Below are 57,671 nucleotides of genomic sequence, written 5' to 3' on the forward strand. Positions count from 1 at the left end.
CCTTGGTGATCGCCCAGGCCATGCCGCGCACGATCGCCTGCATCACGTTCAAGTGGTACAGCACGCCCATCAGGGCGGCGAAGAAGATGATGGTCGGCAGCACCTGGAAGGCGAAGATGAAGCCGTAGGTGTTGATGTCCATCAGGCCGCCGAAGATGAACTTCGAGCCCTCGCCGACGAAACTCAGCACCGTCACGAAGCCATGGCCGATCCCATCGAACACATCCTTGCCGCCCGGCACCAGCAGCACCAGCGACGCGAACGCGATCTGCAGCGACACGCCGGTCGCTACCAGCTTCCAGTCGACCCGGCGCTTGTTGTTGGAGAACAGCCACGCGATGCCGACCAGCACCGCCAAACCAAACAGGCCGAATAACACCCGGACGATCGAATCCACTCAGTTCTCCCCGAGCCGTCCGGGACCCCGGCGGCGAAATTATCGTTATTGGACCACGCCGAGCGCGGCCGCCGGCCTTTTTCGCGGCCGGAGGCGCAGCCTAGTCCACGGGTCCGCGTCGCGGCAAGCCGCGAGCCCGGTTCAGGTGTCGCGCGCGACCACGCGGTTGCGGCCCTGCTGCTTGGCCTGCTGCAGGCGGCGGTCGGCGCGGCGCAGCAGGCGCGACAGGTCCGAGCCCTCCTGCGGGTAGCCGGCCAGGCCGGCACTGAAGGTCAGGTACAGCGGCTCGGCGCCGCGGCTGGGCTCGAACGGGCGCTCGGCCAGGACCTGGCGGATCGCGTCGACCTGCTCCCAGGCCGTGCCCAGGGGCTTGCGCAGCAGCAGCACGAATTCCTCGCCGCCCAGCCGGACCAGCCATTCGGTCGAGCCGGACTGCTCGCGCAGCACCGAAACCACGTGGCGCAGGGCGCGGTCGCCGGCATGGTGGCCGTTGTCGTCGTTGATGCGCTTGAAGTGGTCCAGGTCGATCAGGGCCAGGGTCAGGCTGCCGCCGTCGTGGCGCACGGCGTCGAACAGGCGCTGGATGCGGTGCACCAGCCAGGTCCGGTTGGGCAGCCGGGTCAGGCCGTCGGTGCCGGACATCTCGATCAGGCGCTGCATGCGGTACACGACCATGGCCGTGATCAGGGCCGCCATCATCAGCAGCACCACGCGCTGGCCCTGGCCGCCGGGGGTGACCGCGCCGTAATCGCTGGAAATCAGCTGCTCCGGCGAGGACGCCAGGCCGAATACCGCCAGCACCAGCGCGGTGTATTGCACGATCGCCAGGCCGCCCGCGAACAGGGTCACGCGACCGTCGCTGCGCAGCGCGGTGAGCACGATCGACAGCAGGTAGCCGCACCACACGATCAGACTGTTGAGGCCGGCCGGCAGGTGCTGCAGGGCCAGTGCGATCAGCACCAGGGTGGTGGCGGTGACGTCGAAGGCGGCGGTCGCGAACGGCAGCCAGCGGTAGCGTCGCGGCCGCCGCGCCAGCGCCAGCCACAGCTGCGCGAACACATTGACGAAGATCGCCCCGCCCAGGCCGATCAGGGTTTCCTGGATGGTGCCGCCGCCGATCGCGTTGAGCGGCGGCAGTATCAGCAGCATCGCCGCGAGTACGGCGCGCAGGCGCGCGACCAGCAGTTCGCCGCCGGCGCCGATCTCGAGCATGATCTCGTCGGGTCGCGACAACAGCGATACCGCGATGTCGCGCAGGCGTTCGCCCGTGGCGTGCATGGTGTCTCCCCGTTGAGCCCGCCGAGCATAGCGCGCGTGCGGCGGCGAGGGCAGGGCGCCCGCCGCCGCGTCGCGGCCCTGCCGGATCCGGGCCGCGCGGGCCCGAATCAGATCCCGCGCACCGCCACCCACAGCGCCAGCGCCGCGAACACCACCGCCGCGACCGTGCGCGCGGCCTTCAGCGGCAGGCGGTCGGCGAAGCGGCTGCCCAGCAGCACCACCGGCACGTTGGCCAGCAGCATGCCCACCGTGGTGCCGGCCACGACTTCCCACAGCGGCGAATAGCGCGCGGCCAGCAGCACGGTCGCAACCTGGGTCTTGTCGCCGATCTCGGCGACGAAGAAGGCGATGGTGGTGGCGATGAAGGCGCCGCGCGCGGGCAGGCGCTCGCCTTCGCCGTCCAGCTTGTCCGGCTTCAGCGTCCACAACGCCACCGCCAGAAAGCTGCCGGCGACGATCCAGCGCAGCGTCGAGGGTTGCAGCCACTGTGCGACCAGGGCGCCCAGCCAGGCCGCCAGGGCATGGTTGAGCAGGGTCGCGACCAGGATGCCGGCGACGATGGGCCAGGGGCGGCGGAAGCGAGCGGCCAGCAGCAGGGCCAGCAATTGGGTCTTGTCGCCGATTTCGGCGAGCGCGACCGTGCCGGTCGACAGGGCGGCGGTGGCCAGCGGGAAGGTATCCATGGGAACTCCGGGGCCGGGCTTCGCGCGGAGGCGAAGGCAAACGTCGCACGGCCCGACCCGGCTCTCGCCTGAGTAATCGCGCAACGCCTGCCTTCGGTCTTGCCCGTGGTCGCTGGCGTGGACGCGAAGTCTCACGCTGGCTGCCGCTCCTGCGCCATGGCCGGTGGGCCAAGTGTGTTGACGCAGGTCCCCGCATGCCGGATCGGCGGCGGGTGGGCTACTCCCCGGAGGAGGAAGTGCGGGCATTGTAGCTGGTTGTGAGGGCCGTGGCTTAACGATGGAAGGCAGGAACGAGCGGAAAGCAGTAACTAGAAGAGCAGTAACTAGTAGCCAGTAGGAGTCGCTTTTACTCGTTACTGGTTACTGCTCTTCTAGTTACTGCCCTAACGCCCGCCCGGTTAGCATGCGTACCTGAACGAACGTCATCGGAGCACGTCATGCACTACCGCCGCCTGGGTTCCTCCGGTCTGCAACTGTCGGCGCTGTCCTTCGGCGCCTGGGTCACCTTCGGCACCCAGATCGGGCGCGGCCCGGCGCGCGAGTTGATCGCCACCGCCTGGGACCACGGCGTCAATTTCTTCGACAACGCCGAGGGCTACGCCAACGGCGAGGCCGAGCGGGTGATGGGCGACGTGATCGCCGACCTGCGCCTGCCGCGCGACGGCTATTGCGTATCCAGCAAGGTCATGTTCGGCTCCGCCGCGGATCCGCTGCCGACCCAGAAGGGCCTGTCGCGCAAGCACGTCACCGAGGCCTGCCACGGCGCGCTGCGGCGCCTGCGCGTCGATCATCTGGACCTGTACTACTGCCATCGCCCCGATCCGGACGTGCCGATCGAGGAAACCGTGTGGGCGATGGACGCGCTGATCCGCCAGGGCAAGGTGCTGTATTGGGGCACCTCGGAATGGTCGGCCGCGCAGATCCGCGAGGCCCACAAGATCGCGCGCCAGCAGCATCTGCATGCGCCGACCATGGAGCAGCCGCAGTACAACCTGTTCCATCGCGAGCGCGTCGAGCTGGAATACGCCTCGCTGTACGCCGAGCTCGGCCTGGGCACCACGATCTGGTCGCCGCTGGCCTCGGGCCTGCTGACCGGCAAGTACAACGACGGCGTGCCCGAGGATTCGCGCCTCAACCACGAGGACTACCGCTGGCTGCAGCGCAGCGTGCTCAGTCCCGAACAGCGCCGGATCGAGCGCGCGCGCGCCTACACCGCGGTCGCGCGCGAGCTGGGCGCCGAGCCGGCGCCGCTGGCGATCGCCTGGTGCCTGCGCAATCCGCACGTGTCCAGCGTGATCCTGGGCGCGACCCGTCCCGAGCAACTGCTGCAGAACCTGCAAGCCCTGGAACTGGTCGACCGCTATTCCGAGCCGGATTGGGACCGGGTCGAGAAAGCCACCGCCTGAGCCTCCGTCGAGGCCGATCCGGCACCCTGGCGACGGGGTGCCGCCCGCTTGCGCCCGACCAGCGGTGCAAACGGGTGTTGACTGGCAAATGAGAATCATTATCATCAAACTCGAATCCCGATCGAGTCACCTGCCATGTCCCTGCGCCAGCCGGTGTTGCAGCTCAAACCTCGTACTGATCGCTCCCTTCCCCCGGTCGTCGCCGCCGCCGTAGCCGCCCCCGCGGTGTCGGCGGCCAACGCGATGCTGGTCGAAAGCGGCGCGCTCCTGCGCGGCGCGCGCGAAGTCCTGATCCGCCACGGCGGCGAGGTCTATCGCCTGCGTCATACCCGCAACGACAAGCTGATCCTCACCAAGTAAGAGCCGCCCGCGGTAGCCGTGCGGCATGGCCGCGCCGCGTTCCCAAGGACGGGAGGCGGTGCGGCCATGCCATGCCGGTTGCGCCTCGGCCATGCGCCGCGCTCATCGGATTCCGCGCCAAGGACGGCGCAGCCAATGCTCTCTCCAGGTCGCCAGCAACGCCCGCACGGCATGCCAGCCAGCCTCCGAAACCACCTTTCGAGTCTGACTCCATGCATCGCCTCCACCGCATCGCCGGCCCGCGCCGTTCCATCCGCACTCCCTACGTCCCCAGCGCCCTCGCGTTGGCCCTGATGCTGGCCCTGCCGGCCACCGCGCCGGCTGCGCCCGCCGAGGCGGACGCCGAATCGCCCGACGGTTCCGGTGCCGGCGCGCGCGAGCTCGAACGCATCGTGGTCACCGCCACCCGCACCGAGCGCGAGGCGCAGGACGTGCCGGCGGTGGTCACCGCGATCGACCGCGAGCGCATGGACGAGGAGATCGTGCGCGATCTCAAGGACCTGTTCCGCTACGAGCCCGGCATCGGCGTGAGCAACGTGGTCGGCCGCTTCGGCATCGGCGATATCCGCATCCGCGGCCTCGGCGGCAACCGCGTGCGCGTGGAGACCGACGGCATCTCGGTGTCCGACAGCTTCAACATCGGCAGCTTCTCCAACGCCAATCGCAACTTCGTCGACCTCGATACCCTCAAGCGGGTCGAGATCGTGCGCGGCCCGAGCAGCGCGCTGTACGGCTCCGACGCGCTGGGCGGGGTGGTGTCCTTCGTCACCAAGGACCCGTCCGACTATCTGCTCGACGGCAAGCGCAGCTACTTCGGCTTCAAGCTCGGCTATCAGGGCGAGAACAGCGGCCTGTTCGGCGGCGCCACCGCGGCCTTCGGCGGCGAGCGCTGGTCCGGTCTGGTCGCGGTCGGCCACCGCCAGGGCAAGGAAACCGAAAGCATGGGCACACGCCGCAGCGACGACGCCACCCGCACCGCCGCCAATCCGCAGGACAGCGACGGCCGCAGCCTGCTGGCCAAGCTGGTGTTCGCGCCCAGCGCCCACCAGCGCTTCAAGCTGACCGTGGAAGGCAACGAGGACCAGACCGACACCGACGTGCTGAGCGCGCGCGGCAACGCCCTGAGCGCGCCGGGCGCGCCGACGGTGCGCACCTTGTCGCTGCTGGGCGACGATCGTCAGACCCGCGCGCGGGTGTCGTTCGCGCACGAGATCGATACGCTCGACGCCGCCTTCGCCGATTCGCTGCAGTGGCAGATCTACCGCCAGGACAGCGAGACCACCCAGCGCACCACCGAGGAGCGCGTGACCCTGATCGGCGGCCGCCCGACCAGCCCGACCCGACGCGAGCGCGAGTTCAACTTCGACCAGCGCACCGTCGGCGCCGAGGCCACCTTGCACAAGGACTTCGCCACCGGTGCGGTCGCGCACACGCTGACCTACGGGTTCGAGTACAGCCGCACCGACACCCGCCAGAAGCGCGACGGCCAGGCCACGAACCTGACCACCGGCGTGGTCACCAAGACGATCTCGCCGGACGTGTTTCCGGTGCGCGATTTCCCGGTCAGCGAAACCACGGTCGCGGCCTTGTTCGTGCAGGACGAGATCCGTTTCGCCGACGGCGCGTTCCGCCTGGTGCCGGCGCTGCGCGTGGACCGTTACGAACTCAAGCCCGAACTGGATCCGATCTTCGTCGGCGACAACCCGGGCGTGGCGGTGAGCCAGCTCAAGGAAACCGCGGTGTCGCCGAAGCTGGGCGCGGTCTGGCATTTCGCCGAAGACTGGTCGCTGTTCGGCGGCTACCAGCACGGCTTCCGCGCGCCGCCCTACAACGACGTCAACCTGGGCTTCACCAATCTGCAGTTCGGATACACCGCCATCCCCAATCCCGATCTCAAGCCCGAGACCAGCAACGGCGTCGAACTGGGTCTGCGCTATTCGGGCGAGGCGGTCTATGTCGAGGCCTCGGCCTACTACAACCGCTACGACGACTTCATCGAATCGCAGCGCTACATCGGCAACAACGCCCAGGGCCTGATGGTGTTCCAGTCGCAGAACGTGGCCGAAGCCGAGATCCGCGGCGTCGAGCTGCGCGGCGGCGTCGAGTTCGGCGCATTCTCGCCCGCGCTGGCCGGCTGGTCGCTGCGCGGCGCCGCGGCCTGGTCCAAGGGCGAGGACCGCGGCACCGGCGCGGCGCTGTCGTCGATCGATCCGCTGCGCGGCTCGCTGGGCCTGGCCTACGACCGCGACGATTGGGGCGTCGAACTCGCCGGGCGTTTCGCGCGCCGCAAGAGCGACCTGCCGCAGGCCGGCCTGTTTGCCGCACCCGGCTACGGCGTACTCGACCTGCTCGCGCACTTCAGCTTCGCGCCGGGCGCCCAGGTCAACGTCGGCGTGTTCAATCTGGGCGACAAGAAGTACTGGGACGGCGGCGATCTGCCCAGCACCTTGGCCTCGACCAGCGCCACCATCGACCGTTACAGCGCCTCCGGCCGCAACCTGGGCGTGAGCCTGGCGGTGAACTGGTAAGCGCATGCGCGCCGCGCGATCGCCAACGGCGGGGAGCACGGACGCGGGCGCATTGCCCGCGCCCGAGCGGCTGGCTGCGGTCGCGACGGTGCTGTGCCTGTACCCGCGCCGTCAGCGCGACGTGCTGGCCGGCTGGCTGGCCAGCGTGAGTGCGCAGCGCTGCATCGGCGAAGGTGTTGGGGCGGCAGGCGAAGCCATCGTGTTCCGCGATGCGCGCGGACGCGCGTGCTGGCGCCTGCACCTGCTGCCCGACAGCGATTTCCTGGCCTGGGATCTGGCGGTCGTCGGTTTGCCCGCGGCCGAGGCCCAGCGCAGTCGGGGCCGTCTCGCGCGCGCCTTGCGAGGCTGGCGCGGCGGCGGCTGGAACGCGCGGACCCTGCGCCTGCAATTGGCCAGCGACCCCACCGGCCGCCGCATCCTGGTCGCCGACGCCAGCGAACCTTCGGCGCTGGGTCTGGAACACGCGCGCCGCATCGCCGCCGCGGAAGGCGCGACGCTGCGGACCGGGCCGGACACCTGCTGCTGCATGGCGCGTCGTGCCGCCTCCGACGTCTCGAACGCGCCTGCGCCCGCGTCGCGGTGAGCGACGGCGCTTTTTCTCTTTCTTTCCATCCCTGCCCTCAAGCGAGAACCCATCCATGAAGCTCCGACCGCTAGCCGCCTGCCTGGCGCTTTCCTGCGCGGCAACGCCAGCCTTCGCCGCGGCGTCCGCCGCGGCCGATACCGCGCGCGACCGCGCCTCGATCCTGGCCATGCAGGGCGAGTACATCGTCGATTTCGCCTTCGACGAAACCGTGCTGCTGCGGCCCGGCTACGAGCGCGCGCCGGCCATGCGCAGCGGCGGCAACGAGACCGTGATCGTGGTCGAGGACAGCCCGACCCGGATCGTCCTGCAGCACATCCTGGTCGACGGCAAGAGCGGCCACGTCACCAAGCACTGGCGTCAGGACTGGACCTACGAAGCGCCCACGCGCTTCGAGTTCAGCGCCGACCAGACCTGGCAGGTGCGCGCGATTCCGGCCGAGCTCAATCGCGGCGCCTGGACCCAATGCGTGTTCGAGGTCAGCGATGCGCCGCGCTACTGCGGTACCGGCCGCTGGGAGTACCGCAATGGCATCGCCACCTGGACCAGCGACCTGAGCTGGCGGCCTTTGCCGCGCCGCGAGTACACCAAGCGCAGCGACTACAACGCGGTGTCGGCGATCAACCGCCACACCCTCACGCCGGGCGGCTGGACCCACGAGCAGTTCAACACCAAGGTGCTGCGCAAACCCGACGGCAGCCAGGTCGAGTTGGCGCGCGAGTTCGGTTTCAACGATTACCAGAAGACCCGGGACGTGGACTTCAAACCGGCCTACCGTTACTGGGACGCGACCCGTGGCTATTGGGCCAAGGTGCGCCAGCGTTGGGACGGCTTTCTGGGCCAGGCGCCGGGCGTGCATCTGAAGACCAAGATCGACGGCATGGCGATGATCATTCCGCTGTTCGAACAGGCCGGCAGCCTGGAGCAGGGCAAAGCGGTCGCCGACGAGGAGATCGATGCGGTGTTCGCCAAATGGGTGGAGGCGGCGCCGCGGGAATAGCGCTGAGGTCGCTGTGCGGGCGAGCGGTGCGCGGGTTTGAATCGGTTTGCCGGGATCCGGCTGGCGATGCGAGGTCCGCGCTGGATGCCATGAACGAACGGCGTCCCGAGGGACGCCGTTCGCGTAAGCGAGATCGACTCAGACCAGAACCGGCGGCGTCGGGGGCGGCGGCGGAACCGGGGGCGGCGGAGGAGGCGGCGGTGGTGCCGGTGCGGCGACCGAGGGCGCCGCTATCGGCGGAGCGGGCGGCGCGGGAGGTGCAGGCGGTTTCACCGGCGGCGCGGGCGGTGCGGGCGGTGCCGGCGGCGCCGGCAGCAACAGGCGCACCGTACGCGGCACCTTGATCCGCGTGCTGGCTTCCTTGCGGTCGCGCAGATAGGCGACCGAGACCTCGCTGCCGTCCGGACGCGCGCGCAAGGCCTCCATCGCATCGCGCGGCGTACTCACGGCCACCCCTTCGATGCTGCGGATCACGTCGCCGGGCTCCAGGCCGGCCAGATCGGCGCCGGCGCTGAGCACCAGCACGCCGCGATCGGCGCCGAAGTAGCGGCCCAGGCCGCGATCGACCGAGGCCAGGTTGAGGCCGTTCCAGCGGAAGGCTTCGATCAGCGCCGGGGTCGGGCAGTCCTCGCCCTTCTTGCAGGTCGCGATCGGGCCCAGGCGCGCGATCTCCTCGCGCACGCGTTGCTTGATCGCCGGCACCTGCTGCATGTCGTAGGCGAAGTTCTTGGCGTTTTCGGGGTCGAAGGCGAAGCGGCGCATGACCACGTCGCCGTCGGGCGTGAGCATGCCGCCGTCGTCGCTGTCGAACACCAGCACATGCTCGCCCAGCCGCGGGGTGACCTGGACCGTGCTCTTGCGGCCATCGCGCTCGTAGTCGATCGCGACCGGCACCTTCACGTCCAGCGCATCCAGGGCCGAGCGGGTCGCGGCCAGGCGGGTTTCGCCGTCGCTGCCGCGCAAGGCGGTGCCGTTGACGCTGACGATGCGGTCGCCGCTGCGCAGGCCGGCCTTGGCCGCCGCGCTGTCGGGGGTGACCGCGACGATGCGCGCGCCGGCGCTGGGATCGGCGTTCAGGACCACGCCCAGCAGCGGCCGGCGTTCGGTCTGGCGGATCACCACCTGGCGTTGCGCGTCGAGCGCGGACAGACGCGCCAGGCCGGCGCTTTCGCGCGCGAGTTCGGCCTGGCCGCGCGCGCTTTCGCCGCGCGCGCGCGCCAGTTCGGCGACCCGGCGCTGAGCCTGGCGCAACTCGTCCATGGCGGCCTTGAGTTCGGCGTCGGTCTTGGCGTCGCTCTTGCTGGCGACCATGGTGCGCGTGCGCACCTGGGCGTCCTGGGCGATCGCCACCGAGGCGACGGTCGCGGCGATCGCGAACGCGAGCGCGGTGATGCGGAGGCGGCGGGATGTCATACGGACCTCTGGATGAAGTGGACGAGACGTAGGGATCAGTCGACGCGCACCAGCGCGCCGTCGTAGCGCTCGCCGTGCACGGCGAGCCAGCGTTGGGTGCTCTCGACACCGGCCAGGTCGCGCAGCGTCTGCACGCGTTGCTCCCACAGCGAGGCGCGTTGCGCGAGCGGTAGCGCGTCCTGGCGCAGGGCGGCATCGATCACGCCGATCTGGCTGTCGAGATCGGCGCTCATCAAGGTCGCGCCCGCGTTGCCGACGCGTTCGTCGCGCGCCAGCGCCACCAGCGCTTCCAGTTGCGCCGACTCGGACTGCCAGCGCGCGATCGCGGTGATGTCGGCGCTGTCCACAGCGATCGCGGCGTCGGCGTCGGCCGGGGTGTCGGTCGCGGCGAGCGCGGGCGCAGGCGCGCCGTCGCGGCGCACGGCCTTGCCCCGCGGCCGGTGGGCGGAGGCGAGCTTGCGTGGCGGCGTGGCCTCGCTGTGGATCGCGTCGGCACTCGCGACGGCGGTGGCCGGTGCGGTCGTGGCGGCGGGCGGGTCGCGCCGTTCGGGTGCGGTCAATGCGGGCGCATCGGTGCGCGGCGCGCCAGCCGCGGATGCGGCGGGCGCGGTCGTGGCGGCGGTGCGCGCGGCGTCCTGCGCCGGCCGCTCGCCATCGCCCATGCGCGCGATCGGCAGCGCGACGACCAGACCGAACAACGCGGCCGCCACGGCCCATTGCGGCCAGCGCCGGCGGCGCGCGAGGCGCGGGTCGCGCGGTGCGCTTGCGGTGCCGCGCGCGTCGAGGGCCGCGGACAGGCGCGACCAGCCGTCCGCGGGCGGCGTCTCGGCGGGCAGCGCGGCGAACGCGCCGGCCCAGTCCTGCGGCGGGGGCGGGCCGTGACGGGAACTGGCGTCAGGCATGGGAGGCCTCCTTGGTGGGTTCCAGCAATTCGCGCAGGCGGCGTCCGCCGCGCGCGAGCTGGGATTTGGAGAAGCTGGGCGTGCGCTGCATCAGCGCCGCGATCTCGTCGTGGGTATAGCCCTCGGCGTGGTACAGCCAGAGCACGCTGCGGGTGGCGGCCGGCAGCTGCGCCAGAGCGCGTCCCAACGCCGCGGCGTCGGCGGCGGCCGGCGGCGGTGGCGCATGCTCGTCGGCGAGGCGGTCGTCCTCCAGCACCAGCGCATGTTCGTGCCGGCGTTGGCTGCGCAGGCGCATCAACGCTTCGTTGATCGCGATCTGGCGCAACCAGCCCCAGAACGGGCTGTCGCCGCCGCCGCCCTGGCCACGGAAGTCCTGGATCCGGCCCAGCACCTTGAGCATGGTGTCCTGCAGCACTTCCGAAGCCTCCTCGCGATCGCCGCCACTGCCGCCCAGGATCCGCAGCGCCAGGGTGTAGACCGGGCGCTCGAACCAGCGGTAGATCTGCTCGAACGCGGCCCGCTCGCCGGCGCGCGCACGGGCGAGCAGGGCATCGGGCACATCGATCGCGAAGCTGGACGTGGCGGGCATGGGTCGGGCTGTCATTACCGGACTGGATGCGGCCGGGCGGCAAACCGTCGCAGCCGCTGGCGGACGCCTATACTCCGCCTATCTATAAGGAGGGGACACCATGGGACCGATTCTGATCGTCGTGCTGCTGGTAGCCGGCGTGATCATCCTGTTCAAGACCGTGCGCATGGTGCCGCAGGGCTACGAATGGACCGTCGAGCGCTTCGGCAAGTACACCCACACCATGACCCCGGGGCTGCACTTCCTGATCCCCGTGGTCTACGGCGTCGGCCGCAAGATCAACATGATGGAGCAGGTCCTGGATGTGCCGTCGCAGGACGTCATCACCAAGGACAACGCCGTGGTCAAGGTCGACGGCGTCGTCTACTTCCAGGTGCTGGACGCGGCCAAGGCCGCGTATGAGGTCGCCCAGCTCGAGGTCGCAACTCTGAACCTGGTCATGACCAACATCCGTACCTCGATCGGTTCGATGGACCTGGACGAATCGCTGTCGCGCCGCGACGAGATCAACGCCAAGGTGCTGGTGGCGGTGGATCAGGCCACCCATCCCTGGGGCCTGAAGGTCAACCGCATCGAGCTCAAGGACATCCAGCCGCCGCGCGACCTGGTCGATTCGATGGCGCGCCAGATGAAGGCCGAGCGCGAGAAGCGCGCCAACATCCTGGAGGCCGAAGGCCATCGCCAGTCCGAGATCCTGCGCGCCGAAGGCGACAAGCAGGCCGCGATCCTGGAGGCCGAGGGCAAGCGCGAGGCCGCCTATCGCGAGGCCGAGGCGCGCGAACGTCTGGCCGAGGCCGAGGCCAAGGCGACCGAGATGGTGTCCAACGCGATCGCCCAGGGCAACGTGCAGGCGATCAACTACTTCGTGGCGCAGAAATACATCGAGGCCTTCAAGTCGCTGGCCGAGGCGCCGAACGCGAAGTTCGTGATGATGCCGATGGAGTCGGCCGGCGTGATCGGCTCGCTGGGCGGCATCGCCGAGCTGGCCAAGGAAGCGCTGGAGCGTCAGGGCGGACGCGCGGCCGTGCCGCCGGTGCCGACGCGCACGGGAGGCTGAGCGATGCGTCTGGACTGGCAGATCGTGACCTGGGCCGCGGTGGCCCTGCTGTTGTTCGCGGCCGAAGCGCTGGCGCCGGGAGCGTTCATGCTCTGGCTGGGCTTCGCGGCGGCTGCGGTGTTCGTGGGCGTGCTGGTGTTTCCCGGCATGCCGGTGTTGGCGCAAGTCGCGGCCTTCGTGGTGTTGAGCTTCCTGTCGATCCAGATCTACCGCGTCTGGTTCCGCGGCCGCGAGCGCAGCAGCGACCAGCCGGCGCTGAACCGTCGCGGCGAGCAACTGGTCGGGCGCGTGGTCGCGCTGGACCGCGCCATCGTGCAGGGCCGCGGCCGGGTCCAGATCGCCGACGCGTACTGGGAAGTGATCGGTCCCGAACTCCCGACCGGCGCCAACGTGCGCGTGGTCGCCAGCGAGGGCATGAGCCTGCGGGTCGAGGCGGTCGAATAGTGCGGCTCCGCGAGCGTGCGCGGAAGGGGATGCGATGAAGCGGCGTGAAGCCCAATGGATCGGCAGTGGCCTGGTCGCGCTCGCGGCCTGGGCCCTGGCTTGCCCGGCCTGGGCCGGTCCGCCGGTGGCGGCGACTACGCAGGCGCCCGCTGCGGCGCCGGCGCCGAGCTGGATCGGCCGGGTGGTGCCGCCGTACCCGGACGGGCTGAAATCCAACACCGGCAGCTGCGTCGGCTCGGGCAGCGCGCCCGAGCAGATCTGCGCGCGTTCGATCGGCACCCTGGACGACGCCGAGGACCGTTCGCTGAAGTTTTACGCCGGCGAGTTCGCCGGCCGCGAAGGCAACGAGCCGCGCTGGAAGATCACCGACGTGGTGCCTTATCCCAAGCTCAAGCGCGGCGAGTACGTCTCGGTTGCGACCTGCCAGCGCGACGGCGTCGACGATCCGGGCCTGATCGCGATCGTCGATACCGCGGTGCCCGACGCCGCCGCGCAGGAAATGTTCGAAGCGCGGCGCTGGGCGCTGCGCCTGGATCGCGACACCGGCAAGTTCGTCGAAGTGCCGCCAGCCAGCGTGCGCTGCTACAACGAAGGCTTCGGCGCCGAGTAGGGCGCGGCGATTACCCGGCTTTCTGTGGGAGCGGCGTAAGCCGCGATCGAGTCCCGGCAGCGACGACCGCCGCAACGCGCATCGCGAACCGCGATGGCATCGTCGCCAAGCGGCACACCCATCCATGCGCCGGCGTACCGTCGCCCAGGGCGCATCGCAGCGGTTCTCCATGGGATAATCCCGGGCTCCCCACCGTCCAGGCCCCGCCGCTCATGACCCAGAAGACCATCCTCAACGACGCCCACCGCGCACTCGGCGCCAAGATGGTCGACTTCGGCGGCTGGGACATGCCGATCAGCTACGGCTCGCAGATCGAAGAGCACCATCAGGTCCGCCGCGACGCCGGCATGTTCGACGTCAGCCACATGACCGTGGTCGATCTGCGCGGCGCGCGTACCCGCGATTTCCTGCGCCACCTGGTCGCCAACTCGGTCGACAAGCTGCAAAAGTCCGGCAAGGCGCTCTACACCTGCATGCTCAATCCGCAGGGCGGCGTGATCGACGATCTGATCGTGTACTTCCTGGCCGAGGACTTCTTCCGTCTGGTGGTCAACGCCGCCACCCGCGAGAAGGACCTGGCCTGGATCGGCGAGCAGGCGCGCGCTTTCGACGTGCAGGTCACCGAGCGCCCGGACTACGCGATGATCGCGGTGCAGGGCCCGAACGCGCGCGACAAGGTGATCGGCCTGCTGCGCGAGGAGGACCGCGCGCGCATCGGCAAGCTCGGCAAGTTCGTCGCCGGCGAGGCCCAGACCTTGGACGGCACCGCGCTGTTCGTCGCGCGCACCGGCTACACCGGCGAAGACGGCTTCGAGGTGGTGGTGCCGGAAACCGCCGCGGTCGCGCTGTGGGACGCGCTGCTGGCCGCGGGCGTGAAGGCCGCCGGCCTGGGCGCGCGCGACACCCTGCGCCTGGAAGCGGGCATGAATCTCTACGGCCAGGACATGGACGACGGCGTGTCTCCCTACGAGGCCGCGCTGGCTTGGACGGTGGCGCTGGACGGGAGCGCTGATGGAAAGCCGCGCGACTTCATCGGCCGCGCCGCGCTGGAGCAGCAGAAGGCCGCCGGCGCCCCGCGCCAGATGATCGGCCTAGTGATGGACGAGAAGGGCGTGCTGCGCCACGGCCAGAAGGTGCTGACCGCCAACGGCGACGGCGAAATCCTGTCGGGCACTTTCTCGCCCACGCTGAACAAGTCGATCGCGTTCGCGCGCGTGCCGGCCGGCGAGCCGGGCCAGGTGCGCGTGGACATCCGCGGCAAGGAAGTGCCGGTGCGCGTGGTCAAGTTCCCGTTCGTGCGCGACGGCCAGCCCCAGGACGGCGTGCTGGGCTGAGCACGGGCATGGCCGCGCGCGTCGACTACTACTTCAGTCTGATCTCGCCCTACGCCTACCTGGGCCACGCCGCGTTCCTGGACGCGGCGCGCGAGGCCGGCGCCGAGGTGGTCTATCGGCCGGCGCGGATCTTCGAGCTGTTCAAGGCCAACGGCGGGCTGCCCCTGGGCCAGCGCGCGCCCGCGCGTCAGCGTTACCGTCTGGTCGAGCTTCAGCGTTGGCGCGAACGCCGCGGCCTGCCGCTGAACCTGGCGCCCAAGCACTTCCCGCTGGATCCCGGCCTGGCCGACCGCTGCGCGATCGCTCTGGTCGCCGCCGGCGCCGACCCGGCCGCGTACATGGACGCCGCGTTCCGCGCGCTGTGGGCGCACGAGGCCGACATCGCTGCCCCGGCGGTGCTGGCGGAATTGCTAGCCCGTCACGGTTTCGACGCCTCGTCGGTGCTCGCCGCCGCCGACGGCGCCGATAGCGTCGCCGCCTACCAGCGCAACACCGACGACGCGATCGCCGCCGACCTGCCCGGTCTGCCCGGCTACGTCCTCGACGGCGAGCCGTTCTGGGGCCAGGATCGCGTCGACGATCTGCGTCGGGCCCTGCTCAGCGGCCGCGCGCCATTCCGGGTAGCGTGACCTCCGTGTCCGCACCCTCTCGCATGTTGCGTCAGCGCCGCTAAACTAGGCGCAATTCCCCAGCCGCCCCCGCAGAGTTCGAGGCCAGCCATGAGTGAAATCCCCGGCGATCTGAAGTTCATGAAATCCCACGAGTGGGCCCGCGTCGAAGGCGACGGCAAGGTCACGGTCGGTATCTCCGACCATGCCCAAGGCCTGCTCGGCGACCTGGTCTACGTCGAGCTGCCGAACATCGGCGACCGCGTCGAGGCCGGCACCGCCTGCGCCGTCGTCGAGTCGGTGAAGGCCGCCTCCGACGTCTACGCGCCGATCAGCGGCACCGTCACCGCCGTCAACGCCGCCCTGGCCGACAAGCCGGAGACGATCAACGAAGACGCCTACGGCGAAGGCTGGATCTTCACCGTCGAGGTCGAGGAGCCCGATCAGCTCAACGAGTTGCTGGCGCCGGACGACTACGCCGAGCTGCTCGAAGACGACGATCACTGAGTAAGCCCGCGTCGCCGGACCTTCGCGGTCCGCGCCCCGGGTATGGCCGGACCGCCACGCGGATCCGGCCCACGCAACGGCCGCCTAGTGCGGCCGTTCGCGTTTCCGCAGCCGCGCGCCGTGCGCCAGACACCCCTCGCGCCCTTCGAGGACGCGTCCGCCACGCGACCGGCCACAGGACCTGCGCGCGCTCCGAAGCCTGCTACGGGCCGACCGCGGACGAACGGCGGGGACGCCTTCGCCGCGCCGATCGAGGCTTGCGCGCGCGATCGGAGCGTCGGCGGCGTGGGCGTCGGCGGGCGGGGACGACGCGATCGTGGCGGCCATCGCGCGCTCCGCGCTCCGACGTTCGCGCCGGCGCAAGAGCGCCTTCGCCGGCGCCGTCGCGAGACGCGACACCGGTTGCGCGGCGCATTCGCGGGCGGTCGCCGACGCGCGCGGCGACCGGCGCGATCGTCGCGGCGAGCCGCTTCACCCGCTCCTCACGCACTCAACGCGCTCGCGTCGGCTTGGCGGCCGCGTGTCCGCGCGCAGCCATCGAAGCCGGTCCGACGCGCCGATGCGGCGCCGTCGAGCGTCCGAGTCGGTCGCGCGCGGGGCGGTTGGGGCGCGTCGGCGTCGTCGCGATCCGCTCGCGCGCCCGCCGAGTCGGCGGACGCGGCTGGCGTCGCGCCTGCGCGACGATCCGGCGTTCCGTCGAAAACCCCTTGTTTTCAGCGTTCGCGTGCGTGCGTCGCGAGCTTCTCGAACGGCCGCGGGCGAGGTGCGCGCCGGCACGCGTGCCGGCGATCGGCGCCGCGCGCGTCCGCCGTCGGCGAGTTCGCGCGAACGCGTCGACGCCGCCGCTCGCGCCGCCGCGGCGGTCGCGGTCGGCGTCCGCGGCGACGGAAAAAGTTCGCGCACTTTCGCGCAAATCGGCTTGTGCGGCGCGAAACGCGGCGCCTTTCGGCGGCGCCGCCGACGGGCGCGAATGGGCGCTCGGAACGCGCTCGAACGCGCTGCGTCGCGACGCGCGCGATGCGACGCGCGCGCGCGATAAAAAAATTTCGATGCGCTGGAAGCCGCGCCAAATATAGCTTTCAGCGTGTTCGAAAAAAAACGATGCGTTGTCGTGCGCGCGATCGTCGCGCATTGACGTGGTCGCCGACGACGATTTCCGGCGGGGGCGGCGGAGGCCGGCCCGGAAAAAATTTTGCCGGAGTTGTTGACAGTGCGAAAAAGCGTGATTAGGTTTCGCCCAGCAGACGTTTCCTGCGGAAGAGAGTGAGTACAACGAACGCGACAACGCGCAGCAAAAAACGAACCTCCGCCCGGACAGTCAAAACGGTGGACGCAGGATTCGTTTCCCTCGCGAAAACGCAATCGTTCTTCTCGGCCCCGTCGGCGTCGCACCCCATACGACCCGGTTCGCCCTGCGCGGATCGGGTTTTTGTTTGGCCGCCGTACGCGGCCGGACGCGTTCCCGCCCCCGGGGACCGCGTCGAAGAATCCGTACCGGCACGCTCCGCGCGTCGGCGGCTGCTCGCGGGTCCGACTCCCGCGGCTCTGGTTCAACTGGGCTTTAAAACCGGCAATACCCCTGATCAATCGCTGATCAACCACTGACGAGGAGCCATCACATGGCCACGAAGAAAGCTGCGAAGAAGAAACCCGCCGCCAAGAAGGCTGCGAAGAAGGTCGCCAAGAAGCCGGCCGCCAAGAAGGCTGCGAAGAAGGTAGCCAAGAAGCCGGCGAAGAAGGCCGCTAAGAAGGTCGCCAAGAAGCCGGCCAAGAAGGCCGCGAAGAAGGTAGCCAAGAAGCCTGCTAAGAAGGCCGCCAAGAAGGCTGCTAAGAAGGTAGCCAAGAAGCCGGCTAAGAAGGCCGCCAAGAAGGCGACCAAGAAGGCCGCTAAGAAGGTAGCCAAGAAGCCTGCTAAGAAGGCTGCCAAGAAGGCTGCTAAGAAGGCTGCCAAGAAGCCTGCCAAGAAAGCGAAGAAGGCCTCGAAGAAGTCGGCTCGCAAGCCGGCCGCGACGGCCCTGCCGGCAACCCCGGCTCCGCTGATCTAATAAAGCCCCGATAGCCGTAATCCCGCTCTCTCCCCGCAGCCCAGGCGGGGGGAGAGTTTTTTATTTGGGCCCCGAAAGTTCTGCGGGCCCGTGTCGACCGGCGGAGCAGGACAACGCCCGAGGCAGCGCCGATGAGAGACCCTGGCTCTGGCGTTCGATGGCTGCCGTAGGCGCGCGCACCGCTGCCGCCGGCCTGCCGACCGTGGATCGCGGCCTCGCCGTTCCCGCCGACCGCGCCTCGCCATTGCCTTCGCGCGCGCCAGAATCATCGACGCCCATGCGCCGTAGGGTGTGGTGAGCCGAAGGCGAACCGCACCATCGCGCCACCCCAACGCCCCGCGCCGATGCGGTTGCCACCGCATCCTACGAGCCCCGTCCGATCCGCTCGCGCGCGGCTACGTTCGCCGTAGGGTGTGGTGAGCCGAAGGCGAACCGCACCGTCGCGCCACCCCAACGCCCCGTGCCGATGCGGTTGCCACCGCATCCTAGGAGCCCCGTCCAATCCGCTCGCGCGGCCACGCTAGCCTCCGCACGCCGTAGGGTGTGGTGAGCCGAAGGCGAACCGCACCATCGCGCCACCCCGACGCACCGCGCCGATGCGGTTGCTGCCGCATCCTACGAGCCCCGTCCGATCCGCTCGCGCGCGGCTACGTTCGCCGTAGGGTGTGGTGAGCCGAAGGCGAACCGCACCGTCGCGCCACCCCGACGCTCCGCGCCGATGCGGTTGCCACCGCATCCTACGAGCCCCGTCCGATCCGCTCGCGCGCGGCTACGTTCGCCGTAGGGTGTGGTGAGCCGCAGGCGAACCGCACCATCGCGCCAGCCCGGTACCCCGCGCCGATGCGGTTGTCACCGCATCCTACGAACGGCGCAGGGTCGTGCGGCCGACGCATCGCCCTTGGCCTCGCGCCGTCGCTGGCGCGCGCGCAAACGCCGCCGCGCTTGCGCGCAGCGACTGATAGGGAAGAACGCGGCGCGCCGCTTAGCGCGGCGCGGCGGTGGCCGTGGAGGCTTCGCTGCCCGGCGGGTTGGCTGGCGGACGGCCGCTGGTGCCGGCGTCGACGTACAGGGTCGGGTCGTCGAAGTCGACGTCGAGCCAGCGCTCGGGCGACAAGCCGATCGCGCGGTCGAGGATGGTCGGCAGCAGGCCGGAGGGCAGGGCGCTCTCGCTGTTCCAGAGCACGGCGATGCCCAGGTCGCGTTCGGGCAGCAGCGCGACCAGGCCGCGATAGCCCTGCACCGCGCCGCCATGGAACACGAGCTGGTGGCCGGCGTAGTCGTACACGCGCCAGCCCAGGGCGTAACCGGCCGAGCTCACGCGCGAACGGCGCCAGGCCGAGCCGCGAGTTTCGCCGGGCGTTTCGACCAGCGGCTGGTGCAAGGTCGCCAGCAGCGGCGCCGGCAGCACGTCGGGACGATGCCCGGTCTGCGCGAGCAGCCACTGCGCCATGTCGCTTGCGCTGGCGTTGACGCCCGCGGCCGGCGGCAGCTGGTAGTAGGTCGGCTTCGGCGTCACCGAGGTCCAGCCGCCGCGCGCACGCACGTGCGGACGCGCCCAGCGCGCGCTGGCGGTGATGCCTTCCAGGCCGAGGCTGGCATCGTTCATGCCCAGGGGCTTGAACAAGCGGCGCTGCACTTCCTGACTGTAGAAATCGCCGGTAGCCGCGAACACCACGTCGCCGATCAGGCTGAAGGCGATGTTCTGGTAGCCGTAGCAGGTACCGGGCTGGCAGGACATCGGCGCGTAGGCCAGCTTCTGCGTCAGCGTGCGGTAGTCGGTGTAGTTCTCGAGGTCGCGGTCGTAGGTGTTGTGGGTCAGGCCGACGCGATGGCTGAGCAGGTCGGCGACGGTGATCTGCTGCGCGGCATAGGGATCGACCAGTTGGAAGCCGGGCATGTAGTCGACCAGCTTGCTGTCCCAGCGCAGGGTGCCGTCGTTGACCAGCACGCCGGCCATGGTCGCGGCCACGCCCTTGGACAGCGAGGCCAGGCGGAACACGGTGTGGGCGTCGACCGGCTCGGCCGCGCGCACGTCGGTGATGCCGTAGCCGCGCGCGCTGAGGATGCGGCCGTTGTGCACGATCGCCATGGCCAGGCCGGGCACGCGCTGGTTGGCGACCAGCTGCTGGGCCATGCCTTCGAACTGTTGCACGTCGAAGCCCGAGGCCAGCGGCATGATGTTGCCGCGTCGCATGACCTGGGTCGATACCGGCTGCGGCAGGCCCTGCGCGGCGTGCGCGTTGGTGGCCTGCGCATTCGTCGGCGGGTTCCAGCGCAACGAGGTTTGCGCGGCCGAACCCAGAGTGAGCGTGAGCAGTCCGGCGAGGCTAGCCACGCGCCAGAAGATGCGTCGCGACCGCGGGTTCGGCTCGTCTTTCATCGGTCGCAGCGCCTGCGTATGCTGGGGTTGCGTTCGATCATAGCGCCGATCTAAGGGGATTGGGGAACAACCATGTTCAGCATTCTGATTTTGTTGGCTTTAGTGGTGATCGTCGCAGTTTGGGTCGTAGGCATTTACAACGCCCTGGTGACGTCCCGGAACGCCTATAAAAACGCCTTCGCCCAGATCGACGTGCAGCTGCAGCGGCGCTTCGACCTGATCCCGAATCTGGTGGAGACGGTGAAGGGCTATCTGAGCCATGAACGCGAGACCCTGGAAGCGGTGATCGCGGCCCGCGGCGCGGCCGTTTCCGGCCTGGCCGCGGCCAAGGCCAACCCAGGCGATCCGGCGGCGATGGAGCAGCTGGCGGCGAGCCAGGGCCAGCTGAATGGGGCGCTGGGTCGTTTGCTCGCGGTCTCGGAGGCCTATCCGGACCTCAAGGCCAACCAGAACATGATGCAGCTCACCGAGGAGCTGACCAGCACCGAGAACAAGGTCGCGTTCGCGCGGCAGGCCTATAACGACTCGGTCATGGCCTACAACAATCGGCGCGAGATCTTCCCCTCCAGCGTGGTCGCCGGCATGTTCAATTTCGCCGCCGCCGCGCTGCTGGAGATCCCGGCCGACCGCGCCGAAATGCGCGCAGCGCCGAAGGTGCAGTTCTGACAAGCCGGGAATCGGGAAAGTGAATAGGGAATCGCCAGAGCCAATGGGGCGGTCGTCCCGCGGCGATGTCGCCGTCGCTCTTTCCGATTCCCCATTCCCGATTCCCTATTCCCGTCCGCAATGAATTTCTTCGAACACCAGGCGCAAGCCCGGCGTACGTCGACCCGGCTGGTGTTGCTGTTCGGCGTGGCCGTGCTCGGCATCGTGCTGGCGGTGGATCTGGCGGTGCTGATATTCGCCGGCGCGCATCCCGGCCTGCTGAGCCTGGCCACATTGGGCACGATCGGCGTGATCGCGCTGGGCTCGCTGTACCGCATCTCCAGCCTGCGCGGCGGTGGCGAATCGGTCGCCCTGCAGATGGGCGGCACGGCGGTACCCGAGGACACCCAGGATCTGAATTTGCGCCGCCTGCGCAACGTGGTCGAGGAAATCGCGATCGCCTCCGGCGTGCCGGTGCCCAAGCTGTACGTGCTCGAACACGAAGCCGCGATCAACGCCTTCGCGGCCGGCTACTCGCCGTCCGACGCGGTGGTGGCGGTGACGCGCGGCGCGCTGGACCGGCTCAATCGCGACGAGCTGCAAGGCGTGATCGCGCACGAGTTCAGCCACATCCTCAACGGCGACATGCGCCTCAACATCCGCCTGATAGGCGTGCTGTTCGGGATCCTGATGCTGGCCATCATCGGCCGCAAGATCCTCGAAGGCGGGCGCGGCGGCGGGCGCAGCAGCAAGGGCGTTGGCGCGGTCCTGGTCGCGGCGCTGGTGGCGATGCTGGTGGGCTACGTGGGCCTGTTCTTCGGCCGCATGATCAAGGCCAGCGTGGGCCGCAGCCGCGAGCGTCTGGCCGACGCCTCGGCGGTGCAGTTCACCCGCCAGACCTCGGGCCTGGCCGGCGCGCTGAAGAAGATCGGCGGCCTGCACGAGGGCGCCAAGCTCAACGACCGCGCCGACGCCGAGGAGGTCAGCCACATGCTGTTCGGCGACGGCGTGGGCTTCAGCGGCTGGTTCGCGACCCATCCGCCCTTGCTGGAACGCATCCGCGCGCTCGAACCGTCGTTCCGCGCCGACCAGCTCGAAGGGCTGACGCGTCGTTGGGCGATCGAACCGCCGCAGGGGCTGGACGAGGACCGTGCGATGGGCCTGGCCGGTCCGGCCCAGCCACCGCCGCTGCCGCGGAGCGACAGCCAGCATGCGCTGACGCCGCCGATGGTCGCGGCCCAGGTCGCGCATCCCGGCGCCGACGACTATCGCCGCGCCGATAGCATCGTCGCCAGCCTGCCCGATGCGCTGCGCGCGCTGGCGACCCAGCGCGACGCGGTGGTGCCGCTGCTGCTGGCCCTGCTGCTGGACGAGGACGCGCGGATCGCCGCGCGCCAGCATTACGAGATCGCCGCGCGCCTGGGCCCGGAGCTGGCCGATGCGGCGCGCGATCTGCGCGCGCGGTCGCTGGTCGGCCTGCATCCGATGCTGCGCCTGCCGTTGGCCTCGCTGGCTTTCCCGGTGCTGCGCTTGCGCCCGCGGCCGCAGCTGGATGCGTTCATGGACGCGGTGCAGGCGGCGGTCAACGCCGACGGCCGGGTCTCGCTGTTCGAATACTGCCTGGCGCGTTTGCTGACGGTGCAGGTGACCGAGTCGTTGGATCCGTCGCGGCATGCGCGCTTCGGGCGGCGCAAGCCGCAGGCGGTGGCGGCGGAGCTGGCGACGCTGTTGGCGGTGGTCGCGCAGAGCGGGCACGTCGATGCGACGTTGGCGCAGCGGGCGTATCTGGCCGGTCTGCAACGCATTCTGCCGCAGGAGCACCGCCCCTATGCGCCTCCCGCGGATGGGGTGCTGGCCCTGGATCGGGTGTGGGAGGCGTTGGATGCGCTGGATCCGTTGGCCAAGCAATTGCTGGTGGAGGCGGTGACGGCGGCGATCAGTCACGACAACCGGGTGGCGGTGGCGGAGGCGGAGTTGCTGCGCACGATCTGCGCGGTGTTGCATTGTCCGTTGCCGCCGATGTTGGCCAAGGCCTGAAAGCGTTCGCCAGTTGTTTTTTTGCTCGTCATCCCCGCGAAGGCGGGGATCCAGTGCCTTTAGCGTCCTCCTGCACGCAAGTCCGCCTGTGCCTTGACTCCCTCCTTTGCCTTTAGCTCCCTCCTTTGGAAAAGGGTGAAGCCGTGCGGCTTACGAACCGCAGGTTCGTGCACGGGTGAACGCCGGCAGGCTATGCCTGCTGGCCGGGCGGGTCCTTTGGAAAAGGGTGAAGCCGTGCGGCTTACGAACCGCAGGTTCGTGCACGGGTGAACGCCGGCAGGCTATGCCTGCTGGCCGGGCGGGTTGGGGAGGATTTGCTTTTGCTTTGCTTTCGTCTTTTCTGGCCGAAGGTCAAAGGCTTCCGCCTACTGCGCATGCGGGTCACTTTCTCTTGCTCCTAGCTCCCTCCTTTGAAAAAGGAGGGTTGGGGAGGATTTGCTGTTGCTTTGCTTTCGTCTTTTCTGGCCGAAGGTCAACGGCTTCCGCCTGCTGCGCATGCGGGTCACTTTCTCTTGCTCCTAGCTCCCTCCTTTATCAAAGGAGGGTTGGGGAGGATTTGCTGTTGCTTTGCTTTCGTCTTTTCAGACCGAAGGTCAAAGGCTTCCGCCTGCTGCGCATGCGGGTTACTTTCTCTTGCTAGCCCAAGAGAACGTAACCAAAGAGAAGGGCTAGCGTGACCAACCCTCCCCTGCGAGTTCGGGGCTTTCGCCGGGATTTTTCGAATGGACGTCCCTGTCCATTCGAAAAACGGCGCGCGTCCTGCGCGCCGCCCTTCGGGTCTACGGTTGGTCGTGTAAGTGCGGGGCTTTTGGATTCCAATGCAACGGCAACGGCAACGGCAACGGCAACGGCAGCGGCAGCGGCAGCGGGGTCGCTGCACCGTGCTTCTGACCGGCCAGCGGAATCTGCTAGCGTGTGGCTCCGACTAGCGTGCGGAGGCCGCCGCTGCCTCCCTGAGCGGTTCGCTGGGGCTGTCTGTCAGTAGGAGCGAGCGCTTTCGTTGCCCGGTAGGGACGATGTTCAGCGGCTTTCAATGGAGGAAACCGCAATGAAAGGAAGGGCTGCAAAACGCGTGGGGTTGGCGCTGTTCGTCGGTGCGATGCTGTTGGCCGCTCCGGTCGCGGCGGAACCGACTTATGCGTGCACCGCGGAAACGGAAGGGCATATGTTCCTGGTGCCTTACGATCATCCGGTCGATCCGGGCTACTACTACCAGTGCCGCGGCGGTGCCTGGCGTCTGGTAGGCATCTGCACGGCGAGCAACGGCTGTCCGCCCGAGCCGGATCCGAACGGGCCGATCGTCGAGATGTAAGGGCTTGTTGCGGGCTTGGGCCCGCGGTGGCCGCTTTACGGTCTTCGGTTTGGCGCGATGGCGGGCTCCGGCCCGCCATCGCGCTGTTACTGCGTACGCCCGCGGATCAAATCCGCGGCGCGCTCGGCGATCATCATGGTCGGCGCGTTGGTGTTGCCGCCGATCAGGGTGGGCATCACCGAGGCGTCGACCACGCGCAGGCCTTCGACGCCGCGCACGCGCAGCTGCGGGTCGACCACCGACGCCTCATCGCTGCCCATGCGGCAGGTGCCGACCGGGTGGTAGACGGTCTCGGCCTTCTCGCGGATGAACTCGATCAGCTCGGCATCGCTGTAGTCGTTGCGCGGCGGGAAAATCGGCGCGCCGCGGTAGGCATCGAAGGCTTTTTGCGCGAACACCTCGCGCGAGAGCTTGGCGCACTCCAGCATCATCTTCAGGTCGAAACCTTCCGGGTCGGTCAGGTAGCGCGCCTCGATGCGCGCCTTGTCGGACGCGCGCGCACTGACCAGCGAGATGCGGCCGCGGCTGCGCGGACGCAGGAAGCAGGCGTGCAGGGTGTAGCCATCGCCGACGAGGCGGCGGCGGCCGTGGTCGTCGAGCATGGCCGGTACGAAGTGCAATTGGATGTCGGCGCGCTCGTCCGGCGCCAGCGCCGAGCGCACGAAGGCGCCGGCCTCGGCGATGTTGCTGCTGCCGGGGCCGCTATGGCCGCGCAGGTAGTAGTCGAAGGCGATGCGCACATCGCTGACGCGGTCGTAGGTGACGCGCTGGGTCGAGTGCTGCAGGGTGCAGATGTCGAGATGGTCCTGCAGGTTCTCGCCGACCTGGCCGAGGTCGGCGACCACGTCGATGCCGAGCTTGCGCAGCTGCGCGGCCGGGCCGACGCCGGACAGCATCAGCAGCTGCGGCGAATTGATCGCGCCGCCGCTGAGCAGGACCTCGCGCGAGACCTCCTGGTGGAAGGCCTGGCCGCCGGCGGTGTAGATCACGCCGCTGGCGCGGCTCTTGTCGAAGGTGATGCGGTTGACCTGGGCGCCGGTGACGATGGTCAGGTTGTGGCGTTCGCGCGCCGGGTCCAGGTAGGCGACCGCGCTGGAGCAGCGCGCGCCGTTCTTCTGGGTGACCTGGTAGAAACCGAAGCCCTGTTGCGCGGGGCCGTTGAAGTCGCGGTTGGCGGCGTAGCCGGCCTCGCGCCCGGCCTCGATGAACACCTGCGACAGCGGGTTGGTGTAGCGCAGGTCGGACACGTACAGCGGGCCGTTGGCGCCGTGCAGGGCGTCGTCGCCGCGGCTGTTGCGCTCGGAGCGGCGGAAGTAGGGCAGTACCGTCTTCCAGTCCCAGCCGCTGGCGCCCTGGGCAGACCAGTCGTCGTAGTCGCCGGACACGCCGCGGATGTAGCACATGGCGTTGATCGAGCTCGACCCGCCCAGGACCTTGCCGCGCGGCCACCACAGGGTGCGGTCGTTGAGCTCGCGCTCGGGCGCGGTGTCGTAATCCCAGTTCACGCCCTTCTTGCCGACCAGCTTGGCCAGGCCCGCGGGCATGTGGATGAAGGGGTGGCGATCGCGCGGCCCGGCCTCGAGCAGCAACACCTTGGTGTCGGGGTCTTCGCTGAGACGATTGGCGAGCACGCAGCCGGCCGAGCCGGCACCGATGATGATGTAGTCGTACACGCCCACGCCCTGTCTGTGACCGGGCGACCGTAAGCCCGGCGATTAGAGCAAATGCTCCCAATCGCTCCGGTTCGCCGCGCTGGCGGGGTAAGGCGGCTTGGGCTAACGTTCCGCCAGCACGTGCCGGCCAGCGCGCACGGGAGCGAGGACATGACGCGCGACCCCCGCCAGCCGATCCCCGGCCGCCGCCGACCGCAAGGCTGCGGGCGTGACTGATCCGGTCCGCGCCGCCGCCGACCCCGCCAGCGGCGCGGCCGCGATGGCGGGCCGCTGGGGCCGTTTCCGCGCCGCCGTGGCCGAGTCGCCGCCGCTGCTGTGGTCGCTGCTGTACTTCTTCAGCCTGCTCTGCGGCTACTACGTGTTGCGCCCGGTGCGCGACGCGATGGGCGCTTCGGGCGACATCGAGACCGTGTTCCCGCCCGGCCTGATCGCCTGGGCCCTGAGCCATGGCGTGTCGTTGAAGGAATTCACCCTGCAGGTGTTGTTCACCTGCACCTTCCTGGCGATGCTGGCGCTGCAGCCGATCTACGGCGCGCTGGTGTCGCGCTTCCCGCGGCGGGTGTTCCTGCCGGTGGTGTATCTGATCTTCGTGGCCTGCCTGATCGGCTTCTACTGGGCCTTCCACCGCGAACTGCCCGGGCGCGGCGCGTTGTTCTTCGTCTGGGTCGCGGTGTTCAACCTGTTCGCGGTCACGGTGTTCTGGAGCTTCATGGCCGACGTGTTCGACAACGAGCACGCAAAGCGCGTGTACGGCTACATCGGCGCGGGCGGCACGATCGGCGCGCTGGTCGGGCCGCTGATCACCGGGCTGCTGGTCGGACGCCTGGGCGTGGCCAACCTGCTGCTGGTGTCGGCGGCGTTCCTGGGCCTGTGCCTGCTGTGCATCCTGCGCCTGCGGGTGTGGGCGATCCGGCGCGAGCAGGTCACCGGCGCGGCCAGCGGCGAAGTCGCGATGGGCGGCTCGGTGCTGGCTGGCCTGAAGCTGGTCTGGCAGCGGCCGGTGCTGCGCGCGCTGGCGCTGGTGATGTTCTTCGGCGTCGGCGTGGGCACGCTGCTGTACAACGAACAGGCCGCGATCGTGAAGCAGTTCTACCCGAACGCGCAGGCGGCGGCGCGCTACTACTCGATCATCGACGGCTTCGTGAACGGCACCACCATCCTGGTGCAGCTGCTGCTCACGCGCTTCCTGCTGCGGCGCTGGGGCGTGGCGCCGACCCTGCTGGTGCCGGCGTTCGCGATCCTGTTCGGCTACGCGCTGCTGGCGTTGTCGCCGCTGCCGTTGCTGGTGGCGATCGTGCAGGTGGCCACGCGCGCGGGCGAGTTCTCGCTGGCCAAGCCGGGCCGCGAGACGATCTACACGCGGGTCGACCGCGAGTCGCGCTACAAGGCCAAGGCGGTGATCGACACCGTGGTCTACCGCGCCGGCGACCTGACCTTCGTCTGGCTGCACAAGGCGCTGGCCGTGTTCGGCACGCGCATGGTGTTCATGGCCGGCATCGGCGTGGCCCTGGGCATGACCTTCGGCGCATGGCGGGTGATCCGCGCCCAGCGCACGCTGCCGGTCGACGCCACCACGCCGGGGACCGACCGATGACCGACCGCCGCGACTTTCTCGTTGCCGGCCTCGCCGGCGCCAGCCTGCTGGCCTTGCCCGCATTCGCGCGTACCAAGCTGCGCCCGAAGGCGCTGAAGATCCTGGTCATGGGCGGTACCGGTTTTCTCGGCCCGCACTTCGTCGAGGCCGCGCGCAAGGCCGGGCATACGCTGACCCTGTTCAACCGCGGCAAGACCAACCCGGAGCGTTTCTCGGGCGAAGATTTTCGCGACATCGAACAGCTGCACGGCGACCGCAAGACCGACATGAAGGCGCTGGAAGGCGAACGCCGCTGGGACGCGGTGCTCGACACCTCGGCCTATCTGCCGGCCGACGTGACCCGCTCGACCCAACTGCTGGGATCGCGCGTGGGCCAGTACCTGCTGGTGTCGACCATCTCGGTCTACGCCAAGACCGATACCCCCAATCAGGACGAGAGCGCGCCGCTGGCGCAGCTGGCCGATCCCAAGGTGACCGAGGTGACCGGCGAGACTTACGGCGGCCTCAAGGCGCTGTGCGAGCGCGCCGCCGAAGCGCAAATGCCGGGCCGCGTGACCGTGGTGCGGCCGGGCCTGATCGTCGGCCCCGGCGACACCACCGACCGTTTCACCTATTGGCCGGCGCGCGCCGACCGCGGCGGCGAGATCCTGGCGCCGGGCAGCGCGCAGGATCCGACCCAGTTCATCGACGTGCGCGATCTGGCGGCCTTTCTGCTGCGCACGCTGGAGCAGCGCAATGTCGGCATCTACAACGCCGACGCACCGGCCGGCAAGTTGAGCATGGGCGAGCTGCTGAGCACCTGCCAGCAGGTCGCGGGCCGGATGCAGGCGCCGAAATCCAGCGTGACCTGGGTGCCGGCGGCATTCCTGGAAGCGCAGAAGGTCGGGCCCTGGCAGGACATGCCGGTGTGGATTCCGGCGCAGGGCGAGTACGCCGGTTTCGGCCGCATCAGCAGCGCCAAGGCCCAGGCCGCGGGCCTGCGTTACCGGCCGCTGCCCGACACCGTGCGCGACACTCTCGCGTACTGGCGCGGCCTGCCCGCCGAACGCCGCGCCAAGCCCAAGGCTGGCCTGTCCGCCGCGCGCGAGGCCGAAGTGCTGGCGGCCTGGCACGCACAGGCCAAGTCCAAGGCGGGATGAGCGCGCCGCGCCGGCGGTGGATGTGGCGGCCGCGCTGGAGCGCGCGCATCCTCGCCCTGCTGGTGCTGAGCTTCGCGGTCTGGGGTTGCGTGATCGAGCCCGGGTCGCTGACCCAACGCGACTACGCGTTCGCGCTGCCGAACTGGCCGCGCGAATGCGACGGCCTGCGCGTGGATCTGGTGTCCGACCTGCACGTGGGCTCGCCGCGCAACGGCGTGGAGCAGTTCGACCGCCTGGTCGCGCGGCTCGCGGCCAGCGATGCGCAGGCGGTGCTGATGGCCGGCGACTACGTGATCCTGAGCGTGTTCCTGGGCACCTACATCCCCGCCGAGACCGTCGCCGAGCACCTCAAGCCGCTGACCGCGCGCAAGCCGGTGTATGCCGTGCTGGGCAACCACGATTGGTGGAAGGACGGCGAGCGCGTGCGGCGCGCGCTGGAGTCGGCCGGGGTGGTGGTGCTGGAGGACCAGGCGCGGGAAGTAAGGCTGGGCCGCTGCCGCCTGTGGATGGTCGGCGTGGGCGATCTGCTGGAGGCGCCGCACGACGTCGCGCGCGCGTTTTCCGCAATCCATGACCAAGCCCCGGCCCTGGCGATCACGCACAATCCACTGGTGTTCCGGCGCATGCCCGCGCGCGCGTCGCTGGTGGTGGCCGGGCATACCCACGGCGGCCAGATCGCGTTTCCGCTGCTGGGGCGGCCGGGCTTGTGGAAGGAGGCCGACGGCGCGTATCCGGTCGGGCATTTCGTAGAGGGCGGGCGGCAGTTGTTCGTGACACAGGGCATCGGCACCAGCATCCTGCCGATCCGCTTCGGCGTGCCGCCGGAGATTTCCAGGCTGCATTTGTGCGGGCAGGGCCGCGATCGCGACCGGGCCTGTCGTTAGAACGACGAGGAGCGCTGAGGCATGGCCGCAGGCGGACGCGCGTGGCGATGGACGATGGCGTTGTGGGCGCTGGCGCTGGCGCTGCCTTGCGCCGCGCAGGACGCGCCGACCGCCGAGGTCTCGATCGAGGAGCGCATCGCGACCTACCGCATCTTCGGGCGCAGCGCGCTGGAGCTGGCCGGGCAGATGCGCCAGTACGGCCCGCAGCACGCCTACGGCGGGCGCCGCCTGGCCGGCAGCACCGATTGGAACGTGACCTGGACCTACCAGTCGCTGCCGCGCCGCGATCGCTGCGAACTGATCTCGGTGACGGTGGGCGCCGAGATCGTGACCACCCTGCCGGAATGGAGCGGCGCGCGCGTCGACAGCGATCTGGCGCGCGAATGGCGGCGCTTCTACAAAAGCCTGCAAGCGCACGAGGCCGGCCACGTCCAGCACGGCCGCGAAGCGGTGATCGCGGTGCGCGACGCGATGCTGGCGCGGCGATCGGCGCCCGACTGCAAACTGCTGCGACGCGCGCTGGACGATGCCGCGCGCGCGCAGCTGCGGCGCTACACCGGCCTGACCCGTCGCTACGACGCGCAGACCGAGTTCGGCCTGCGCCAGGGCGTGCAGCTGCGGCCTTGAGCGCGCGGCCGGTTCCGGCCCTAGACTAGGCCGGATCGAACCTCGCCGGAGTCGCCATGTCCTTGCTCGCCGTCTCGCTGATCCTGCTGGTCGCCGTGCTGCACGCCGGCTTCCTGGTCCTGGAGATGTTCCTGTGGACCCAGCCCGCCGGCTTGAAGGTGTTCCGCCAGTCGCGCGAGAAGGCCGAGCAATCCAAGGTGCTCGCGGCCAATCAGGGCTTGTACAACGGCTTCCTCGCCGCCGGCCTGATCTGGGCCGCGGCCGGCGGCCGCCGCGACGTGGCGCTGTTCTTCCTGGGCTGCGTGGTGGTGGCCGGCGTCTACGGCGCGGCCACGGTCAACCGCCGCATCTTCTTCGTGCAGGCGGTGCCGGCGCTGGCCGCGATCGCGGCGCTGTATCTGGCGGGTTGATCGGGCCCGTCGAGCGATGCGGCAGGCGATAGGCGGCAGGTGCGCCGCTTCGCGCGCCAGGTCGGCCCGCGATGCCTTATTCCACCGCCCTGCGAATGCTCCGCTTCGTCATTCCCGCGAAAGCGGGAATCCAGTGACCTCAGCGGGCGTGGTTCGACACGTTGCGCACTCGCCCAAGGCGCTGGATGTTCGGTTCAGCCGAAGCAGAGCGGAGCCCGCCTTGGCGGGAATGACGTGCAAAAGGGCGATGGTTCGGCCTGCGAACGCGTCAACCCAGCAACGGCATCGCGAACACCACCGCGCCCAGCACGAACAGCGCGGTCAGCGCATGCACCAGCGGCCGGTTGATACGCAGGAACACGAACTGCTCGATCGTGCGTCCGACCCAGAACAAGGACATGCCGGCCAGCACGGCATGCCCTAGCGCGCTGGTCTGCAATTCGTCGGTGTAGAAGAAGCACAGCACCGCCACGGCCAGAAATACGTAGATCAGGCGCAGGTTGAGGATCTGCAGGATCGCGCGATCGGCCACGGTCGCGGTCTTCAGCGTGTCTCGCCAGCGGAACAGTTTCCAGAACGCCAGGTGGAAGCCGGCGAAAGCCAGGCTGTGCAGGCCGCCCAGCCAGATCCAGGTATGCGCGCTCATGGCCGCACTCTAGCCGATGCCCGCGGCGCGGATTGTGCCGCCATCGACCGAATGTCCCGCATCGGACGACCGGGAATCGCGCTCACTTGCGCGGCGACACCCACATCGCGATGCGGGCGCGGAACACCGCTTCGCCGGCCTCGTTGTTGACCACCACGCTGACCGGCAGGTCGTAGCCGGACGCGGCTTCGACCACCGGGATATCCGGCGTGGCGATGCCGTGCATGGTGCCGGTGGCCTTCTTCAGGTACTCGACCGTCATGCCCTTGGGGATCCAGCGCATGCTCGGCGGGATCGTGGCGTCGGTCATGACCCCGGCGGTGAGTTCGGCCAGGTTGCACAGCGCGATCGCGTGCACGGTGCCGAGGTGGTTGGTGACGCGGCGGCGGTGGCGCAGGGTCGCTTCGCAGCGGCCCGGCTCCAGCGCTACGAAGCGCGGCGAGATGCTGGCGAAGTAGGGCGCCTTCAGACAGACCGCGCGCGAGAACAGCCAGCGCCCGGCGGGCATGCGTTCGAACTTGCGGTAGAGGGCGAGGACGTTGCTGCTCATGTCGGGATTTCCGCTGGGGCGCGTTCGTCGTGTCGAACGGCGACGCGCGCTGCATCGATGGGGTGGGCGGCCAGGCGCATCTCGCCGCCGCATGCGAAAACGGCGGGCCCGAGGGCCCGCCGTCGCGATCATGCGTGGTGGCGTTGCACGCCGGTGCCCGCGTCAGGCCGCAGCGCGCGCGTCGTGGCCGTGGTCGTGCAGGCCGCGGTAGCCGGCCGAGCGCAACTCTTCGGCGTCGAAGTCGTCGACGCTGATCGCATCGATCGTCATCTCCCGCAGTTCTTCCAGCTGCTTGCGCTCTTCGGCGGTGATCCAGCCCTCGCGCACGCCCTCGTCGAGCTGGCTGGGGAAGTCCAGCGCTTCGATGTCGCTGTTCTTGAGCGCCTTGAGGAACTTGCGCTCCACCGGCTCGGCCAGGATCACTTTCTGCAGATAGCTGTTGATGCGGCCGGCCGGGTTGTTCGCGCAAGGCGTGGTGAACACACCCTCGGCGAGACGGTCGCGGGCATCGTTGGGCGACATCAGCAGCGCCGCGGCGCGGTGGCCCAGGCGATCGCTGGGCGCCTGTGCGCGGCGGCCCCAGGGGAAGATCAGCGCCCACAGCAGCCAGCCGACCGGACGAATCGGGAAGTTGCGCAGCGCGCCCGACAGCGCCAGCTCGATCTTGTGCACGGCGTCGTGGAAGGCCCAGGCCAGCAGCGGCTGGTCGCCGACCGGACGGCCCTGGTCCTCGTAGCGCTTGAGCATGCTGCTGGCGATGTAGAGCTGGCTGAGCACGTCGCCCAGGCGCCCGGACAGCGACTCCTTGAACTTGAGCTTGCCGCCCAGCAGCAGCATCGAGGTGTCGGCCATCACCGCCAGCGTCGCCGAATAGCGGTTGAGCTTGCGGTAGTAGCGGCGGGTGTAGCTGTCGCCCGGCGCGGCGCCGATGCGCGAGCCGGTGAAGCCGTACCACCAGCTGCGCACCGCGTTGGAAATCGCGAAGCCGATGTGGCCGAACAGGTTCTTGTCGAACTCGCGCAGGGCCTCTTTCTTGTCGGGCAGCATCGCCGCCTTCATTTCCTTGAGCACCCACGGATGGCACAGGATCGCGCCCTGGCCGAAGATCATCAGCGAGCGCGTCATGATGTTGGCGCCCTCGACCGTGATCATGATCGGCAGCGCCTGCCAGTTGCGGCCGGCGTAGTTCTTCGGGCCCAGGATGATGCCCTTGCCGCCGTGGATGTCCATCACGTCCTTGGCGACTTCGCGCGCCATCTCGGTGCAGTGGTACTTGGCGATGGTGGAGGGCACGGCCGGGTTTTCGCCGCGCGCCACCGCCGCGGCGGTGGCCTGCGACAGCGCGCTGACCGCGTAGGCGTGGCCTGCGATGCGCGCCAGCGCTTCCTCGACGCCTTCGAAGCGGCCGACCGAGAGGCCGAACTGCTTGCGGATGCGCGCGTAGGCGCCGGTCACGATCGCGCCCATCTTGGCGCCGCCGCTGCCGGTGGAGGGCAGGGTGATCGAGCGGCCGATCGACAGGCACTCGACCAGCATCTGCCAGCCTTTGCCGGCATAGGCTTCGCCGCCGATCAGCTGGCTGAGCGGGATGAACACTTCCTTGCCGTGGATGGGGCCGTTCTGGAAGGTGCTGTTGAGCGGGAAGTGACGGCGGCCGACTTCGACGCCGGCGGTGTCGCGCGGCAGCAGCGCCAGGGTGATGCCGATGTCGCGCTTGTCGCCGATCAGGCCGTCCGGGTCGTACATGCGGAAGGCCAGGCCGATCAGGGTCGCGACCGGCGCCAGGGTGATGTAGCGCTTGTCGAAGGTGAGCTTGACGCCGACCACGCGCGCGCCGTTCCAGTCGCCCATGGTCACGATGCCGTAGTCCGGAATCGAGGTGGCGTCGGAGCCGGCCCAGGGACCGGTCAGGCCGAAGCAGGGCACTTCGCGGCCGTCGGCCAGGCGCGGCAGGTAGTGTTCCTTCTGCTCCTGGGTGCCGTAGTGCATCAGCAGTTCGGCCGGGCCCAGCGAGTTGGGCACGCCGACGGTGGAACTGACCACGCTCGACACCGAGGCCAGCTTCTGGATCACCTTGTGGTTGGCCAGCGCGCTGAAGCCCAGGCCGCCGAAGTCCTTGGGAATGTTGAGACCGAAGAACTTGTTCTTCTTGATGTAGTCCCACAGTTCCGGCTGCAGATCGGCGTAGACGTGGGTGATTTCCCAGTCGTTGGTCATCTTGCACAGCTCTTCGACCGGACCGTCGAGGAAGGCCTGTTCTTCGGCGCTCAGCTCGGGCTTGGGCTGCGACAGCAGCGCGTCCCAGTCCGGCTTGCCGGAGAACAGTTCGCCCTCGAAACCGACCGTGCCGGCTTCCAGCGCGGTGCGCTCGGTTTCCGACAGCGGCGGCAGAATCTTGGTGTAGAAGCCCAGCAGCGGCTTGGTGATCAGCGGCAGGCGGATCTGCGGGATCAGCAGCGGCACCGCGATCAGGGCCACGATCGCGGCCGCAACGATGGTCGCGATCGGATTGGCGCCGAACAGCCAGCACGCGACCAGCACGGTCGCGGTGAGGGCGGCCCAGACCGGCAGACGCAGCCGGTGGTAGGCGGCGATCGCACCAATAAGGAGGAAAGCGAGGAAGGGAATGGCGATGCTCATGGCGACGCTCCAGCGGTATTACGACGTGTTGGCTAGGCTCAGGCTAGTCGGGCGGGCGTGATGCGAGTGCCTTAGCGCGTGGGCTTGCGGGCCGCGCCGCGTTCAAACGCCAGCATCAAACGCTCAACATACGCACGAGTATGGTAAGGTTCCCCGGCCGCTGTCAACTCGCCGATGCTGCGGTGCATACTGTTCCCGTCGGTGGCGTATGGTTACACTTGTCATCCATGAGCCAGCCCGTCCAGACCAAGCAAGAACGCAACGGCCGCCTGAGCGCCGACGATTGGGCGCAGGCCGCCCTAGACCTGATCGCCGAACAGGGCGTGGCCGCGGTCGCGGTCGAACCCCTTGCGCGCAGGCTCGGCGTCACCAAAGGCAGCTTCTACTGGCATTTCCCGTCGCGCGACGCCTTGCTGGTCGCGGCGCTGGAGCGTTGGGAGAAAGTCGAGCAGGAGACCGTGTTCGGTCAGCTCGAACCGATCCCGGATCCGCGCCAGCGTTTGCGCTCGCTGTTCCACCTCGTCGCCCACGAGGTCAAGTCGCACATCATCTATTCCGAGCTGCTCAAGGCGCTGGACCATCCGGCCGTGCAGCCGGTGATCGGCCGCGTCTCCGAGCGCCGATTGGACTATCTGACCGCATCCTTCCGCCAGGCCGGACTCAGCCGCACCGACGCGCAGCATCGCGCGCGACTGCTGTACGCCGCCTACGTCGGTTTCCTGCAGCTCAATCTGCAGTTGCACCAGACGCGGATGCAGCACGACGAATTCGAGGCCTATGTCGAGCACATGATGGCCACGCTCATCCCTAACTCTTAAACAGTCCCCCGGCTGGAGGCCCTTGCCGTGAATGCCATTTCCAAAGACGTACCGACTGCGCCCGCGCTGGGGAGCGCAGGCAGCCGGTTAGCCGCATTGAACGAGTGGGTCGCGCAGGTCGCGGCCCTGACCCGTCCCGACCGCATCCAGTGGTGCGACGGCAGCGATGCGGAAAACGCCGCGCTGATCGAGCGCATGCTCGCCGACGGCACCCTGGAGCAGCTCAACGAGCAGACCCATCCCGGCAGCTATTTGCACCGCTCGCATCCGGACGACGTGGCGCGCGTGGAGCACCTGACCTTCGTGTGCACGCGCTCGCCCGAGGACGCCGGCCCGAACAATCATTGGATGGCGCCGGCCGAGGCGCACGCCAAGATGGACGCGCTGTACGCGGGCTGCATGCGCGGCCGCACCCTGTACGTGATCCCGTACTGCATGGGCCCGATCGATTCGCCGCTGTCGCGTTGCGGCGTGGAGATCACCGACAGCCCCTACGTGGTCGCCAACATGCGCATCATGACCCGCATGGGCGCGCCGGCGCTGGCGCGGATCGAGCGCGAGGGGGCGTTCGTGCGCGGTCTGCATTCGATCGGCGAGCTCGATCCCGAGCGTCGTTTCATCATGCATTTCCCCGAGGAGCTGACGATCAAATCGTTCGGTTCCGGCTACGGCGGCAACGCCCTGCTCGGCAAGAAGTGCCACGCCCTGCGCATCGCCTCGCATCAGGCGCGCAGCGAAGGCTGGCTGGCCGAGCACATGCTGATCCTGGGCATCGAGAACCCGCAGGGCGAGACCCACTATGTCGCCGCCGCGTTCCCCTCGGCCTGCGGCAAGACCAATCTGGCGATGCTGATTCCGCCGCAGGGCTATCGCGACGCCGGCTGGAAGGTGTGGACGGTCGGCGACGACATCTGCTGGATGCGCCCCGGCGCCGACGGCCGCCTGTACGCGATCAATCCGGAAGCCGGTTTCTTCGGCGTCGCCCCGGGCACCTCGAGCAAGTCGAACCCGAACGCGCTGGCGACGATCCAGCACGACACCATCTTCACCAACGTCGGCGTCACCGCCGACGGCCAGCCCTGGTGGGAAGGCCTGGACAACGGCCAGACCCCGGTCACCGACTGGCGCGGCAATCCCTACGATCCGGCCAAGGGCCCGGCCGCGCATCCGAACTCGCGCTTCACGGTGTCGGCCAAGCAGTGCCCGAGCTATTCGGACAAGGCCGAGGACGCCCAGGGCGTGCCGATCTCGGCGATCGTGTTCGGCGGCCGCCGCGCCTCGCTGGTGCCGCTGGTGTTCGAAGCGCGCGACTGGACCCACGGCGTGCTGGTCGGCGCCGCGATGGGCTCGGAAACCACCGCCGCCGCGACCGGTGCGGTCGGCGTGATGCGCCGCGATCCGATGGCGATGAAGCCGTTCTGCGGCTACAACTTCGCCGATTACTTCAGCCATTGGCTGTCGTTCGACGGCGCCCAGGCCCAGCTGCCCAAGGTTTTCCACGTCAACTGGTTCCGCAAGGGCGACGACGGCAAGTTCCTGTGGCCGGGCTTCGGCGACAACCTGCGCGTGCTGGAGTGGATGATCGGACGCGTCAAGGGCGAGGCCGGCGCGGTGGAAACGCCGATCGGCCATCTGCCGGCGCCGGGCGATCTCAATCTCGACGGCGTCAGCCTGTCCGACGAAGCGCGGGCCAAGCTGTTCGGCTTCGACCATGCCGGCTGGAGCGCCGAGTTCGACAGCATCGGCGGTTACCTGGACGAGTACGGTCCGCGTATGCCGCAGGCGCTGAAGAACGAACAGCAACGCATCGCCGCCGCACTGGCCCGCTGAGACCTGCATGTCCGTCGCAAACCCCGCCGCGATCGCGGCCAGTCGTGAACTCCTGATCGACGGCCGCCCGCTGCGGGTGTACGACGGCCTGCTGTCCAACGTCGGCGACTACGTGCGCAGCCTGGCGCGTGCGCCGTTCACGCGCACCGAGGTCGCGCGGCCGGAGACCAACGACTACAAGCACTGGGCCACCGAGGTGAAGCTCGAGGCCCTGGTGCAGCAGCCGATCTTCGACCTGACCCGGCGCGCGGTGCTGGGCTTCACCGGCACGGGCTACGGCTACAAGCCGTATCGCGCCTACACCAACGTCGCCAGCTTCGGCGACATGCTGTTCACCCACACCGACTGCCTGCCCGACCAGCGCGATCTGACCGCGCTGTGGTACCTGTGCGAGCACTGGGACCTGGAGTGGGGCGGCGAGACCATGTTCTACGACGCCGCCGACGAAGTGGCCTGCGCGCTCACGCCGCGACCGGGCCGGCTGGTGATCTTCGACGGCGCGATCAAGCACGCCGGACGCCCGCCGAACCGGATCTGCTACGCGCCGCGCTACACCTTCGCGATCAAGTTCGAACGCGTGGCAGTGGGTCCGACGGCATGAGCCAGGACCAAGTGCAGAAGCTCTGGCGACAGGGCGAGGACCACGCGCGACAGGGCCAGGTCAACGCCGCGCTGGAAGCCTTCGAAAACCTGCTCGCGGCCGACCCCAACCACGTCCAGGCCTTGCTGCGCGCTTCGCGGCTGGCGCTGATGGTGGGGCGCTACCGGCTCGGCCACGACTATGCGATGCGCGCGCTGGCGCGGCGTCCTAGCTCGGACGAGGCGGTGCTGACCCTGGCGCGCGCGCTGCGCATGTTCAACGAGCCCGGCGCGCTGCTGGAATGCGTGGAGCATTCGCGTTGGCGCGAACGCCGCTCGGTGGAATGGCTGACCGAGCTGGCGATGCTGGTCAGCACCATCGGCGATAACGCCCTGGCCCTGCAGATCCTCGACGTAGCGGCGCTGCGCGATCCGCGCCACGCGCCGATGCGCTATTTCCGCGGCGTGGTGCAGATGTTCTTCGGCGAGATGGAAGAAGCCGAGCGCGAACTGGAGCTGGCGATCGCGCGCCAGCCGAACATGGCGCAGGCGCATTGGGTGCTGTCGCGCCTGCGCAAGCAGACCGCCGACGCCAACCACGTCGATCGCATGCTCACCCAGATCCGCGCCGCCAAGCCGGCCAGCGAGAGCGAGGCCTACCTGGCCTTCGCCCTGCACAACGAGCTGCACGACCTGGGCCGCTACGAAGAGTCCTGGCAGGCCCTGGACCGCGGTTGCCGGATCAAGCGTCAGCTCACCCCGCACGACCGCCTCGACGCGCGGCGCATGTTCGAGGGCCTGACCCGGCTGTGCGACGCCGAGTTCGTGCGCCCGGTCACCCAGGAACCCGGCCCCTACGTGCCGGTCTTCATCCTGGGCATGCACCGCTCCGGCAGCACCCTGCTGGAACAATTGCTGGGCGGGCATCCGATGGTGTCCGACGGCGGCGAGACCTACGCATTCACCACCCAGATGCGCTACGGCGCCGATTTCCGCAACAAGGCCGTGCTCGACGCCGAACTGGTGCGGCGCGCGGCCAAGGTCGACTACGCCCAGGTCGGCCAGCGCTTCCTCGAGCGCAGCGCCTGGCGCGCCAAGGACCGGCCCTACCTGACCGAGAAGCTGCCCTCGAACTTCCTCAACGTGGGCTTCATCGGCCGTTCGCTGCCGCAGGCGCGCATCCTGCACATGGTGCGCGACCCGGTCGACACCTGCTTCTCCAACCTGCGCACCATGTTCTCGGACGTGAACACCTTCTCCTACGACCAGCACGAGCTGGTGGAGTGGTTCGGCCAGTACCAGCGCCTGATGGCGCACTGGCACGAGGTCATGCCGGACCGGATCATGGACGTGCGCTACGACGCCCTGGTCGCCGACCCCGAAGGCGTGATGCGCCAGGTCCTGGACTTCCTGGGCCTGCCCTGGGATGCCGCCGCCACCACCCTGGATCGCGCGGGCGCGGTGGCCACCGCCAGCAGCCCGCAGATGCGCGGCGGCATCATCAAGAACCGCAGCTCGGCCTGGGCGCCGTACGAGGCCCAGCTGCAGCCGCTGATCCACGGACTGGGCGCGCTGGGCTGAGCCGGCCGCGCCCCGACGCGGCGGCGGCTTAAACCTTCCCGGATGGCGGGGCATCGGAATGACTATGCTGACCGCCGTGACCGAATCCCTGCCAGACGAAGCGACACCGGCCGACGACCGCGACCTGGTCGGGGCGGCGGCGCGCGGCGAGACCGCGGCCTTCGAAACCCTGTACCGCCGCCACGCCGGCCGCGTCCACGGCGTGATCGCGCGCCTGGTCGGCCACCACGGCGCACGCGCCGAGGACCTCACCCAGGAGGCCTTCGTGCGCGCCTGGCAGGCGCTGCCGGCGTTCCGGTTCGAGTCCGCTTTCAGCACCTGGTTGCACCGGCTGGCGGTCAATACCGCGCTGATGGAACTGCGCAGCCGGCGCAGCAAGCCGCAGGAGGACGGCGACGAGGACGCGTTCGAACTGGTCGGCAGCGCCGACTCGGCCGGGCACGTGACCGCGCTGTCGATGGACCTGGAGCGCGCGGTCGCCAGCCTGCCGCCACGCGCCCGCGCGGTGCTGGTGCTGTACGACGTGGAAGGCTGGAAGCATGAGGAGATCGCCGCCGAACTCGGCATGGCGGTCGGCAGCAGCAAGGCGCAATTGCACCGCGCGCGCGGATTGCTGCGCGAACGGCTAGGAGGACAGGCATGAACACCGAACATCGAGAGCCCGCGTCGGACGGCGAACTGCCCGACGCCCTGCGTTGGCAGCTGCGCGCGCTGCGCCGCGACCAGCCACCGGCCAACGACTTGTGGCCCGGGATCGCCGCGCGCCTGCAGCCGCAGGTGGCTGCGCCGGTGCGCACGCCGCGGCCGCGCTGGCTGGCGCCGTTCGCGGTAGCCGCGACCCTGGTGCTGGCTATCGGTTTCACCGGCGTCTGGCGCGGCGACCAGGCCGCCAACGACGCCCCGCAGGCGCGCAGCGAATCGCTGCTGCAGCGCGAGGCCGCCGGCATGACCCTGCAGTACCAGGCCGCGATGCAGGAAATGCAGCGCGCCGCGCCGGCCCCGAACGCGACCGCCCTGCAACCCGCGTTCGAGGAGCTGGACCGCAACGCCGCGCTGATCCTGGACGCGCTGGCCCACGACCCCGACTCGCGCCTGCTGCTGGAGCAGCTGCGCCGCACCTACGCACGACGCCTCGCGCTCGCCCAGCGCGTGGCCTATACCTGAAACCCGGAGGACGACCATGACCCGCGCATCCCACAAAGCAAGCCAGCTCGGACTCGCCCTCGGACTGGCCTATTTGGCCGCCGCCCCGGCGTTTGCGGCCACCCCCATCAACCAGACCCGCCCGCTGGATCCGCGCGGACGGGTCGAGATCGAGAACGTCAAAGGCCGCATCGACGTGCGCGCCTGGGACCGCCCGGAAGTGAAGATCGAAGGCAGCCTCGGCAACGGCGTCGAGAAGCTGGAGATCGAAGGCAACGGCGAGCGTCTGTCGATCAAGGTCAAATACCCCAACCGCGGCAGCGGCATGGGCTTTTTGGTCGGCGGCGACAAGAGCGAGCCCACCGACCTCAAGGTGACCCTGCCGCTGCGCGCCGACGTCGAGATCGACGGCGTCTCGGCCGACATCGACGTGACCGGCGTGGCCTCCTCGATGCTGTCGATCGACAGCGTCAGCGGCGACGTGACGGTGGCCGCGGCGCCGCGCGAGGCCAGCATCGACAGCGTCAGCGGCGATCTCACCCTGACCCTCAACAGCAGCAAGGTCAGCGCCGAGACGGTCAGCGGCGACCTGCAGCTGCGCGGCCGCCTGGACGGCGAGGTCGAGGTGGAAACGGTGTCCGGCCGGGTCGACGTGAGCGTGCGCGAATCGGCGCTGCGCCGCTTCAACGGCAACTCGGTGTCCGGCGACTTCCGCCTGAGCACCGCGCTGGCCGCCAGCGGCGAAATCGCGGTCGAGACGGTCAGCGGCGACGTCCACCTGGTGCTGCCGCGCAATCTGTCGGCGACCGTGCACGGCCAGAGCTTCAGCGGCGACCTGTCGGCGCCGGACGCACAGATCGTCAAGCCAAAACACGGCCCAGGCTCGAACTTCGAGCACCGCTACGGCAGCGGCAGCGGCGAGATCCACATGGAGACCTTCTCCGGCGACGCGACCCTGCAGCTCGACTGATCCGGCGCGCCCGCGCTTAGCGAACGACGCCGCCGCTCAGGCGGCGTCTTTCATCGAGAACCAGCAATTGAAGGCGATGGTGATGCGCTCGTCGCGGCCGTAGAACGGCAGCACCTCGTGCGGCAGCCAGGACGGGAACAGGATCAGCTGCCCGGGCGAGAAGCGGACGTTCCAGGTGCCGTGATGGAACGGCGTCTGCAGGCGCTGGTTGCCGGGATCGACGAACTGGTTGCTGTAGAAGTGCGGGTTGTGGAAGCGCAGCACCCCCGATTCCGGGCGGTCCTCGGGCGTCTCGCCCGGGTCCACGCAGTACACCCCCGACCAGGATGCCATCGGATGGGTGTGGGTGATGGTGAAGCCGCCGTGGCGGGTGATGTGGTACCAGGTGTGGGAGAAGATCTGCAGGCGCGCCATCTCCGCGGCGTTGTAGCCGTTGAGCTCCTGAATCGCGCGGCCCAGGGTGTTCCAGCAGAACTGGCGCAGCAACTGCACGCTGGTCTCCGGCCAGGAAAACAGCACGAACTCGCTCTCGAACACGCCCTGTTGCAGCGCCAGCGACGGGTTGGGATTGGCGTAGCGCGAGCCCTGCGCCTCGCGCGCCAGCAGCAAGGCCTTGAGCTCGGCGTTGATCGCCTGGTGGTTGGGCAGGACGTCCTGCGCGAACGGGACCGAGAAGGCGGGGTAGAGCTCAAAGGGCATGGTGCGGTTCCGGGATCGGAGGCCGCGCGCGCGGCCGCGTCGGGAGTGTAGCGCGACACGAGAGGGGGCGGCGCGGGGCGGGCGAGGGCCGGGCCCGCAAAAAACTACGGCCCCTTTCGGGGCCGTAGCGGGTGACGCTGGTAACGGGTCGATCAGAACTTCTGCGCGTAGCGGAAGTACACGAAACGGCCCGGGACTTCGTACTGCGGATCGAACGAGTTGGCGAAGGTGGTGACCGACACCGGCGGGTTCTTGTCGAAGATGTTGTTCACGCCGACGGTGATCTTGGCGTTCCACGGCGCGTTCCAGAAGAAGCTCGCGTCGTGGTACGTGGTCGCACCGATGTGGCGTTCTGCTGCGTTACGCTGCGTGAAGCTGTCGCCGCCGCCCACGCCGTCCCAGACGCCATTGTTGTTGGAGTCGGTCGGGATCGCGACGATGCGGTCGGCGTCGGTGCAGAGGAACGCGTAGCCGTAGTCTTCCAGGGCCTGGCAGTTTTCGGTCTGCGACGAGTAGTAACGGATGTTCCAGGTCGCGCCGATGTCGCCCTTCTCCCAGCGCGTGGCCAGGTTGGAGCGGATACGCCAAGCGTTGGACTGGTTCGGGCCGTCGTATTCGCCGACCTGGTTGCCGCCTTCGTTGAAGCGCAGTTTCTGGCCGATGGCCGGCACGTCCTGCTCGTCTTCGCCGTAGATGCCGTTACCGTTCAGGTCGTCTTCCTGGCTGGCCAGGTAGGTCGTATCCCAAACGAAGCTGAAGCGGCCCCACGAGGTTTCCGGCAGACGGTAGTTCACCGTCAGGTCGTAACCTTCGACTTCCGTACCACCGATGTTGGTGGTGGTGTTGAGCAGGGTCTGGATGTTGCCGTCGGCACGACGGGTGTACAGGGCGCAGGTCGGACCAGTGCCGGAGGAGTCGAGGCACTGCTGGATGATGCCGGCGCCGCCGATGGTGGTGATCGCGTCCTCGATCTTGATGTTCCACCAGTCCAGATTGATATCCAGGCCTTCGATCCAGCTCGGGCTGTAGACCAGACCCAGGGTCTTGGTCTCGGCGCGTTCCGGCTTCAGGTTCGGATTACCGCCGACCGTGATGCGGATCTGCTGGTTGTCCTGCTGGTAGCCGCCGTTCGGCACGCCTTCGGCGACGCAGCGCGCCTGAGCGGACGGGTTCTGGTTACCGAAGTTGGCGTTGTTGCAGGGATCGCTGAGGGTCGGGAACGAGTCGGCCTGACCGGCGAACAGCTCGGAGATCGACGGAGCGCGGAAGCCCTCGGACCAGTTGCCGCGGATCATCAGGTCGTCGATCGGCTTCCAGCGGAAACCGAACTTGCTGTTCAGCGTGTCGCCGAAGTTGCTGTAGTCGGAGTAGCGGGNCGACCGGCACGCCTTCGGTGACGCAGCGTGCCTGGGCGACCGAACTCTGCTGACCGAACTGCGCGGTGTTGCAGGCGTCGGTGACGGTCGGGAACGAGTCGGCCCGACCGGCGAACAATTCGGAGATCGACGGTGCACGGAAGCCCTCGGACCAGTTGCCGCGGATCATCAGGTCGTCGATCGGCTTCCAGCGGAAACCGAACTTGCTGTTCAGCGTGTCGCCGAAGTTGCTGTAGTCGGAGTAGCGGGTCGCGACCGAGAAGTCGAGCAGCTTGGCGAACGGCACATCCGACAGCACCGGGATCGCGAGTTCGAGGTAGGCCTCGTCCAGCGAGTAGGAACCGTTGGTGGCGGTACGGCTGTTGCCGGTGGTGTTGCCCGAGTTGATCAGCGCGTCCGGCGAGTCGTAGCCGGACTCGGTGCGGTGCTCGAGGCCGAACGAGAAGCCCAGCGGGCCGCCCGGCAGGCTGAACAGGTCGCCGCCGATGTTAGCGTAGTAGCTGTTCTGGACGTAGTTGTACTCGTCGTGCGCGGTGAACGAGACGAAGTTCATCATTTCCGGCGTGATGCTGCCGACGCCGCCGAGCAGGTTCAGCGGCACGCAGCCGTTGATGATGGCGGTGGCGGTGCCGCAGCGGGCCACGCCCTGGACGTCGCGGAACGACGGACCCAGCGCCTGCTGCAGGGCGATCATGTTGAACAGGCCGTAGGTGGTGTTATTGGCCTTGTTCTCGCCGCGGAAGTAACCGGCTTCCCAGTCGTAGTACTTCTCGCCGACGGTCAGCGTGCCTTCCAGGCCGGCGTTCATCGCGAACGTGCGCACGTCCTGGTTGAACGAACGGCCGCCGGACTCGGTGATGCGGCGGTTGATGCGCGAGATGTCCTGGCCGAACGGGTTGTAGATGCTGTTGCGGCTGATGAAGATCTGCTGGCCCTGCGGCGTAGCGCCCGGGGCGGTGCCCAGCACCACCGGCATCGAGGCGAGCAGCTGCTCGGACTCGCGCTGGTTGTAGGTGATGGTGGTCTTGAAGCGCAGGTTGTCGGTGATGTCGACGGTGCCGGCGGCGAAGACCGAGCGGCGTTCCTGCGGGGTCAGCAGGTAGTTCTCGGGCGCGAAGTTGTAGACGTCGCCCGGAGCCACGTACGGACGCGGGGCGCTGTTGCCGCCCGCATTGTAGGTGAAGGTGCCGGGGCCGCCGTTGAAGTTGGTCTGACCGCCGGTGCAGGCGCCGTTGACGTAGCCGCCCGGGCACAGAGCGAAGCGGCCGCCCGGGCTGGTGCCCGAACCGAACGCGTTGCCGGTGCCGACGATCGGCTCCTTGGAGATCTTGCGATCGCCGGCCATGACCGGCTCTTCCTTGACGTAACCGAAGCCCAGCATGGCGCTGAAGCGGTCCGAGGTCGTGCCGATGGTGAAGTCGTAGGCTTGACGGAAACCGTCGCCCTTGTCGAAGGCGCCCAGGTAGGCGTTGGCTTCGGCGCCTTCGAAGTTCTGGCGCAGGATCACGTTGACCACGCCGGCGATNTGGCGTTCGGCGGTGGCGGCCCCTGGATCGGCATGAAGTCGTAGGCTTGACGGAAACCGTCGCCCTTGTCGAAGGCGCCCAGGTAGGCGTTGGCTTCGGCGCCTTCGAAGTTCTGGCGCAGGATCACGTTGACCACGCCGGCGATGGCGTCCGAACCGTAGATGGTCGAGGCGCCGTCCTTCAGGACTTCGATGCGCTCGACCGCGGCGGTCGGGATGGTGTTGAGGTCGACCGCGCCACCGAGACCGGTGCCGCCGACCCAACGACGGCCGTTGACCAGCACCAGGGTGCGGTTGGAGCCGAGGTTGCGCAGGCTGACGCGGGTTTCGCCGTTGCCGCCGTTGTTGAACGAGCTGTTGAGGGTCGAGCCGTTGGCCGTGATGTTCTGGATCACGTCGCCGACCGAGGTCAGGCCCTGCGCGGTGATGTCTTCGCGGCTGAGCGAGAAGATCGGCTGCGAGGTCTCGATATCGGCACGCTTGATGCGCGAACCGGTGACCTCGATGCGGTCAAGGGTGGTGGCTTCTTTCTCGGTTTCCTGTGCAAAGGCGACGCCGGTGCCTGTGGCAGCGGTGGCGCCCACTGCGAGGGCGAAGGTAATCGCCTCGCGGAGCTGGGTGGTCTTCAAGGTCATCTCTCTCTCCAAGTCAGTCTTGGTGTCCCATGGGAGCCTGCCGGGTGGCGCAAAACGAGTGGCCTAAGTCGGCAAGGCTGGGCCGATACTAGCCGCCCCCCGTGAGTAATTAAAGTGTCGTTAACTGACTAGGGGCAGTCTCGAGAGTTGATGAGATGGCACACAAAAAGATACGGCCCCGTATGGGGCCGTATCGGGGTACTACCGGATTTGGAGCCGATCAGAACTTCTGCGCGTAGCGGAAGTAGACGAAACGGCCTGGGACTTCGTACTGCGGATCGAACGAGTTGGCGAAGGTGGTGGCCGACACCGGCGGGTTCTTGTCGAAGATGTTGTTCACGCCGATGGTGACCTTCGCGTTCCACGGAGCGTTCCAGAAGAAGCTCGCGTCGTGGTACGTGGTGGCACCGATATGGCGCTCGGCCGCGTTGCGCTGGGTGAAGCTGTCGCCGCCGGCCACGCCGTCCCAGACGCCGTTGGCGTTGGCGTCGGTGGGGATGGCGACGATGCGGTCCGGGTCGCTGCACAGGAAGGCGTAGCCGTAGTCTTCCAGGGCCTGGCAGTTTTCGGTCTGCGACGAGTAGTAGCGGATGTTCCAGGTCGCGCCGATGTCGCCCTTCTCCCAGCGCGTGGCCAGGTTGGAGCGGATGCGCCAGGCGTTGGACTGGCCCGGGCCGTCGTACTCGCCGACCTGGTTGCCGCCTTCGTTGAAGCGCAGCTTCTGGCCGATCACCGGCACGTCCTGCTCGTTTTCGCCGTAGATGCCGTTGCCGTTGAGATCGTCCTTCTGGCTGGCCAGGTAGGTGGTATCCCAGACGAAGCTGAACTTGCCCCAGGCGGTTTCCGGCAGACGGTAGTTGACGGTCAGGTCGTAACCCTCGACCTCGGTGCCGCCGATGTTGGTGGTGGCGTTGAGCAGGGTCTGGATGTTGCCGTCGGAACGGCGGGTATACAGGCCGCAGGTCAGGCCGGTGCCGGCGCTGTCCAAGCACTGCTGGATGATGTTGGCGCCGCCGCGGGTGGTGAGGGCGTCCTCGATCTTGATGTTCCACCAGTCCAGATTGATGTCCAGGCCTTCGATCCAGCTGGGGCTGTAGACCAGACCCAGGGTGGTGGTCTCGGCGCGCTCGGCCTTCAGGTTCGGATCGCCACCGACCGAGATGCGGATCTGCCGGTTGTCCTGCTGGTAACCGCCGTTCGGCACGCCCTCGGCGACGCAGCGCGCCCGAGCGGACGGGGTCTGATTGCCGAAGTTGGCATTGTTGCAGGGGTCGCTGAGGAGCGGGAACGAGTCGGCGATGCCGGAGAACAGCTCGGAGATCGACGGCGCGCGGAAGCCCTGCGACCAGTTGCCGCGGACCATGAGGTCGTCGATCGGCTTCCAGCGGAAACCGAACTTGCTGTTCAGCGTGTCGCCGAAGTTGCTGTAGTCGGAGTAGCGGGTAGCGACCGAGAAATCGAGCAGCTTGGCGAACGGCACATCCGACAGCACCGGGATCGCGAGTTCGAGGTAGGCCTCGTCCAACGAGTAGGAGCCGCTGGTGGAGGCGCGGCTGTTGCCGGTGGTGTTGCCCGAGTTGATCAGCGCGTCCGGCGAGTCGTAGCCGGACTCGGAACGGTGCTCGATGCCGAACGAGAAGCCCAGCGTGCCGCCCGGCAGGTTGAACAGGTCGCCGCCGATGTTGGCGTAGTAGCTGTTCTGGAGATAGTTGTACTCGTCGTGCGCGGTGAACGAGACGAAGTTCAACATGTCCGGGGTGATGCTGCCGACGCCGCCGAGCAGGTTCAGCGGCACGCAGCCGTTGATGGTGGCGGTGGGGGTGCCGCAGCGCGCCGCGCCGCGTGCGTCGCGGAACGACGGGCCCAGTGCCTGCTGCAGGGCGATCATGTTGAACAGGCCGTAGGTGGTGTTATTGGCCTTGTTCTCGCCGCGGAAGTAACCGGCTTCCCAGTCGAAGTACTTCTCGCCGACGGTCAGCGTGCCTTCCAGGCCGGCGTTCATCGCGAACGTGCGCACGTCTTGGTTGAACGAACGACCGCCCGACTCGGTGATACGGCGGTTGATGCGCGAGATGTCCTGGCCGAACGGGTTGTAGATGCTGTTGCGGCTGATGAAGATCTGCTGGCCCGGCACCGTGGCGCCCGGGGCGGTGCCCAGCACGATCGGCATCGAGGCGAGCAACTGCTCGGACTCGCGCTGGTTGTAGGTGATGGTGGTCTTGAAGCGCAGGCTATCGGTGATGTCCAGGGTGCCGGACGCGAACACCGAACGGCGCTCCTGCGGAGTCAGCAGGTAGTTCTCGGGCGCGAAGTTGTAGATGTCGCCGGGCGCCACGAACGGACGCGGGGCGCTGTTGCCGCCCGCATTGTAGGTGAAGGTGCCGGGGCCGCCGTTGAAGTTGGTCTGGCCACCGGTGCACGCGCCATTGCTGTAGCCACCGGGGCACAGGGCGAAGCGGCCGCCCGGGCTGGTGCCCGAGCCGAAGCCGGTGCCGGTGCCGATCTTCGGCTCCTTGGAAATGTAACGGTCGCCGGCCATGACCGGCTCTTCCTTGACGTAACCGAAGCCGAGCATCGCGCTGAAGCGGTCGGAGGTCGCGCCGATGGTGAAGTCGTAGGCCTGACGGAAACCGTCGCCCTTGTCGAAGGCGCCCAGGTAGGCGTTGGCTTCGGCGCCTTCGAAGTTCTGGCGCAGGATCACGTTGACCACGCCGGCGATGTAGGACTTCGATGCGCTCGACCGCGGCGGTCGGGATGGTGTTGAGGTCGACCGCGCCACCGAGACCGGTGCCGCCGACCCAACGACGGCCGTTGACCAGCACCAGGGTGCGGTTGGAGCCGAGGTTGCGCAGGCTGACGCGGGTTTCGCCGTTGCCGCCGTTGTTGAAGGAACTGTTGAGAGTCGAGCCGTTGGCCGTGATGTTCTGGATCACGTCGCCGACCGAGGTCAGGCCCTGCGCGGTGATGTCGTCGCGGCTGAGCGAGAAGATCGGCTGCGAGGTCTCGATATCGGCACGCTTGATGCGCGAACCGGTGACTTCGATGCGATCGAGGGTGGTCGGGTCCTTGCTCTCTTCCTGAGCGAAGGCCACGCCCGTGCCGGCGGCGGCAGTAGCGCTCACGGCGAGCGCGAACGTAATCGCCTCGCGGAGCTGGGTGGTCTTGAAGGTCATCTCTCTCTCCAGAAATCGGAATTGGTGTTGCCCATGGGACCCAGCCGGAGGAGTCAAGCAAGACGCCAATTTCAGCAAGGTGCGCCGGATCGTAGCCGCTCGTTATGCGAATTCCAACACGGTTTTAACGATATTTTTCGCGCACTACATGCATTGGCACGCAATGCGCTGAGTGCGCGCACACAATGCGTTTCTTCGTAACTTCGTATCGGTGACTAATGCTCAGAATCCAGGCACATGTCTGATGTGAAGTTGATTGTCATAGGCACGCGAAGAGCACTCTTTTACGAATAGCGCGTGCGCGTTTGGCGCTACTAATCACAGGCTGTAGCGAGAGTATTCAGTGCGCGGACGTGCGCGCGCTGCGCGGTGCGAATGCAGGCGATGACGGTGCATGCCCGATCGCTGCGCCGGGTCGAGCGGTGTCGCCGATAGCGGGACGGTACCGCGCGCCGCCCAAAAAACTACGGCCCCGTGAGGGGCCGTAGCGGTTACTGCGGATGTCGCGGAGTCGATCAGAACTTCTGCGCGTAGCGGAAGTACACGAAGCGGCCCGGGACTTCGTACTGCGGGTCGAACGAGTTGGCGAACGAGTTCAGAACCACCGGCGGGTTCTTGTCGAAGATGTTGTTGACGCCAATGGTGACGCGAGCGTTCCACGGTGCATTGAAGAAGACGCTGGCGTCGTGGTACGTGGTGCCGCCGATGCGGTGCTGCGATTCCTTCAGCACGTTGATGCGATCGCCGCCGGCCGTGCCGTCCCAAACACCGTTGCGGTTGGTGTCGGACGGGACACCGATGAAGCGGGTCGTATCCGAGCACTTGCCCAAAGCCTCGAACTGCGCCGAGCAAGCTTCCGTCTGCGACGAGAAGTAGCGCATGTTCCAGGACGCACCGAAGTCGCCCTTCTCCCAGCGCACGGCCAGGTTGGAGCGGATCCGCCAGCGGTTGTTGTTCTGGGCGAATTCGCCGACGAGGTCGCCGCCTTCATTGAAGTTCAGGCGCTCGCCGATCTTGGGCTCGCGCTGGCGGTCCTCGCCATACTTGCCGTCGCCGTCGAGGTCCTGGAGGCTCTTGGCCAGGTAGGTGGTGTCCCAGATGAAGCCGAACTTGCCCCACGCGGTTTCCGGCAGACGGTAGTTGACCGTCAGGTCGTAACCCTCGACTTCCCGGCCACCGATATTGATGGTGGAGTTGAGCAGGGTGTTGATGGCGCCGCCGGGGCTGCGCGTGTACAGGCCGCAGGTCGAATCGGTACCGCCGGAGTCGACGCACTGCTGAATGATCGTGCTGCCGCCAAGCGTGGTGATGGCATCCTCGAGCTTGATGTTCCACCAGTCCAGGGAGATGTCCAGGCCTTCGATCCAGCTCGGGCTATAGACCAGGCCCAGGGTCTTGGATTCGGAGGTTTCCGGCTTCAGCTGGGGGTTGCCGCCGACGGTGATGCGGATCTGGGTGTTCGGCTGGACGTAGCCGCCGACCGGCACGCCTTCGGTGACGCAGCGTGCCTGGGCGACCGAACTCTGCTGACCGAACTGCGCGGTGTTGCAGGCGTCGGTGACGGTCGGGAACGATTGCCGCGGATCATCAGGTCGTCGATCGGCTTCCAGCGGAAACCGAACTTGCTGTTCAGCGTGTCGCCGAAGTTGCTGTAGTCGGAGTAGCGGGTCGCCACCGAGAAGTCGAGCAGCTTGGCGAACGCCACATCGGCCAGCACCGGGATCGCGAACTCGACGTAGGCTTCGTCGACCTTGTAGCTGCCGGCGGTCGCGGTGCGGGCGTTGCCGGTGGTGTTACCGGAGTTGATCAGCGCGTCCGGCGAGTCGTAGCCGGACTCGGTGCGGTGCTCGAGGCCGAACGAGAAGCCCACCGGGCCGCCCGGCAGATCGAACAGGTCGCCGCCGATGTTGGCGTAGTAGGTGTTCTGTTCGTACTTGAACTCGTCGTGCGCGGTGAACGTCACGTAGTTCAGCATATCGGGCGTGATCGAGCCCGGCGCGCCGAGCAGGTTCAGCGGCACGCAGCCGGTGATGGTGGCGGTCGGGGTACCGCAGCGGGCGATGCCACGGCCGTCACGGAACGACGGGCCCAGCGCCTGCTGCAGGGCGATCAGGTTGAACAGGCCGGTGGTGGTGTTGTTGGCCTTGTTCTCGCCGCGGAAGTAGCCGGCCTGCCAGTCGTAGAAGTTATCGCCGAAGGTCAGCGTGCCTTCCAGCATCGCGTCCATCGCGAAGGTGCGCACGTCCTGGTTGAACGAGCGGCCGCCGGTTTCCCTGGCGCGGCGCTCGACCGCGGTCACGGTCTGGCCGAACGGGTTGTAGATGTTTTGCGCGCTGATGTTGATCGCGCGCTGCGCCGGCGTGGTGTTCGGCGCCGTGCCCAGGCTGATCGGCATCGAAGCGAGCAGCTGCTCGGACTCGCGCTGGTTGTAGGTGATGGTGGTCTTGAAGCGCAGGTTGTCGGTGATGTCCAACGTGCCGTTGGCGAACACCGAACGGCGCTCCTGCGGGGTCAGCAGGTAGTTCTCGGGCGCGAAGTTGTACAGGTCGGCCGGCGCGACGAACGGACGCCAGTTGGTGCCGCTCTGGCCCGGGTTGTAAGTGAAGGTGCCGGTGGTGCCGTCGGGACGGCGGCCGTTGAGCGAGAAGTTGCCGAAGATCGTATTGGTGCTACCGCGGGCGTTGCCCGTGCCGACCGTCGGTTCCTTGGAGATGTATCGGTCGCCGGCCATGATCGGCTCTTCTTTGACGTAGCCGAAGCCCAGCATGGCGCTGAAGCGGTCCGAGGTCGTGCCGATGGTGAAGTCGTAGGACTGGCGCCCGCCGTCGCCCTTGTCGTAGGTGCCGATGTAGGCGTTGGCTTCGGCGCCTTCGAAGTTCTGACGCAGGATCACGTTGACCACGCCGGCGATGGCGTCGGAGCCGTAAATCGTCGAAGCGCCGTCCTTCAGGATTTCGATGCGCTCGACCGCGGCGGTCGGGATGGTGTTGAGGTCGACCGCGCCACCGAGGCCGGTGCCGCCGACCCAGCGCTTGCCGTTCACCAGCACCAGGGTGCGGGCCGCGCCCAGGTTACGCAGGCTGACGCGGGTCTCGCCGTTGCCGCCGTTATTGAAAGAGCTGTTGAGGGTCGAACCGTTGGCGGTGATGTTCTGGATCACGTCGCCAACCGAAGTCAGGCCTTGCGAGGTGATGTCTTCGCGGCTGAGCGAGAAGATCGGCTGCGAGGTCTCGATGTCGGCGCGCTTGATGCGCGAACCGGTGACCTCGATGCGGTCGAGGGTGGTGGCTTCCTTGCTCTCTTCCTGAGCGAAGGCAACACCGGTGCCGGCCGCGGCGGTGGCGCCCACCGCGAGCGCGAAGGTGATCGCGTCGCGAAGCTGGGTGGTTTTGAAGGTCATCTCTCTCTCCAGAAAATCAAAATAGGTGGAACCCATGGGACCCGGCCGGGGGAGTCAAGAAAGACGCCAATATCAGCAAGGTGCGGCGGATCGTAGCCGCTAGTTCCAGCGAATCCAACACGGTTTTAACAGTGTTTTTTTGGCGCTACATGTATTGGCACTCAATGTGATGAGTGCGTGCGCGTAATGCGTTTCTTAGTGAGTTCTTATTGGTGCCTAACGCAAAAAATATCTGTGCGCTTATGGTGTGATGAGTATCAATTTAGACACTCGAAAGGCATGTTTTTCGCGCTGTTATTGCTCGCATGGCGCTCGGCATGCAGACGATCCGCTAGGTCTGCCTTGCTGCGTCGCGCACGTCTCGATGACGCGTTGCTGCGCTTGTTGGAAACATGCGCAGCTATGCCGTCGTTCTGCCGCGTTGGCATCGAAGGATAAGGATTTTGTTTTGACTGGCGAGATGCCTGCCAAAAAACACGGCCCGCACCGGGGCGCAATGTCAGCGGGCGATGACGCGATGCGCGCGCTGCGGCGCGTTATGTCGCGACGAAGTTAGAGGTGGGCGAGATTCGCCGCGTCGTCTCGCGGTGGCGTCGTTGACCGATTAATCGCGTGCGACGCGAGCACACCGCGACACATGATGTTGCGACGAAGTCGGAGGCGGGCCAATCGCTACCTCGTCACTCGGCAGCGTCGCTGCCGATTCATGCATGTGACATGCGCGCGTCGCGATACATGATGTCGCGACGAAGTTGGCGGCGAGCGAGTCGCTGCATCGTCCCGCGCTGGCGTCGTCGGCCGATCGATGTCGGGCGAGACGGGTGCCGTACAAAAAACTACGGCCCCGTGAGGGGCCGTAGCGGTTACTGCGGATGTTACGGGGTCGATCAGAACTTCTGCGCGTAGCGGAAGTAGATGAAGCGGCCCGGGACTTCGTACTGCGGGTCGAAGCTGTTGGCGAAGGTCGACGCGGAACGCGGCGGATCCTTGTCGAACAGGTTGTTCACGCCAACGGTGATGCGAGCGTTCCACGGCGCGTTGAAGAAGACGCTGGCGTCGTGGTACGTGGCGCCGCCGATGCGGTTCTGCGGACGCAGCTGCGGGCCGTCCGGAGCGGTGCCCGGGTCGTTGCCGTCGAGGTTGGTGATGCGGGTCGGATCCGAGCACAGATTGACGCGCTGTGCGGCGGCGATGGTGGCGCAGGACTCTTCCTGGTGCGAGAAGTAACGCACGAACCAGGTCGCGCCGAAGTCGCCCTTCTCCCAGTTCAGGGCCAGGTTGGAGCGGATGCGCCAGTTGTTGGTGCGTGCCGAACCGCCCTGATACTCGCCTGCCGTGTTGCCGCCTTCGCCGGTCACCGGATCTTCGGAGACGATGCCGTCGCCGTTGACGTCGGTGGTCGACTTGGCCAGGTAGGTCGTGTCCCACACCACGCGGAACTTGCCGTACGAGGTTTCCGGCAGCTTGTAGCCGACGGTCAGGTCGTAGCCTTCGTTGAAGATCGTACCGACGTTGGACGGGGTCGACTGCAGGCCGGAGATCTGGCCGTCAGGCGCGCGCTGCACCAGGGCGCAGGCACTGGCGGTGCCGTTGCGGTAGCAGTTGTCCAGGATGGCCTGCGCGGTCTGGGTGAAGATCGCGTTTTCGATCTTGATCTCCCACCAGTCCAGCGAGATGTCGAGACCTTCGGCCCAGCTCGGGCTGTACACGAAGCCCAGGGTCTTGGAGGTGGAGTTCTCCGCGCCCAGGTTCGGGTTGCCGCCGGTGGTGGTACGGATCTGGGTGTTGATCTGGTTGTACGCCGGCACCGAGCCGCACGCCGCCGGGCGGTTGGTGTTCGGAGCGCCCTGCAGCGAGCCGTTGCAGGGATCGGTGATGGTCTGGAACGTGTCCGAGACGCCGGTGAACAGCTCGGCGATCGACGGAGCGCGGAAGCCTTCCGACCAGTTGCCGCGGACCATCAGGTCGTCGATCGGCTTCCAGCGGAAACCGAACTTGCTGTTGAGCGTGTCGCCGAAGTTGCTGTAGTCCGAGTAGCGGGTCGCCACCGAGAAGTCGAGCAGCTTGGCGAACGGCACGTCGGCCAGGACCGGCACCGACAGTTCGAGGTAAGCCTCGTCCAGCGAGTAACCGCCGGCGGTCGCCTTACGGGCGTTGCCGGTGGTGTCGCCGGTGTTGACGATCGCGTCGGGCTGGTCGAAGCCGGACTCGGTGCGGTGTTCCATGCCGAACGAGAAGGCCAGCGGGCCGCCCGGCAGGTCGAACAGGTCGCCGCCGACGTTGGCGTAGTAGGTCTTCTGCTTGTAGCCACGGGTGTCGTGGGCGACGAAGCCGGAGTACGCAGCCATTTCCGGGGTGAAGCCGCCACCGCCGCTGAGCAGGTTCAGCGGCACGCAACCGGCGATGATCGCGGTCGGGGTGCCGCAACGGGCCACGCCCTGGCCGTCGCGGAACGACGGGCCCAGCGCATTGCGCAGCGCGCTGATGTTGTACAGGCCGAAGGTGGTGTCGTAGCGCTTGTTCTCGCCGAAGAAGTAACCGGCTTCCCAGTCGAACGCACGCTCGCCGACTTCGAAGCTGCCTTCGAGGCTGCCGTCGAACGCGAAGGTGTTCACTTCCTGGTTGAAGCTACGGCCGCCGAGCTCGGTCGGACGGTACTGGATGCCGGTGACGGCCTGGCCGTAGGGGTTGTAGATGTTCTGCGCCGAGATCGAGATGTTGGCGCCGTTGGTGCCCGGAGCCGCGGTGCCCAGGGTGATCGGGCTAGCCGCCAGCAGCTGCTCGGAGATGCGCTCGTTATAGGTGATCGTCGTCTTGAAGCGGACGTTGTCGGTGATGTCGAACGAACCCGACGCGAACACCGAACGACGCTCCTGCGGGGTCAGCAGGTAGTTGTCCGGAGCGAAGTTGTAGGCATCCGGCGCGGTGAAGGGACGGAACGCCGTCGAACCGGCGCCGGTCGGGGTCGGGATGAAGGTGCCGACAGTGCCGTCCGGGCGGCGGCCGCCGGCCAGCGAGAACTGACCCTGCGGAGTGGTGCCCGAGCTGCCGAAGCCAGCGGTCGAGCCGAAATTCGGCACGGCCGAGATCTTGCGATCGCCAGCCTTGACCGGCTCTTCCTTCACGTAGCCGAAGCCCAGCATCGCGCTGTAGCGGTCGCCGGACGTGCCGATGGTGAAGTCGTAGGCCTGACGCTCGCCGTCGCCCTTGTCGAACGCGCCGATGTAAGCGTTGGCTTCAGCGCCTTCGAAGTTGCGACGCAGGATCACGTTGACCACGCCAGCGATGGCGTCCGAACCGTAGATCGTCGAGGCGCCGTCCTTTAGGACTTCGATGCGCTCGACCGCGGCGGTCGGGATGGTGTTGAGGTCGACCGCGCCACCGAGACCGGTGCCGCCGACCCAACGACGGCCGTTGACCAGNCGCTCGACCGCGGCGGTCGGGATGGTGTTGAGGTCGACCGCGCCACCGAGACCGGTGCCGCCGACCCAACGACGGCCGTTGACCAGCACCAGGGTGCGGTTCGAGCCGACGTTACGCAGGTTGACGCGGGTTTCGCCGTTACCGCCGTTGTTGAAGGTGCTGTTCAGCGTCGAACCGTTGGACGTGATGTTCTGGATCACGTCGCCGACCGAGGTCAGGCCCTGCGCGCTGATGTCTTCGCGGCTGAGCGAGAAGATCGGCTGCGAGGTTTCGATATCGGCACGCTTAATGCGCGAACCGGTCACTTCGATGCGGTCGAGGGTGGTCGGGTCCTTGCTCTCTTCCTGAGCAAAGGCCACACCCGTGCCGGCAGCGGCAGTGGCGCCCACGGCGAGCGCGAAAGTAATCGCGTCGCGGAGCTGGGTGGTCTTGAAGGTCATCTCTCTCTCCAGAAAATCGGAATTGGTGGTACCCATGGGACCAAGCTGGCGGAGTCAAATAAGACGCCAATTCCTGCAAGGTGGCGCCGATACTAGCCGTCAGAAGTGAGTAATTAAAGTGTCGTTAAACGTCGTCTTTTGACAAATTCTTCACACTATTCAGCTGGCGTTCCAATTGAGCGGGTTTACGTTCAATTTCAGGCCTAAATACGCATGCGTACAGTGTTTTTGTGCATGATTGACGCGACGGACGGTGCTAATTCACGACACGATTGGTGCGGTGGATCACCGGTTTGGCGCAAACGAGGCACTGCTCAGCGACGCGCGCTCACGCGGGGGCGTTGCGCGCCGTTGCAGGGGCGCAACGAGGCCATCGGCATCGCCTTGGGCGCCGATTCGGGGCGGTTCGGGAGCGGCGCATCGAGGGCCAAGCGCCTAAGGCCATGCTTCTCGTCCGAGGCGCGCTAGTCAGAGGGGCTTGCGAGCCGGCGCAAAGGCGGGCTGAAGCCACCGGCTTTGGCTGCCGGTTCGGTCTGGGCGATTCGATAGCGCGCGTCGAAAGCCCGACGCGGCGAAGGCGTTGCCTTAGAGGTCTTGCTCGTAACGGACGTAGGGCACGGTGCCTTCGTCCTTGTCGGTGTTGCCCGGCGCGAACGGGTTCTTGCCGCGCGTAATCACGTTCTCGGCGCCCACCGTGAGCTGGCCGCTCCAGGGCGTGCGCCAGGTCAGGCCGACGCCCAGGCCTTCCCACTGACCCGGCTGGCCGGGGGTGTCGACCACGCGGCCGACGATATTGGCGCCGAAGTTGCCGTAGCCGGCGCCGATGGTGAGGCTCTTGCTGTTCCAGCGATCGGCGATGGTCGGCATTTCGCCGGCCGGGATCAGGCGCGCGCGCGCCCAGGTGCCGCCGATCGACACGGTGGCCTCGCGGCCGATGTTCTTTTGGCCGTAGACGGTCAGGGTGTTCTGGTCGAGCTTGCTGTTGCGGCCGTTCGGACTCAGCCAGGCCGGAAGGGTGTCCTTGCCGTTGCCGATCGAGAGCCCGATCTTGCCGCCGGGGCGGCTCAGCGCGGCGCCCGCGGACACCTGACGCGAGCCGCCGCGATCGTCTTCGTCGAGCGCGGCGAGCATGCAGTGATTGGCGAGGTTGCCGATCGCGCCGGCCAGGCCGGTCTTGCGATCGCAGACCAGGCCCAGGGTATCGCCCGCATCCAGACCGAATGCGGCGTCCAGCGAATTGCTGCCCACGCGCCAACGCGCGCCGGCCACCGGTGCATTGGTGGGCTCGAGCTGCAACAGGTATTCGACCTTGCCGTTGGACTGGTTCCAGACCGGCAGATACGTCGTATCGCTGCGCTTCGCGGTTTGCGCATGCGCAGCCGATGCCGCGCCGAAGGCGAGCATCAAGGCGAACGACAGACGTAGCGAGCGTGCGTGCATGGTGACGATACGACCGGGCTGGGCCGGTCAAGTTCCCCTAGAACCTGGAATGGGACTATAGACGGTTTATGTTTATTTAACAAACCGAGACGGCCGTGTGAAGGGCCTATTGCAAACGGTCCGGTGCCGCGACCTCGGTGGCCGCAACCGCGAACAAGTGACTGATTTGGTTACTGTTGAAACGATAGGTCTGGCTACAGAACTCGCACCGCACCTGGGCCTCGCCGTCGGCCGCGGCGGCGGCCGCTTCGGCCTCCTCCTGACCCAGCGAGACCAGCATGGCCTCGACCCGCTCGCGCGAGCAAGAGCAGGCGAAGCTCAGCGGCTTGCCGCCCAGCAACTGGACCCCGTCCTCATG

At 68.0% G+C, this 57,671-nt stretch carries 44 protein-coding genes and 5 pseudogenes (2 of these 49 only partly in view); 27 read left to right on the plus strand and 22 right to left on the minus strand.

All coding sequences use genetic code 11. The features are described 5' to 3' along the window. The 3 genes from ASE35_RS11330 to ASE35_RS11340 form a co-directional block, all read right to left on the minus strand. Window positions 1-397, minus strand: the 5' end (the start) of a protein-coding gene (locus tag ASE35_RS11330) for a nucleoside transporter C-terminal domain-containing protein (RefSeq protein ID WP_056179571.1). The gene continues 980 nt to the left of window position 1, outside the view; 397 of the gene's 1,377 nt are visible here — the first part of the coding sequence; its start codon is at window positions 395-397; the stop codon falls past the left edge of the window. Window positions 398-538: 141 nt separating this feature from the next. Continuing rightward, window positions 539-1,675 (minus strand): GGDEF domain-containing protein, encoded by a 1,137-nt coding sequence (locus ASE35_RS11335; protein WP_056179574.1) that lies wholly within the window; start codon window positions 1,673-1,675, stop codon window positions 539-541. Between the two features lie 107 nt (window positions 1,676-1,782). After that, the gene (locus tag ASE35_RS11340) at window positions 1,783-2,358 is read right to left on the minus strand and encodes a TMEM165/GDT1 family protein (protein WP_056179579.1); all 576 of its coding nucleotides are present in this window, start codon (window positions 2,356-2,358) and stop codon (window positions 1,783-1,785) included. A 437-nt stretch (window positions 2,359-2,795) separates the two neighbouring features. Here ASE35_RS11340 and ASE35_RS11345 point away from each other — a divergent pair, with 437 nt between their 5' ends. From ASE35_RS11345 to ASE35_RS11365, 5 genes are all read left to right on the plus strand, one after another. Next, window positions 2,796-3,764 (plus strand): aldo/keto reductase, encoded by a 969-nt coding sequence (locus tag ASE35_RS11345; protein ID WP_057163882.1) that lies wholly within the window; start codon window positions 2,796-2,798, stop codon window positions 3,762-3,764. Between the two features lie 225 nt (window positions 3,765-3,989). Further along, window positions 3,990-4,124 (plus strand): hemin uptake protein HemP, encoded by a 135-nt coding sequence (locus tag ASE35_RS22020; RefSeq protein WP_235567239.1) that lies wholly within the window; start codon window positions 3,990-3,992, stop codon window positions 4,122-4,124. Window positions 4,125-4,417: 293 nt separating this feature from the next. After that, window positions 4,418-6,652 carry a TonB-dependent hemoglobin/transferrin/lactoferrin family receptor gene (locus ASE35_RS11355; protein ID WP_157489447.1) on the plus strand — a complete coding sequence of 745 codons (2,235 nt, stop codon included), beginning with the start codon at window positions 4,418-4,420 and terminating at the stop codon, window positions 6,650-6,652. Between the two features lie 52 nt (window positions 6,653-6,704). Continuing rightward, a complete protein-coding gene (locus tag ASE35_RS11360; RefSeq protein WP_057163883.1) occupies window positions 6,705-7,235 on the plus strand; it encodes a hypothetical protein in 531 nt (176 codons plus the stop codon). Window positions 7,236-7,290: 55 nt separating this feature from the next. Further along, window positions 7,291-8,235: a DUF6607 family protein gene (locus tag ASE35_RS11365; RefSeq protein ID WP_057163884.1), complete on the plus strand. Its 945-nt coding sequence runs from the start codon at window positions 7,291-7,293 to the stop codon at window positions 8,233-8,235. A gap of 138 nt (window positions 8,236-8,373) precedes the next feature. On the opposite strand, the gene ASE35_RS11370 is transcribed toward ASE35_RS11365, so the two are convergent. From ASE35_RS11370 to ASE35_RS11380, 3 genes are read right to left on the minus strand one after another with little or no spacing between them, the layout of a single operon-like run. Further along, on the minus strand, window positions 8,374-9,648 hold the full coding sequence (locus ASE35_RS11370; RefSeq protein WP_057163885.1) for a PDZ domain-containing protein: 1,275 nt from the start codon (window positions 9,646-9,648) through the stop codon (window positions 8,374-8,376). A 35-nt stretch (window positions 9,649-9,683) separates the two neighbouring features. Next, complete coding sequence (locus ASE35_RS11375; RefSeq protein ID WP_057163886.1) at window positions 9,684-10,550, minus strand: hypothetical protein; 867 nt, start codon at window positions 10,548-10,550, stop codon at window positions 9,684-9,686. Then, window positions 10,543-11,139: a sigma-70 family RNA polymerase sigma factor gene (locus tag ASE35_RS11380; RefSeq protein ID WP_235567222.1), complete on the minus strand. Its 597-nt coding sequence runs from the start codon at window positions 11,137-11,139 to the stop codon at window positions 10,543-10,545. Before ASE35_RS11380 ends, ASE35_RS11375 begins: the two co-directional genes overlap by 8 nt. A 100-nt stretch (window positions 11,140-11,239) precedes the next feature. On the opposite strand from ASE35_RS11380, the gene ASE35_RS11385 reads away from it, so the two are divergent. From ASE35_RS11385 to gcvH, 6 genes are all read left to right on the plus strand, one after another. Then, a complete protein-coding gene (locus tag ASE35_RS11385) occupies window positions 11,240-12,196 on the plus strand; it encodes an SPFH domain-containing protein (RefSeq protein WP_056179603.1) in 957 nt (318 codons plus the stop codon). Between the two features lie 9 nt (window positions 12,197-12,205). Next, window positions 12,206-12,640 (plus strand): NfeD family protein, encoded by a 435-nt coding sequence (locus tag ASE35_RS11390; RefSeq protein ID WP_056180002.1) that lies wholly within the window; start codon window positions 12,206-12,208, stop codon window positions 12,638-12,640. Window positions 12,641-12,674: 34 nt separating this feature from the next. After that, entirely contained in the window at window positions 12,675-13,250 is a 576-nt protein-coding gene (locus ASE35_RS11395; RefSeq protein WP_057163887.1) for a hypothetical protein, read from the plus strand. Between the two features lie 212 nt (window positions 13,251-13,462). After that, entirely contained in the window at window positions 13,463-14,584 is a 1,122-nt protein-coding gene (gene gcvT, locus ASE35_RS11400) for a glycine cleavage system aminomethyltransferase GcvT (protein ID WP_057163888.1), read from the plus strand. An 8-nt stretch (window positions 14,585-14,592) separates the two neighbouring features. Beyond that, window positions 14,593-15,213, plus strand: a complete 621-nt coding sequence (locus ASE35_RS11405) for a 2-hydroxychromene-2-carboxylate isomerase (RefSeq protein ID WP_057163889.1) — start codon at window positions 14,593-14,595, stop codon at window positions 15,211-15,213. 90 nt (window positions 15,214-15,303) lie between these two features. Beyond that, window positions 15,304-15,699 (plus strand): glycine cleavage system protein GcvH, encoded by a 396-nt coding sequence (gene gcvH / locus ASE35_RS11410; RefSeq protein ID WP_055903584.1) that lies wholly within the window; start codon window positions 15,304-15,306, stop codon window positions 15,697-15,699. Between the two features lie 490 nt (window positions 15,700-16,189). On the opposite strand, the gene ASE35_RS11415 is transcribed toward gcvH, so the two are convergent. After that, entirely contained in the window at window positions 16,190-16,831 is a 642-nt protein-coding gene (locus ASE35_RS11415) for a hypothetical protein (RefSeq protein WP_057163890.1), read from the minus strand. 487 nt (window positions 16,832-17,318) lie between these two features. On the opposite strand from ASE35_RS11415, the gene ASE35_RS20740 reads away from it, so the two are divergent. Then, window positions 17,319-17,744, plus strand: a complete 426-nt coding sequence (locus ASE35_RS20740) for a histone (protein ID WP_082576505.1) — start codon at window positions 17,319-17,321, stop codon at window positions 17,742-17,744. A 982-nt stretch (window positions 17,745-18,726) separates the two neighbouring features. On the opposite strand, the gene ASE35_RS11425 is transcribed toward ASE35_RS20740, so the two are convergent. Further along, a complete protein-coding gene (locus ASE35_RS11425) occupies window positions 18,727-20,124 on the minus strand; it encodes a serine hydrolase domain-containing protein (protein ID WP_057160612.1) in 1,398 nt (465 codons plus the stop codon). A gap of 72 nt (window positions 20,125-20,196) precedes the next feature. Between ASE35_RS11425 and ASE35_RS11430 the strand changes: the two genes are divergently transcribed. From ASE35_RS11430 to ASE35_RS11440, 3 genes are all read left to right on the plus strand, one after another. Continuing rightward, window positions 20,197-20,790, plus strand: a complete 594-nt coding sequence (locus tag ASE35_RS11430) for a LemA family protein (protein ID WP_056179621.1) — start codon at window positions 20,197-20,199, stop codon at window positions 20,788-20,790. Window positions 20,791-20,910: 120 nt separating this feature from the next. Then, window positions 20,911-22,806, plus strand: a complete 1,896-nt coding sequence (locus tag ASE35_RS22225; RefSeq protein WP_057163891.1) for a M48 family metallopeptidase — start codon at window positions 20,911-20,913, stop codon at window positions 22,804-22,806. A gap of 1,033 nt (window positions 22,807-23,839) precedes the next feature. Further along, a complete protein-coding gene (locus ASE35_RS11440) occupies window positions 23,840-24,118 on the plus strand; it encodes a hypothetical protein (protein ID WP_157489418.1) in 279 nt (92 codons plus the stop codon). Window positions 24,119-24,204: 86 nt separating this feature from the next. Here the strand turns inward: ASE35_RS11440 and ASE35_RS11445 are convergent, their stop codons facing one another. Then, window positions 24,205-25,791, minus strand: a complete 1,587-nt coding sequence (locus ASE35_RS11445) for a choline dehydrogenase (protein ID WP_057164035.1) — start codon at window positions 25,789-25,791, stop codon at window positions 24,205-24,207. Window positions 25,792-26,050: 259 nt separating this feature from the next. Here ASE35_RS11445 and ASE35_RS11450 point away from each other — a divergent pair, with 259 nt between their 5' ends. Genes ASE35_RS11450 through ASE35_RS11470 form a run of 5 tightly spaced genes read left to right on the plus strand, consistent with a single transcriptional unit; the run spans window position 26,051 to window position 30,445 of the window. Further along, entirely contained in the window at window positions 26,051-27,385 is a 1,335-nt protein-coding gene (locus tag ASE35_RS11450) for an MFS transporter (protein WP_057164036.1), read from the plus strand. Next, the gene (locus tag ASE35_RS11455) at window positions 27,382-28,524 is read left to right on the plus strand and encodes an NAD-dependent epimerase/dehydratase family protein (protein ID WP_082607240.1); all 1,143 of its coding nucleotides are present in this window, start codon (window positions 27,382-27,384) and stop codon (window positions 28,522-28,524) included. The genes ASE35_RS11450 and ASE35_RS11455 overlap by 4 nt, the downstream gene beginning before the upstream one ends. Next, a complete protein-coding gene (locus tag ASE35_RS11460) occupies window positions 28,521-29,408 on the plus strand; it encodes a metallophosphoesterase (RefSeq protein ID WP_082576507.1) in 888 nt (295 codons plus the stop codon). The genes ASE35_RS11455 and ASE35_RS11460 overlap by 4 nt, the downstream gene beginning before the upstream one ends. Window positions 29,409-29,429: 21 nt before the next feature. Then, window positions 29,430-30,035, plus strand: a complete 606-nt coding sequence (locus ASE35_RS11465; protein WP_082611236.1) for a DUF922 domain-containing protein — start codon at window positions 29,430-29,432, stop codon at window positions 30,033-30,035. A gap of 56 nt (window positions 30,036-30,091) precedes the next feature. Continuing rightward, entirely contained in the window at window positions 30,092-30,445 is a 354-nt protein-coding gene (locus tag ASE35_RS11470) for a DUF1304 domain-containing protein (RefSeq protein ID WP_057163893.1), read from the plus strand. 268 nt (window positions 30,446-30,713) lie between these two features. On the opposite strand, the gene ASE35_RS11475 is transcribed toward ASE35_RS11470, so the two are convergent. The 3 genes from ASE35_RS11475 to ASE35_RS11485 all read right to left on the minus strand — a co-directional run bounded on the left by ASE35_RS11475 (window position 30,714) and on the right by ASE35_RS11485 (window position 34,281). Next, complete coding sequence (locus tag ASE35_RS11475) at window positions 30,714-31,091, minus strand: hypothetical protein (RefSeq protein WP_057163894.1); 378 nt, start codon at window positions 31,089-31,091, stop codon at window positions 30,714-30,716. Between the two features lie 82 nt (window positions 31,092-31,173). Further along, the gene (locus tag ASE35_RS11480) at window positions 31,174-31,641 is read right to left on the minus strand and encodes a hotdog fold domain-containing protein (RefSeq protein WP_057160618.1); all 468 of its coding nucleotides are present in this window, start codon (window positions 31,639-31,641) and stop codon (window positions 31,174-31,176) included. Window positions 31,642-31,803: 162 nt separating this feature from the next. After that, window positions 31,804-34,281 (minus strand): acyl-CoA dehydrogenase, encoded by a 2,478-nt coding sequence (locus tag ASE35_RS11485; protein WP_057163895.1) that lies wholly within the window; start codon window positions 34,279-34,281, stop codon window positions 31,804-31,806. A 227-nt stretch (window positions 34,282-34,508) separates the two neighbouring features. On the opposite strand from ASE35_RS11485, the gene ASE35_RS11490 reads away from it, so the two are divergent. From ASE35_RS11490 to ASE35_RS11520, 7 genes are all read left to right on the plus strand, one after another. Next, complete coding sequence (locus tag ASE35_RS11490) at window positions 34,509-35,099, plus strand: TetR/AcrR family transcriptional regulator (RefSeq protein WP_056179647.1); 591 nt, start codon at window positions 34,509-34,511, stop codon at window positions 35,097-35,099. Window positions 35,100-35,195: 96 nt separating this feature from the next. Then, window positions 35,196-36,929 (plus strand): phosphoenolpyruvate carboxykinase (GTP), encoded by a 1,734-nt coding sequence (locus ASE35_RS11495; protein ID WP_235570049.1) that lies wholly within the window; start codon window positions 35,196-35,198, stop codon window positions 36,927-36,929. A 7-nt stretch (window positions 36,930-36,936) separates the two neighbouring features. Further along, complete coding sequence (locus ASE35_RS22030; protein WP_056179651.1) at window positions 36,937-37,530, plus strand: 2OG-Fe(II) oxygenase; 594 nt, start codon at window positions 36,937-36,939, stop codon at window positions 37,528-37,530. Further along, complete coding sequence (locus tag ASE35_RS11505; RefSeq protein WP_057163896.1) at window positions 37,527-39,089, plus strand: sulfotransferase; 1,563 nt, start codon at window positions 37,527-37,529, stop codon at window positions 39,087-39,089. The genes ASE35_RS22030 and ASE35_RS11505 overlap by 4 nt, the downstream gene beginning before the upstream one ends. Before the next feature lie 64 nt (window positions 39,090-39,153). Beyond that, entirely contained in the window at window positions 39,154-39,732 is a 579-nt protein-coding gene (locus ASE35_RS11510; protein WP_056179657.1) for a sigma-70 family RNA polymerase sigma factor, read from the plus strand. Beyond that, a complete protein-coding gene (locus tag ASE35_RS11515) occupies window positions 39,729-40,253 on the plus strand; it encodes a hypothetical protein (protein ID WP_056179659.1) in 525 nt (174 codons plus the stop codon). Before ASE35_RS11510 ends, ASE35_RS11515 begins: the two co-directional genes overlap by 4 nt. 16 nt (window positions 40,254-40,269) lie before the next feature. Beyond that, window positions 40,270-41,202 carry a DUF4097 family beta strand repeat-containing protein gene (locus ASE35_RS11520; RefSeq protein ID WP_057160621.1) on the plus strand — a complete coding sequence of 311 codons (933 nt, stop codon included), beginning with the start codon at window positions 40,270-40,272 and terminating at the stop codon, window positions 41,200-41,202. 36 nt (window positions 41,203-41,238) lie between these two features. Here the strand turns inward: ASE35_RS11520 and ASE35_RS11525 are convergent, their stop codons facing one another. From ASE35_RS11525 to ASE35_RS11560, 10 genes and pseudogenes are all read right to left on the minus strand, one after another. Then, a complete protein-coding gene (locus tag ASE35_RS11525; protein WP_056179665.1) occupies window positions 41,239-41,901 on the minus strand; it encodes a putative 2OG-Fe(II) oxygenase in 663 nt (220 codons plus the stop codon). 152 nt (window positions 41,902-42,053) lie between these two features. Next, on the minus strand, window positions 42,054-43,276 hold a 1,223-nt coding region (locus ASE35_RS20745; protein WP_157489448.1), incomplete at its 5' end, for a TonB-dependent receptor. A 1-nt stretch (window position 43,277) separates the two neighbouring features. Next, window positions 43,278-44,802: pseudogene (locus ASE35_RS11530) on the minus strand (TonB-dependent receptor); the annotation flags it as partial. A gap of 1 nt (window position 44,803) precedes the next feature. Next, window positions 44,804-45,437 (minus strand): annotated as a pseudogene (locus tag ASE35_RS11535) (TonB-dependent receptor plug domain-containing protein); the annotation flags it as partial. A gap of 220 nt (window positions 45,438-45,657) precedes the next feature. Then, window positions 45,658-48,610 (minus strand): annotated as a pseudogene (locus ASE35_RS11540) (TonB-dependent receptor). Between the two features lie 515 nt (window positions 48,611-49,125). Continuing rightward, window positions 49,126-52,010, minus strand: a pseudogene (locus tag ASE35_RS11545) (TonB-dependent receptor). 887 nt (window positions 52,011-52,897) lie between these two features. Continuing rightward, window positions 52,898-55,432: TonB-dependent receptor (locus ASE35_RS11550; protein ID WP_235570050.1), on the minus strand; the 2,535-nt coding region annotated here is incomplete at its 5' end. A 1-nt stretch (window position 55,433) separates the two neighbouring features. Beyond that, a pseudogene (locus tag ASE35_RS22035) lies at window positions 55,434-55,873 on the minus strand (Plug domain-containing protein); the annotation flags it as partial. Window positions 55,874-56,458: 585 nt separating this feature from the next. After that, the gene (locus ASE35_RS11555) at window positions 56,459-57,277 is read right to left on the minus strand and encodes a hypothetical protein (protein ID WP_175488960.1); all 819 of its coding nucleotides are present in this window, start codon (window positions 57,275-57,277) and stop codon (window positions 56,459-56,461) included. A 142-nt stretch (window positions 57,278-57,419) separates the two neighbouring features. After that, window positions 57,420-57,671 carry the end of an Hsp33 family molecular chaperone HslO gene (locus ASE35_RS11560; RefSeq protein WP_057163900.1) on the minus strand. Its footprint extends 696 nt past the window's final position, so only the last 252 of its 948 coding nucleotides appear in the window; the start codon falls outside the window, past its right edge; its stop codon occupies window positions 57,420-57,422.

Source organism: Lysobacter sp. Root916 (genome assembly GCF_001429785.1).
Classification (GTDB): domain Bacteria; phylum Pseudomonadota; class Gammaproteobacteria; order Xanthomonadales; family Xanthomonadaceae; genus Lysobacter.

Bases quoted from the DNA above. Each gene is read 5' to 3' on its own strand.
- ASE35_RS11455 (WP_082607240.1), top strand. From the start codon at position 27,382: ATGACCGACCGCCGCGACTTTCTCGTTGCCGGCCTCGCCGGCGCCAGC.
- ASE35_RS11365 (WP_057163884.1), top strand. From the start codon at position 7,291: ATGAAGCTCCGACCGCTAGCCGCCTGCCTGGCGCTTTCCTGCGCGGCA.
- ASE35_RS11335 (WP_056179574.1), bottom strand. From the start codon at position 1,675: ATGCACGCCACGGGCGAACGCCTGCGCGACATCGCGGTATCGCTGTTG.
- ASE35_RS11355 (WP_157489447.1), top strand. From the start codon at position 4,418: ATGCTGGCCCTGCCGGCCACCGCGCCGGCTGCGCCCGCCGAGGCGGAC.
- ASE35_RS11370 (WP_057163885.1), bottom strand. From the start codon at position 9,648: ATGACATCCCGCCGCCTCCGCATCACCGCGCTCGCGTTCGCGATCGCC.
- ASE35_RS11555 (WP_175488960.1), bottom strand. From the start codon at position 57,277: ATGCTCGCCTTCGGCGCGGCATCGGCTGCGCATGCGCAAACCGCGAAG.
- ASE35_RS22225 (WP_057163891.1), top strand. From the start codon at position 20,911: ATGAATTTCTTCGAACACCAGGCGCAAGCCCGGCGTACGTCGACCCGG.
- ASE35_RS11480 (WP_057160618.1), bottom strand. From the start codon at position 31,641: ATGAGCAGCAACGTCCTCGCCCTCTACCGCAAGTTCGAACGCATGCCC.
- ASE35_RS20740 (WP_082576505.1), top strand. From the start codon at position 17,319: ATGGCCACGAAGAAAGCTGCGAAGAAGAAACCCGCCGCCAAGAAGGCT.
- ASE35_RS11430 (WP_056179621.1), top strand. From the start codon at position 20,197: ATGTTCAGCATTCTGATTTTGTTGGCTTTAGTGGTGATCGTCGCAGTT.
- ASE35_RS11340 (WP_056179579.1), bottom strand. From the start codon at position 2,358: ATGGATACCTTCCCGCTGGCCACCGCCGCCCTGTCGACCGGCACGGTC.
- ASE35_RS11425 (WP_057160612.1), bottom strand. From the start codon at position 20,124: ATGAAAGACGAGCCGAACCCGCGGTCGCGACGCATCTTCTGGCGCGTG.
- ASE35_RS11405 (WP_057163889.1), top strand. From the start codon at position 14,593: ATGGCCGCGCGCGTCGACTACTACTTCAGTCTGATCTCGCCCTACGCC.
- ASE35_RS11510 (WP_056179657.1), top strand. From the start codon at position 39,154: ATGCTGACCGCCGTGACCGAATCCCTGCCAGACGAAGCGACACCGGCC.
- gcvH (WP_055903584.1), top strand. From the start codon at position 15,304: ATGAGTGAAATCCCCGGCGATCTGAAGTTCATGAAATCCCACGAGTGG.
- ASE35_RS22030 (WP_056179651.1), top strand. From the start codon at position 36,937: ATGTCCGTCGCAAACCCCGCCGCGATCGCGGCCAGTCGTGAACTCCTG.
- ASE35_RS11395 (WP_057163887.1), top strand. From the start codon at position 12,675: ATGAAGCGGCGTGAAGCCCAATGGATCGGCAGTGGCCTGGTCGCGCTC.
- ASE35_RS11525 (WP_056179665.1), bottom strand. From the start codon at position 41,901: ATGCCCTTTGAGCTCTACCCCGCCTTCTCGGTCCCGTTCGCGCAGGAC.
- ASE35_RS11475 (WP_057163894.1), bottom strand. From the start codon at position 31,091: ATGAGCGCGCATACCTGGATCTGGCTGGGCGGCCTGCACAGCCTGGCT.
- ASE35_RS11385 (WP_056179603.1), top strand. From the start codon at position 11,240: ATGGGACCGATTCTGATCGTCGTGCTGCTGGTAGCCGGCGTGATCATC.
- ASE35_RS11505 (WP_057163896.1), top strand. From the start codon at position 37,527: ATGAGCCAGGACCAAGTGCAGAAGCTCTGGCGACAGGGCGAGGACCAC.
- ASE35_RS11375 (WP_057163886.1), bottom strand. From the start codon at position 10,550: ATGCCTGACGCCAGTTCCCGTCACGGCCCGCCCCCGCCGCAGGACTGG.
- ASE35_RS11490 (WP_056179647.1), top strand. From the start codon at position 34,509: ATGAGCCAGCCCGTCCAGACCAAGCAAGAACGCAACGGCCGCCTGAGC.
- ASE35_RS11460 (WP_082576507.1), top strand. From the start codon at position 28,521: ATGAGCGCGCCGCGCCGGCGGTGGATGTGGCGGCCGCGCTGGAGCGCG.
- ASE35_RS11345 (WP_057163882.1), top strand. From the start codon at position 2,796: ATGCACTACCGCCGCCTGGGTTCCTCCGGTCTGCAACTGTCGGCGCTG.
- ASE35_RS11380 (WP_235567222.1), bottom strand. From the start codon at position 11,139: ATGCCCGCCACGTCCAGCTTCGCGATCGATGTGCCCGATGCCCTGCTC.
- ASE35_RS11415 (WP_057163890.1), bottom strand. From the start codon at position 16,831: ATGCGCGACGATCGCGCGCACGACAACGCATCGTTTTTTTTCGAACAC.
- ASE35_RS11515 (WP_056179659.1), top strand. From the start codon at position 39,729: ATGAACACCGAACATCGAGAGCCCGCGTCGGACGGCGAACTGCCCGAC.
- ASE35_RS11470 (WP_057163893.1), top strand. From the start codon at position 30,092: ATGTCCTTGCTCGCCGTCTCGCTGATCCTGCTGGTCGCCGTGCTGCAC.
- ASE35_RS11465 (WP_082611236.1), top strand. From the start codon at position 29,430: ATGGCCGCAGGCGGACGCGCGTGGCGATGGACGATGGCGTTGTGGGCG.
- gcvT (WP_057163888.1), top strand. From the start codon at position 13,463: ATGACCCAGAAGACCATCCTCAACGACGCCCACCGCGCACTCGGCGCC.
- ASE35_RS11450 (WP_057164036.1), top strand. From the start codon at position 26,051: ATGGCGGGCCGCTGGGGCCGTTTCCGCGCCGCCGTGGCCGAGTCGCCG.
- ASE35_RS11485 (WP_057163895.1), bottom strand. From the start codon at position 34,281: ATGAGCATCGCCATTCCCTTCCTCGCTTTCCTCCTTATTGGTGCGATC.
- ASE35_RS11440 (WP_157489418.1), top strand. From the start codon at position 23,840: ATGGAGGAAACCGCAATGAAAGGAAGGGCTGCAAAACGCGTGGGGTTG.
- ASE35_RS11520 (WP_057160621.1), top strand. From the start codon at position 40,270: ATGACCCGCGCATCCCACAAAGCAAGCCAGCTCGGACTCGCCCTCGGA.